52 protein-coding genes (1 of these 52 running past the window's edge) are annotated in these 57,671 nt (G+C 45.1%); 33 read left to right on the forward strand and 19 right to left on the reverse strand.

Annotated features, from left to right (window positions below; all coding sequences use genetic code 11):
- Window positions 1-348 precede the first annotated feature (348 nt).
- Window positions 349-1,110: a hypothetical protein gene (locus R7E00_RS00005; protein WP_047102845.1), complete on the forward strand. Its 762-nt coding sequence runs from the start codon at window positions 349-351 to the stop codon at window positions 1,108-1,110.
- A gap of 103 nt (window positions 1,111-1,213) precedes the next feature.
- Window positions 1,214-2,245: a hypothetical protein gene (locus tag R7E00_RS00010; RefSeq protein ID WP_005393521.1), complete on the forward strand. Its 1,032-nt coding sequence runs from the start codon at window positions 1,214-1,216 to the stop codon at window positions 2,243-2,245.
- A gap of 157 nt (window positions 2,246-2,402) precedes the next feature.
- On the opposite strand, the gene R7E00_RS00015 is transcribed toward R7E00_RS00010, so the two are convergent.
- The gene (locus R7E00_RS00015) at window positions 2,403-2,759 is read right to left on the reverse strand and encodes a YibL family ribosome-associated protein (protein WP_005374274.1); all 357 of its coding nucleotides are present in this window, start codon (window positions 2,757-2,759) and stop codon (window positions 2,403-2,405) included.
- 85 nt (window positions 2,760-2,844) lie between these two features.
- The gene (locus R7E00_RS00020) at window positions 2,845-3,840 is read right to left on the reverse strand and encodes a 2-hydroxyacid dehydrogenase (protein WP_053350830.1); all 996 of its coding nucleotides are present in this window, start codon (window positions 3,838-3,840) and stop codon (window positions 2,845-2,847) included.
- Window positions 3,841-4,081: 241 nt separating this feature from the next.
- On the opposite strand from R7E00_RS00020, the gene R7E00_RS00025 reads away from it, so the two are divergent.
- A complete protein-coding gene (locus R7E00_RS00025) occupies window positions 4,082-4,564 on the forward strand; it encodes a L,D-transpeptidase family protein (RefSeq protein WP_005374271.1) in 483 nt (160 codons plus the stop codon).
- 35 nt (window positions 4,565-4,599) lie between these two features.
- Here the strand turns inward: R7E00_RS00025 and R7E00_RS00030 are convergent, their stop codons facing one another.
- Window positions 4,600-5,310, reverse strand: a complete 711-nt coding sequence (locus tag R7E00_RS00030; protein ID WP_017819703.1) for a glycerophosphodiester phosphodiesterase family protein — start codon at window positions 5,308-5,310, stop codon at window positions 4,600-4,602.
- A gap of 230 nt (window positions 5,311-5,540) precedes the next feature.
- Here R7E00_RS00030 and R7E00_RS00035 point away from each other — a divergent pair, with 230 nt between their 5' ends.
- From R7E00_RS00035 to R7E00_RS00125, 19 genes are all read left to right on the forward strand, one after another.
- Window positions 5,541-6,206: a response regulator transcription factor gene (locus R7E00_RS00035; RefSeq protein ID WP_005386018.1), complete on the forward strand. Its 666-nt coding sequence runs from the start codon at window positions 5,541-5,543 to the stop codon at window positions 6,204-6,206.
- Complete coding sequence (locus R7E00_RS00040) at window positions 6,206-7,579, forward strand: sensor histidine kinase (RefSeq protein ID WP_017819704.1); 1,374 nt, start codon at window positions 6,206-6,208, stop codon at window positions 7,577-7,579. The genes R7E00_RS00035 and R7E00_RS00040 overlap by 1 nt, the downstream gene beginning before the upstream one ends.
- Before the next feature lie 207 nt (window positions 7,580-7,786).
- Entirely contained in the window at window positions 7,787-9,880 is a 2,094-nt protein-coding gene (locus R7E00_RS00045; protein ID WP_161440718.1) for a TonB-dependent siderophore receptor, read from the forward strand.
- Between the two features lie 74 nt (window positions 9,881-9,954).
- On the forward strand, window positions 9,955-10,722 hold the full coding sequence (locus R7E00_RS00050) for a DUF3450 domain-containing protein (protein WP_085569258.1): 768 nt from the start codon (window positions 9,955-9,957) through the stop codon (window positions 10,720-10,722).
- Complete coding sequence (locus R7E00_RS00055; protein ID WP_085569257.1) at window positions 10,723-12,090, forward strand: MotA/TolQ/ExbB proton channel family protein; 1,368 nt, start codon at window positions 10,723-10,725, stop codon at window positions 12,088-12,090. It begins immediately after the preceding gene.
- Window positions 12,090-12,644, forward strand: a complete 555-nt coding sequence (locus R7E00_RS00060; RefSeq protein WP_017635540.1) for a MotA/TolQ/ExbB proton channel family protein — start codon at window positions 12,090-12,092, stop codon at window positions 12,642-12,644. Before R7E00_RS00055 ends, R7E00_RS00060 begins: the two co-directional genes overlap by 1 nt.
- Window positions 12,641-13,045 (forward strand): ExbD/TolR family protein, encoded by a 405-nt coding sequence (locus R7E00_RS00065; RefSeq protein ID WP_005374257.1) that lies wholly within the window; start codon window positions 12,641-12,643, stop codon window positions 13,043-13,045. The genes R7E00_RS00060 and R7E00_RS00065 overlap by 4 nt, the downstream gene beginning before the upstream one ends.
- Window positions 13,045-13,665, forward strand: a complete 621-nt coding sequence (locus R7E00_RS00070; protein WP_005374256.1) for an energy transducer TonB — start codon at window positions 13,045-13,047, stop codon at window positions 13,663-13,665. The genes R7E00_RS00065 and R7E00_RS00070 overlap by 1 nt, the downstream gene beginning before the upstream one ends.
- The gene (locus R7E00_RS00075) at window positions 13,662-14,834 is read left to right on the forward strand and encodes a tetratricopeptide repeat protein (RefSeq protein ID WP_017635539.1); all 1,173 of its coding nucleotides are present in this window, start codon (window positions 13,662-13,664) and stop codon (window positions 14,832-14,834) included. Before R7E00_RS00070 ends, R7E00_RS00075 begins: the two co-directional genes overlap by 4 nt.
- A 133-nt stretch (window positions 14,835-14,967) precedes the next feature.
- Complete coding sequence (locus R7E00_RS00080; RefSeq protein WP_262606182.1) at window positions 14,968-15,597, forward strand: PepSY-associated TM helix domain-containing protein; 630 nt, start codon at window positions 14,968-14,970, stop codon at window positions 15,595-15,597.
- A 21-nt stretch (window positions 15,598-15,618) separates the two neighbouring features.
- The gene (locus tag R7E00_RS00085) at window positions 15,619-16,158 is read left to right on the forward strand and encodes a DUF2271 domain-containing protein (RefSeq protein WP_017635538.1); all 540 of its coding nucleotides are present in this window, start codon (window positions 15,619-15,621) and stop codon (window positions 16,156-16,158) included.
- A 15-nt stretch (window positions 16,159-16,173) separates the two neighbouring features.
- Window positions 16,174-17,004, forward strand: a complete 831-nt coding sequence (locus tag R7E00_RS00090) for a DUF4198 domain-containing protein (RefSeq protein ID WP_005374252.1) — start codon at window positions 16,174-16,176, stop codon at window positions 17,002-17,004.
- 42 nt (window positions 17,005-17,046) lie between these two features.
- Window positions 17,047-17,367, forward strand: coding sequence for a hypothetical protein (locus tag R7E00_RS00095; RefSeq protein ID WP_005374251.1), 321 nt, complete (start codon window positions 17,047-17,049; stop codon window positions 17,365-17,367).
- Window positions 17,364-17,915 carry a DUF6162 family protein gene (locus R7E00_RS00100; protein WP_005374250.1) on the forward strand — a complete coding sequence of 184 codons (552 nt, stop codon included), beginning with the start codon at window positions 17,364-17,366 and terminating at the stop codon, window positions 17,913-17,915. Before R7E00_RS00095 ends, R7E00_RS00100 begins: the two co-directional genes overlap by 4 nt.
- A 22-nt stretch (window positions 17,916-17,937) precedes the next feature.
- Window positions 17,938-18,864, forward strand: coding sequence for a metal ABC transporter solute-binding protein, Zn/Mn family (locus R7E00_RS00105; RefSeq protein WP_005374249.1), 927 nt, complete (start codon window positions 17,938-17,940; stop codon window positions 18,862-18,864).
- Window positions 18,864-19,592 carry a metal ABC transporter ATP-binding protein gene (locus tag R7E00_RS00110; RefSeq protein ID WP_005374248.1) on the forward strand — a complete coding sequence of 243 codons (729 nt, stop codon included), beginning with the start codon at window positions 18,864-18,866 and terminating at the stop codon, window positions 19,590-19,592. The genes R7E00_RS00105 and R7E00_RS00110 overlap by 1 nt, the downstream gene beginning before the upstream one ends.
- Window positions 19,592-20,467 carry a metal ABC transporter permease gene (locus R7E00_RS00115; RefSeq protein WP_005374244.1) on the forward strand — a complete coding sequence of 292 codons (876 nt, stop codon included), beginning with the start codon at window positions 19,592-19,594 and terminating at the stop codon, window positions 20,465-20,467. The genes R7E00_RS00110 and R7E00_RS00115 overlap by 1 nt, the downstream gene beginning before the upstream one ends.
- A gap of 22 nt (window positions 20,468-20,489) precedes the next feature.
- Window positions 20,490-21,359: a metal ABC transporter solute-binding protein, Zn/Mn family gene (locus tag R7E00_RS00120; protein WP_005374240.1), complete on the forward strand. Its 870-nt coding sequence runs from the start codon at window positions 20,490-20,492 to the stop codon at window positions 21,357-21,359.
- A 215-nt stretch (window positions 21,360-21,574) separates the two neighbouring features.
- The gene (locus R7E00_RS00125) at window positions 21,575-22,624 is read left to right on the forward strand and encodes a porin (RefSeq protein WP_005374238.1); all 1,050 of its coding nucleotides are present in this window, start codon (window positions 21,575-21,577) and stop codon (window positions 22,622-22,624) included.
- Window positions 22,625-22,842: 218 nt separating this feature from the next.
- Here the strand turns inward: R7E00_RS00125 and R7E00_RS00130 are convergent, their stop codons facing one another.
- The 4 genes from R7E00_RS00130 to speA all read right to left on the reverse strand — a co-directional run bounded on the left by R7E00_RS00130 (window position 22,843) and on the right by speA (window position 29,768).
- On the reverse strand, window positions 22,843-25,008 hold the full coding sequence (locus R7E00_RS00130; RefSeq protein WP_262606181.1) for a S9 family peptidase: 2,166 nt from the start codon (window positions 25,006-25,008) through the stop codon (window positions 22,843-22,845).
- 310 nt (window positions 25,009-25,318) lie between these two features.
- Entirely contained in the window at window positions 25,319-26,524 is a 1,206-nt protein-coding gene (gene emrD / locus R7E00_RS00135; protein ID WP_138939801.1) for a multidrug efflux MFS transporter EmrD, read from the reverse strand.
- Between the two features lie 411 nt (window positions 26,525-26,935).
- Window positions 26,936-27,856 carry an agmatinase gene (gene speB / locus R7E00_RS00140; protein ID WP_005374233.1) on the reverse strand — a complete coding sequence of 307 codons (921 nt, stop codon included), beginning with the start codon at window positions 27,854-27,856 and terminating at the stop codon, window positions 26,936-26,938.
- Window position 27,857: 1 nt separating this feature from the next.
- Window positions 27,858-29,768 carry an arginine decarboxylase gene (gene speA, locus R7E00_RS00145; protein ID WP_064369690.1) on the reverse strand — a complete coding sequence of 637 codons (1,911 nt, stop codon included), beginning with the start codon at window positions 29,766-29,768 and terminating at the stop codon, window positions 27,858-27,860.
- A 323-nt stretch (window positions 29,769-30,091) separates the two neighbouring features.
- On the opposite strand from speA, the gene R7E00_RS00150 reads away from it, so the two are divergent.
- On the forward strand, window positions 30,092-30,817 hold the full coding sequence (locus R7E00_RS00150; protein ID WP_054574596.1) for an MBL fold metallo-hydrolase: 726 nt from the start codon (window positions 30,092-30,094) through the stop codon (window positions 30,815-30,817).
- Between the two features lie 66 nt (window positions 30,818-30,883).
- Here the strand turns inward: R7E00_RS00150 and R7E00_RS00155 are convergent, their stop codons facing one another.
- The 3 genes from R7E00_RS00155 to R7E00_RS00165 form a co-directional block, all read right to left on the reverse strand.
- Complete coding sequence (locus R7E00_RS00155; protein ID WP_005384193.1) at window positions 30,884-31,312, reverse strand: ATP-dependent zinc protease; 429 nt, start codon at window positions 31,310-31,312, stop codon at window positions 30,884-30,886.
- A gap of 65 nt (window positions 31,313-31,377) precedes the next feature.
- On the reverse strand, window positions 31,378-32,283 hold the full coding sequence (gene rimK / locus R7E00_RS00160; protein ID WP_005374224.1) for a 30S ribosomal protein S6--L-glutamate ligase: 906 nt from the start codon (window positions 32,281-32,283) through the stop codon (window positions 31,378-31,380).
- Between the two features lie 329 nt (window positions 32,284-32,612).
- On the reverse strand, window positions 32,613-33,227 hold the full coding sequence (locus tag R7E00_RS00165; protein ID WP_025768062.1) for a TetR/AcrR family transcriptional regulator: 615 nt from the start codon (window positions 33,225-33,227) through the stop codon (window positions 32,613-32,615).
- Between the two features lie 155 nt (window positions 33,228-33,382).
- Between R7E00_RS00165 and R7E00_RS00170 the strand changes: the two genes are divergently transcribed.
- The gene (locus tag R7E00_RS00170) at window positions 33,383-34,396 is read left to right on the forward strand and encodes an MBL fold metallo-hydrolase (protein ID WP_031780877.1); all 1,014 of its coding nucleotides are present in this window, start codon (window positions 33,383-33,385) and stop codon (window positions 34,394-34,396) included.
- 95 nt (window positions 34,397-34,491) lie between these two features.
- Entirely contained in the window at window positions 34,492-34,836 is a 345-nt protein-coding gene (locus tag R7E00_RS00175; RefSeq protein ID WP_213885401.1) for a DUF5329 family protein, read from the forward strand.
- On the opposite strand, the gene R7E00_RS00180 is transcribed toward R7E00_RS00175, so the two are convergent.
- Both R7E00_RS00180 and R7E00_RS00185 read right to left on the reverse strand, forming a co-directional pair.
- Window positions 34,804-35,703, reverse strand: coding sequence for a LysR family transcriptional regulator (locus R7E00_RS00180; protein ID WP_054574492.1), 900 nt, complete (start codon window positions 35,701-35,703; stop codon window positions 34,804-34,806). The genes R7E00_RS00175 and R7E00_RS00180 overlap by 33 nt on opposite strands.
- A 1,331-nt stretch (window positions 35,704-37,034) precedes the next feature.
- Entirely contained in the window at window positions 37,035-37,373 is a 339-nt protein-coding gene (locus R7E00_RS00185; protein ID WP_054701928.1) for a YggL family protein, read from the reverse strand.
- Window positions 37,374-37,639: 266 nt separating this feature from the next.
- Here R7E00_RS00185 and R7E00_RS00190 point away from each other — a divergent pair, with 266 nt between their 5' ends.
- On the forward strand, window positions 37,640-39,676 hold the full coding sequence (locus R7E00_RS00190; RefSeq protein WP_318124396.1) for a PhoX family phosphatase: 2,037 nt from the start codon (window positions 37,640-37,642) through the stop codon (window positions 39,674-39,676).
- 99 nt (window positions 39,677-39,775) lie between these two features.
- On the opposite strand, the gene R7E00_RS00195 is transcribed toward R7E00_RS00190, so the two are convergent.
- Both R7E00_RS00195 and R7E00_RS00200 read right to left on the reverse strand, forming a co-directional pair.
- On the reverse strand, window positions 39,776-41,167 hold the full coding sequence (locus tag R7E00_RS00195) for a glycoside hydrolase family 1 protein (protein WP_064354480.1): 1,392 nt from the start codon (window positions 41,165-41,167) through the stop codon (window positions 39,776-39,778).
- 147 nt (window positions 41,168-41,314) lie between these two features.
- Window positions 41,315-43,375 carry a sensor histidine kinase gene (locus R7E00_RS00200; RefSeq protein ID WP_262606180.1) on the reverse strand — a complete coding sequence of 687 codons (2,061 nt, stop codon included), beginning with the start codon at window positions 43,373-43,375 and terminating at the stop codon, window positions 41,315-41,317.
- 178 nt (window positions 43,376-43,553) lie between these two features.
- Between R7E00_RS00200 and R7E00_RS00205 the strand changes: the two genes are divergently transcribed.
- Entirely contained in the window at window positions 43,554-44,903 is a 1,350-nt protein-coding gene (locus tag R7E00_RS00205; RefSeq protein WP_053349389.1) for a sigma-54-dependent transcriptional regulator, read from the forward strand.
- Between the two features lie 43 nt (window positions 44,904-44,946).
- Here the strand turns inward: R7E00_RS00205 and R7E00_RS00210 are convergent, their stop codons facing one another.
- Entirely contained in the window at window positions 44,947-46,155 is a 1,209-nt protein-coding gene (locus tag R7E00_RS00210; RefSeq protein WP_005374203.1) for a GGDEF domain-containing protein, read from the reverse strand.
- 103 nt (window positions 46,156-46,258) lie between these two features.
- Window positions 46,259-47,569: a branched-chain amino acid transport system II carrier protein gene (gene brnQ, locus R7E00_RS00215; RefSeq protein WP_005374201.1), complete on the reverse strand. Its 1,311-nt coding sequence runs from the start codon at window positions 47,567-47,569 to the stop codon at window positions 46,259-46,261.
- A gap of 836 nt (window positions 47,570-48,405) precedes the next feature.
- Between brnQ and R7E00_RS00220 the strand changes: the two genes are divergently transcribed.
- The 5 genes from R7E00_RS00220 (at window position 48,406) to R7E00_RS00240 (ending at window position 53,810) form a co-directional block, all read left to right on the forward strand.
- Entirely contained in the window at window positions 48,406-49,416 is a 1,011-nt protein-coding gene (locus R7E00_RS00220; protein ID WP_017635521.1) for a TAXI family TRAP transporter solute-binding subunit, read from the forward strand.
- Between the two features lie 88 nt (window positions 49,417-49,504).
- Window positions 49,505-51,628 (forward strand): TRAP transporter permease, encoded by a 2,124-nt coding sequence (locus tag R7E00_RS00225; protein WP_262606179.1) that lies wholly within the window; start codon window positions 49,505-49,507, stop codon window positions 51,626-51,628.
- A gap of 8 nt (window positions 51,629-51,636) precedes the next feature.
- Window positions 51,637-52,869, forward strand: a complete 1,233-nt coding sequence (gene lhgO / locus R7E00_RS00230; RefSeq protein WP_262606178.1) for an L-2-hydroxyglutarate oxidase — start codon at window positions 51,637-51,639, stop codon at window positions 52,867-52,869.
- Window positions 52,870-53,013: 144 nt separating this feature from the next.
- A complete protein-coding gene (locus tag R7E00_RS00235) occupies window positions 53,014-53,331 on the forward strand; it encodes a GrpB family protein (RefSeq protein WP_033906247.1) in 318 nt (105 codons plus the stop codon).
- Window positions 53,328-53,810 carry a hypothetical protein gene (locus R7E00_RS00240; protein WP_033906248.1) on the forward strand — a complete coding sequence of 161 codons (483 nt, stop codon included), beginning with the start codon at window positions 53,328-53,330 and terminating at the stop codon, window positions 53,808-53,810. Before R7E00_RS00235 ends, R7E00_RS00240 begins: the two co-directional genes overlap by 4 nt.
- 46 nt (window positions 53,811-53,856) lie before the next feature.
- Here the strand turns inward: R7E00_RS00240 and R7E00_RS00245 are convergent, their stop codons facing one another.
- The 3 genes from R7E00_RS00245 to R7E00_RS00255 all read right to left on the reverse strand — a co-directional run bounded on the left by R7E00_RS00245 (window position 53,857) and on the right by R7E00_RS00255 (window position 56,821).
- Complete coding sequence (locus R7E00_RS00245; RefSeq protein WP_042523401.1) at window positions 53,857-54,249, reverse strand: hypothetical protein; 393 nt, start codon at window positions 54,247-54,249, stop codon at window positions 53,857-53,859.
- A 174-nt stretch (window positions 54,250-54,423) separates the two neighbouring features.
- Entirely contained in the window at window positions 54,424-55,422 is a 999-nt protein-coding gene (gene cydB / locus R7E00_RS00250; protein ID WP_042523399.1) for a cytochrome d ubiquinol oxidase subunit II, read from the reverse strand.
- A gap of 10 nt (window positions 55,423-55,432) precedes the next feature.
- Complete coding sequence (locus R7E00_RS00255; RefSeq protein ID WP_213972274.1) at window positions 55,433-56,821, reverse strand: cytochrome ubiquinol oxidase subunit I; 1,389 nt, start codon at window positions 56,819-56,821, stop codon at window positions 55,433-55,435.
- A 159-nt stretch (window positions 56,822-56,980) separates the two neighbouring features.
- Here R7E00_RS00255 and R7E00_RS00260 point away from each other — a divergent pair, with 159 nt between their 5' ends.
- Window positions 56,981-57,671 carry the 5' portion of an NADH:ubiquinone reductase (Na(+)-transporting) subunit B gene (locus R7E00_RS00260; RefSeq protein ID WP_047102825.1) on the forward strand. Its footprint extends 554 nt past the window's final position, so the window shows 691 of its 1,245 coding nt (coding positions 1-691); its start codon is at window positions 56,981-56,983; its stop codon lies beyond the right edge, outside the window.

Below are 57,671 nucleotides of genomic sequence, written 5' to 3' on the forward strand. Positions count from 1 at the left end.
GAAAGCACCGGTCTTGAAAACCGGCATACGTTAATAGCGTATCTAGGGTTCAAATCCCTATCTCTCCGCCACTTTTAAAAAAACCGCTGTTCTTACAGCGGTTTTTTTGTATCTGCTGTTTTTTAACCGCTGTTATCGAAACTTCTAATTGATTTTTCTCTAGCTCTTTCTCCAAGTTTTTGCGTACCTACTTTGGGTTTAGTTTACGCAGTAATACCTTCAATCGAAGACATTTCCATACGTCTCATTTGGGCTTCAAATAGAGCTTTCTTAAGTCTCAACGTGGGATGCTTAAACGCATTTTGATAGAGTTCCAGTCTAAATACTGCGGATGCACTTGGAGAAAAAATGAAGCTACTTTACTGGTTAGATGAATGGCAAGCTCTTACTCAACAAGAACAAGAGATGGCTTTACCTATCTCTGGCTACGATTTACTTGATGATGTGTTTGTGAAGTATGAACTCGTCGATCTTAACAAGCCATTGTTGTTTACATTTTCTCCTTCCGGTACTGATGTGCAGGTACAAGATTTAACTCCGGATTTTTCTCCTTGGGGCTACGAGCTCGGAATACAACAACAAGTAAACATTATTGCCTTTCAACATTTAGGACAAAGTAATTGGTTCCGTAGTCGGAATTTGATTTTCTTTCTGGATCAGCTATCTGAGTTGCTTCATCCCTTCAAATGTCGTTTGGGTTATGGGCAAAGTCGAGGTGGCTTTGCAATTGGCGCGTTCGCTAACTTGCTGAAACTAGAACATCTTTTGTTGTTTTATCCTGTTAGCACTAAAAATAAAGCGTTAGTGCCTTGGGATGATCGGCCGAGTACTGAGCTTGCTCAGCAGTTTGCTTGGGAAAGCGGCTACCATGATCGAGATTTGGGCAATGCCAAAGGTTATATTATTTATGACCCATCCAATCGCATTGATCGTCTTCATGCTGAACGTTATCCAGAGCTTACCCATTTAAAAGTCGTCGGTATGGGACACGGCACTCAATCCACACAATTAGATAAATTAGAATTTTTTAATCTGGTGGCGCAGGAGTTTGTTCGCCATCAAACCTTAGATATTGACCAATTTAATAAGCAAATTCACGCTTTGTTTTAAAAGAGGACTGATATCAGAGTCCCCTGTAACCAGGGGGAGATGATCACACACTAAAAACTAGATTTTTAACACAATTGCTAGGCGCAATTTAGATGGAGGATTAATGAAGTTACTGTACTGGTTGGATGAATGGCTGGCTCTTTCTCGTGAAGAACAGCAAACCAGGCTACCGATGTCCGGGGAGGACTTACTTGATGATGTATTTGTTAAGTATGAGTTTGTCGACCGCAATAAACCGTTGTTGTTCACCTTTTCCCCTGCTGGTACGAATCTACAAGTACAGGACTTACACTCAGACTTTGCGCCTTGGGGCTATCGCTTAGCCCAGAAACAAAAAGTAAATATTATTTCATTTCAGCATCTTGGGAAAAGTAACTGGTTTCGCAGCCGTAATTTGATTTTCTTTCTAGAGCAGCTATCAACTTTACTTGAGCCTTTTGAATGTCGTTTAGGTTATGGGCTTAGCCGCGGTGGTTTTGCTATTGGTGCCTTTTCCAATCTATTAAAGTTGGATCAAGTATTGATGTTTCACCCGGTCAGCACAAAAAACAAAGTTTTGGTGCCATGGGATGATAGGCCAAGTACTGAACTAGCCCAACAATTTGATTGGGAAGGAAAGTATCACGACCTTGACCTTGGCGATGCAAAAGGCTACATCATTTATGATCCAACTAATGAAATCGACCGCCTTCACGCCAAACGCTACCCAGAGCTCACTCACTTAAGAGTCTTCGGGATGGGACATGGTACCCACGCGACGTATTTGAATAAATTCGGTTTTTATAAGCAAGTGGCTGTAGACTTTATACGTTATCAGAAGATAGATATAGCGCAGTTTCGTCATCAGACCAAAACGCTGCGATTAAAAGAAGATTACTATCAGTGCCTTAACAAGGCGAATGCGAGTTCACAGCATCGTTTGAACTTACTGAGTACCGCTCATAATGTGTTAATTGAAGAAAAGAAAGAACATGTGAAGGAGCATCAAGCGCAAATCGATATTCAGCCACTTGTTGATATTGCGATGAAGCATGAGCATGACAATCCGCAAGATGCAGTACAACTTTTGGAAGTGGCTCAGCAGTTAGTTCCGAATGACCCCGTTGTGGAGCACAAGTTGCAGCAACTGTCGTAGGCGAGTAATGCAGACTGGCATTTTGAATTTGGTCAGTGGCTTTTGTCGCTGGCCTTTTTAAGAGCTTATGGGTTGATATTTCGATGAAATTTAATGAAGCAGTACAAAATAAAAAGCCCAAGCAAATGCTTGGGCTCCATAAATGTTAATGCGAGTTTTAAAACTCTTTTGGCGCAAAGCCTGTCATCACATCAAGGCGAAGTTCTTTACCAACTTTTGTTAATGGGTGAACGATTACTAAGCCGCGTACGCGTTTTTTCAGTTTGCCGATGTCCGCTTGTTCTGCTTTGGTGATTTCACGAGAGAAAGGCATATCAAGTAAGCTTTTACGTTCTTTGTTCAGCTCATAGTTTTGCTTGTGCTTTAACTGGTTAAGCTTTTTGGTAAGCTGTTCTACTTCATCCGTGAACTTTGTAATCATTTCGTGATCACCACGAGAACGTGCCGCATCAAGTTTACGTTGGCATGTATCTAAACGGTTGTGCAGCTTTTGAATATCAGTTTTTATGCTCATGGTAATTTGGCTCAAATTTTAAATAGTCGAGAAGTATAGCATAGCTGAGATCACACGCTCTACTATACTTCTCGATTGTCTGGCTTTAGTTAATCAGTTCATTGCCCGATACGTTACCAGAGAAAAAGGCTTCGACGTTATCAAGCGTCACAGAGGCAATATTATTAAGTGCTTCGTGAGTCAAGAATGCTTGGTGGCCAGTAAACAGCACGTTATGACAAGCCGATAAACGGCGGAAAACATCATCTACAATGACATCGTTAGATTTATCTTGGAAGAATAAGTCTTTTTCATTGTCATACACGTCTAGGCCAAGCGCACCAATCTTACCTTGTTTCAACGCTTCTATCGCCGCTAGTGAATCTAGCAACTCGCCTCGACTGGTGTTAATGATCATTACACCATCTTTCATTTGCGCGAAGGCTTTTTCGTTCAATAAGTGATAGTTTTCTTCACTCATTGGACAATGGAGAGAGATAACATCCGCATTAGCGTAGATTTCTTCAAGCGAACAGTAACGGGCTCCCATTTCTAGCGCTAATGGGTTTTCGTAGGGGTCGTAGCAAAGCAGCTCCATGCCAAGCCCTTTGAAGATACGCATCGTCGCGATACCAATCTTACCCGTACCAATAACACCAACAGTTTTTCCGTAAAAGTTAAAGCCAACAAGACCCTCTAGCGAGAAGTTGGCGTCACGTGTGCGTTGGTAGGCCTTGTGAAGACGGCGGTTTAGGCACATCATTAAACCAACCGTGTGCTCTGCCACTGCTTCTGGTGAGTAAGCAGGAACTCGAACCACTTGTAAACCTAGTTCTTTGGCTGCTTGTTGATCAACTTTATCAAATCCCGCGCAGCGCATAGCAATAAGTTTGGTCCCGCCCAGAGAAAGCTGTTTAAGGACAGGAGCTGAAAGATCATCATTAACGAACGCACATACAACATCACTGCCGTGCGCCATCTTGGCTGTTTTTTCGGTTAGTCGGAAGTCGTGATAGTGAAATTCAAAATCGCGGTTATTTTTAATTTTATTAAAAGAGGCTTCGTCGTAGGATTTTGCACTAAAAAAAGCAATGTTAATCATGGTTCCCTCTCAAAAAGTACGGACTTTATAAATAAATATGCTTATAAAGTAATGCAACTTAGCCGCAATGAATAGAGAAATCTTCTTTTTGACTTTGTTGTATCAAATAACGATAAGAAGAACGCCTTTCAGCGAGTGCTATCTTACGGTTCCGCATTAGATACTGTTTGCTTTACGAGCATTAACTGACTAGCATTATCGCTCTTTTCTTGTTCACTTTATTAGCTTAGGCGTTACGACAATGTCAGTAAAATGGTTCTCTATGTTCTTGTGTTGTGTGTTTGCTTCGGGCACTCACGCAGCTGTTGACCTCGTTAAAGTCGACAAGTCTAAGCGTCGAATGTATTTGATGGAACAAGGAGCAGTGCTAAAAGAATACCGAATTGCTTTAGGAGCGAACCCGCAAGGACATAAACAAGAAGAGGGAGACAATCGCACGCCGGAGGGCGAATACACTCTAGATTATGTTATAGAGGACTCTGCTTTTTATCGTTCTGTGCATATCAGTTACCCTGATGCGATTGATACGTTGGAAGCGAAGCGCCGAGGTGTGTCCCCTGGAGGGAACATCAAAATTCATGGCTTAAAAAACGGTGAGAGTCAGTTGCCGATTTACATCCAAAGTTTTGATTGGACTAATGGGTGTATTGCGATTACCAACGAGGAGATGGACGAATTTATCCAGCTTGTCGAGATGGGGACACCAATTCAGATTGAGTGGTAACAAAAGGTCCCCTTTAATGTTCTGGCTCTTATAGGCTATGGCATAAAGCGCTGTGGATGATCACTAAAAATACCGTCTAACTGAGGCAGGTATTTCAGTTTATTTGGATTGTTCACCGTATAGCACATCACTTTGTAACCGGCTTGTTGGAGTTTGTTTATCTGGCGAGTACGAACCCAGTTAATATTTAGGTTGCAGCTATAGGCACTAACTTCTTCCAAAAGGCGTTTATCTTTTCTCGTAAAGAATTCACTTAACACACCCAATCGGTAGCCACTGCAGTATTTGTGCATCGCTCTAATGACGTCATGACTAAAGCTCGATAGGAGTACATTCTCTTGCGGCATTGGACTTTTTGTTAACGCATTGGCGAGAGTCTGCGCCACTTCTTCCGCTGGATGGTTGTCTACTTTAACTTCGATATTCAAGTTAAGCTTATTCTCAGTAGCTAAAGTGAGCAGTTCATCTAGTGTCACGATCTTCTCGCCTGAAAAGTCTGTGCTAAACCAACTACCGAAATCTAATGCTTTTAAGTCTTCCAGGGTGAGCTCATCAACACGCCCTTGTCCATTGCTGCATCGATTGACGGTATGATCATGGCAAACCACTAAAACATTATCTTTGGTAGGCTGTATATCCACTTCCACCCACTTCAACCCCAGGTCAATGGCTGCCTGAATGCTTATTTTTGTATTCTCAGGGTATGAACCTGCCACGCCACGGTGACCAATTAATAACGTTTCCATTCGCTTTATCTTTTGCTTTGCGGTTGCCTGATTGTACTCGTTTTTTCTATGAAGATATATCTAGGTGCATATTGTTAGGAACCTTTAGTACAAGTGAACATTAAACTCTAATAGTACGTTGCTGCTTCTTGGACTGAGTCCTGTGGACTTAAAGCCTTAGAGTGTGTAGTTGTTTAATTGGTAAATGAGTAATAAAATGCGAACCATTTTTATTTGAATGGTGAGTGGTAATGTCACGAGTTTTGATAGTCGATGATGACGTTCCTTTGTGTGAGCTGTTAGAAGCGGTTTTGCAAGAGGAGGGCTACATCGTATCTTCTGTGCATTGCGGTGAAAGTGCGCTGCAATATATGGAAAAAACGCCTGTAGATCTTGTATTGCTTGATGTCATGTTACCAAACCTTAACGGCATGCAAGTTGCTCGTAGGATCTGTCAGCGCTTCGCGACACCTATTCTAATGCTTACCGCTCTCAACGATGAAAACTCGATGCTTGATGGTTACCAAGCGGGGGCCGATCAGTATATCGGAAAGCCCTTTAATGTCGCTGAGCTTCTAATGCGCATCAAAGCGATTCTTCGTCGTGTTGGCTTGGAACGTCAACGTCAGACGATGTGTAGTACCGTTCAAACGATCAGCGACCAGCTTAATAGCTTACCCCTCACAAGTACGGAAGCTGAACTATTGAGCTACTTGGTAAAAAACCAAGGAGTCGTGATTTCAAAAGCAGAGCTTCAAACTGAAGTGTTAAAGAAAGAGCTGAGTCCTTTTGATCGCAACCTTGATATGCACATCAGTAACATACGTCGCAAGTTAGTTGAAGCGGGGCTTTCCAAGCAACATATCAAAACCTTCCGTGGCAAAGGTTACAGTTATTTAGAGGCTGTAAACCGTTAATGAAGCTCCGGTGTCCACCTTTTATTGCAAAACGTAAAGACAGCTTAGCGTTCAAGTTATTTAGTTGCATGACCGCAATTGTCATTAGTATTTTGGTCGTGCAATCCTTAGCGGAACAAGCTCTGGTGAAAGCCATGTTGAAAGTGCCCGATAGTGTGCGAGAAGAAATGCTAGACCTTGCACATCAAGCCAATGTATTGATTGAGCACGGAGACATGGACGAACTTGCTGACTGGGCAAATGCGCAAAACTTTTATTTATTTGTGTTGAATGAACATCAGCAACCAGTTACGCACCGTCTGATGCATCCGCACTTCGAGTTCAAACTTCAATTTAAGAGAAGCATTGATGATCAACTTGAGGGGAAAGTGAATCGCCCCATCATCAATATTCCTTTAGTTCATGGCAATACTTTAGTGATTCAATTGCCACATCGACTGCACCCTGCAAATGACTTCATTCTGTATTTCTCTATTCTCAAAGTCGTGATTGCAGTGGTTATTTTGGCGCTCTTTTCGCTGCTAATGGCACGTAACTTACAGCAACCATTGGATCGATTGAGAGAAGCAAGCAAAAAGCTATCTAATGGCGATTTTAATGTCAGTGTCGTGAAAGAGCTGAAGTCGAGCACGCGTGAGTTTAACGAGTTAGCGCAAGATTTCGATCACATGACGCAACAGATTCATTCTCTCGCTGAAAAGCAGCGACTGCTTATAAGAGATGTCTCTCACGAATTGAGAACGCCGTTAGCGAGGCAGAACTTGGTTCTGCATCTTTTGCGAAAGCGTGTTGGAGAAAGTGAGCAAAGCCTAGTGGCAAGGCTAGAAGATGAAGCAAAAGAGCTAAACCATTTGATCAGCGATATATTGGAGTTCAGTCGCTTGGAAAATGCGCGCTTCGACAAAGCCACGAAACGCTGTGATTTAGAAGTTTTGCTCTCCCCGCAAGTAGAACGTTGCAAAATAGATTTGAAGTCAGAACAGACGTTGTCTTTCCGCTCAGAAGCTGTATGTGCTAAAGCCATTTGTGAAGAAACGCTGGTCATTCGTTGTTTGAACAATCTTATTGGTAATGCCATTAAATATTCAGGACCAGCATCTCAGATAGAAGTTTCTCTGGAAAATTATGTCAAAGAAGGGCAGCAGTTCACCACCATGTCAGTATCTGATGATGGGCCTGGTATTCCAGAGAACAAGCTGGTCGATATTTTTGATCCGTTTACACGCTTAGATGCTTCTAGAGATAAAAAGCTTGGTGGCTACGGTTTAGGTCTTGCGATTGTCAAAGAATCCATGCGTATTATGGGTGGAGCAGTCACGGCGAAAAACCGTGAGCAAGGCGGTTTGAGGGTTACTTTAGTGTTCAAGCAATAAGTATGATTAAGTCGTAATTTTTGTGATTAATGTCACATTGTCATGGCGCATCATCAGAGAGTACTTTACAAAAGTTTGCAAATGCAAAGAATGTAAATTTAATGCAAATGGTAATACTTATCACTTATATTCACCCGCGAAATAATTAAGAGGGAATCGCATTCAACAAGTATGTGACCCGAAAAATAATAATCGGAGTGAAAGGATATGTTTACTAAGAGCCATTTGGCGTTAGTGATCGGTGCAGTGTTAGCAACACCTGCAGTGGCGGAAGTTCAAACAGACGAACATGTAGTTGTAGAAGGTCGAGAGTTCGGCTACAAGGCAGATACAAACAGTACAGCAATGCGCATGGAAATGACGCAGCTGGAAACGCCGGGACAAGTAGCGGTTATCGATGAAACGGTAATTGATGAGCAGCGTGCAAGTACACTTGGTGAAGTGCTACGTAACGATGCAAGTGTTAGCGCGGGTGGTACAAGCCGTAACCGCGAACGTTTCTCTCTACGTGGTTTTGAACTTAGCAGTTCAGACGGTTTTCTTCGTGATGGTCGTCAACACTGGTCACACTACCGTCAGCCAATTGAGCTTTTAGAGCGTGTTGAAGTGCTTAAAGGTCCATCAGGTCTGCTATACGGTAAATCTGAGCCGGGTGGTTTGGTAAACATGGTTTCGAAAAAACCAACAACTCAAACACAAGCAAGTTTGAGTCAAGATCTAGGTTCGAATGATCACTCACGCACTGTGCTTGATGTGAGTGGCGCGCTAAATGATGCAGAGACACTGCGAGCGCGCGCAATTTTTGCCAAAGAAAGCTACGGCTCTTGGCGCAGGTACGGTGATGGCACTGAGCCTAAAACAGATCGTACGGTAGCTGGCCTAGTGGTTGAGTACGATATCACAGACAACTTTATGGTATCGGCTCATTACGATCGCACGAAAGACGACGGTAGCGTGGACTCTGGCGCATACATTGTTGATGGCAAAGCGGTTCGCGGTGATAAGTACATTTGGGATGCGCAGTGGTCTGAAATTGATAACGAAGTAGAAAACTACGGTGTCGATATTAATGCGCAAGTCACGGATAACGTGAACGTAAAAGCAGGTTACAACCGCCAAGACTTTAAGCGTTTTGATGTAGAGTCTTACCCTAAGTTTGATCAGTATGAAGAGTTAAATACGATTAAGCATCGAGGCAACGATCGCTCCGATAATTGGGTATTTGATACTGCATATATAGATGTGACGACGGACTTTACTTTGTTCGGTACGGAAAACACGTTGTTAGTGGGCGCTAACTACTTAGATTACAGTTATGATCGCTTTATGGCATTTCATAATGAGGCGAGTATTGCGCCAGGAGAAACGGTGCCTAAGCCTAGCTATAGTAGTTCGAGGAAATCACCAACAGCTGAGTACGATACTTGGGGTATCTACGCGCAAAATATGATGACGATTAATGATTACTGGCAAGTGCTTGCAGGTGTTCGTTATGACGAAAAGCGTGATGATGAACTGACCGAAAACCAAGTTTCTCCAAAGTTAGGTGTGATATTCCACCCATCGACGAATGGCTCGGTTTACGTTCAGTATTCTGAAAGCTTCATGCCTCAAGGTGAAGTCAGCAACGGTAGTCGTACCTACATCAATGAAGGTGAGAAACTCGACGCTGAGCGTGGTATCTCTTATGAAATCGGTACGAAGTGGGAACTGTTTGATCAGCGTTTATTTGTATCTGGTGCTGTGTTTGATATCACGTTAGAGAACATCTCGCTGGATGTTGAAAGCGGCAAAGATGCGGGCGGCAATCTCCTACACAAGAAAACGCAAGGTGGTGAGCAAGTTCACAAAGGCGCTGAGTTAATGGCTCAAGGTTTTGTGACCCCAGAGTTGTCGCTAACCGCTTCTGCAATGTATTTGGATGCAGAGCTTAAGAAGGCAGAAAGATATGAAGGTAACCGCCCTGTAGACGTGCCAGAGTTCTCGGCAAGTCTATGGTCTAGCTACAAGGTTCAAGACAACACTAACTTAAACCTTGGTTTGATTTATGAAGGTGATCGCTACGGTGATGCAAAGAACACCTTCAAGAAAGATGGCTACGCTCGCGTTGATATGGGCGTGTCATACAAACATAAGTACGATGAGAACTTGGATATTATTGCTCGATTCAATGTCGAAAACTTATTCGATACTGACTACTTCGCAGGTGGTGGTAGCACGAATGGCGAGCAAAAAGGTGCGAGTGGGGTTGTGGTTGGAGAAAGCCGCAACTACATGGCAACAATCCAGTTCAAGTACTGATAACAATTTGATTATTAAAGGGGAAGGGTAGTCTTCCCCTTTGGTCGTTTTTGGAACACAGAAATATAACTCGTATGAATCTAATGAAATCAAGTATCGCTCTGTTGATATCATCGGTTTTGATTCCCGCTCACGCGGCGAACTTAAACGATGCACAAGCTGTGCAGAGTAAAACAAACCAGTCGTCGGCGGTAAGCCAAAAACGTATTGATGCAAGCGCAGAAAAATCACTTACTCTAGAAGCTGAAATTGAGCAGCTGCAAGAGGAAGTCGGTAACTTGAAGATTTATCGCGATCATCTTGCAAGCCTTGTTGAAAGTCAAAATCAAGAAGTTGATAGCTTGAACGAGCAAATTGAGCAGATTGCTCAAACTCGTCAAGGTGTCGTGCCTTTGATGTATCACATGCTTGAGGGCTTAAAAGTGCTCGTCGCTAACGACAAGCCTATACGCAAAGCGCAACGTGAGGAGCGAATTGCAAAGCTGGATTCCATGATGACGCGTGCAGACGTTGCGGATGCAGAGAAGTTTCGTCGTATTTTAGAAGCGTACCAAATTGAAATGGATTACGGCACCAAGCTTGGCGTTTACCAAGGCAAGATTAACCTGGGTGACAATGAAGTTGTGGAGGCGGACATTCTCTATTTAGGCCGTTTGTCTTTGGTAGCGCGTAGCTTATCTGGTGACACATTTTGGAGCTGGTCGCAGCAACAACACGCATGGCAACAAGTGGGTTCTGAGCAAAAATCAGAGCTAGACAAAGCGTTCGCTATGGCGAATAAACAGATCGCGCCGAGCATGTTAACTCTGCCAGTGTCGTTAACCGCTGCGGAGGGCAAATAAATGATGAAAAAATGGTTATCGGTTGCATTAATCTCGACAGCCGCATTAATGCCTCATACAACTTTTGCTAGTGATGCGTTGTTACAAAAGGCGCAGCAAGAAAATCGTCAACAGCAATCGCACAATGTCGCGCGTGAATCAGGTTTTAAGCAAACAGAGCAAGAGCTACAGACTATAAAGAATAAATTGGTGGCAGAGCGGGCTGCTCTTCAAGCAGAAGCGGACTCATTAAGTGTTACCTTCGGTGAAAATGAAGCAGAACTGGCACAGCTAGAAGAAAAGTTGCGTCTAGAAACCGGGAGCCTAGGTGAGTTATTTGGCGTCGTTCGCCAGAACGCAAAAGAGCTAGAGTCTGAGCTAAAAAGCTCAGTAACCGGTGTTGATGCAAACTCATATCAGAAAGATATCGATGCTATTGTTGCGGCTAAATCACTGCCAACGTTGACCCAACTTCAGGCGATGTGGCGCAGCATGGAAGAACAAATCAAAGCAAGCGGTGAAATGGCAAACGTCTCTTTCACACTGCTAAATGGCGAAGGTCGTGAACAAACGGTTAATGGTGTTCGTCTTGGTTCTATGGCGCTGCTGGATAAGACTGGCTACGTTAAGTGGAATGGTCAACGCGGAGACGCGGTAAACTATCTTCGTCAGCCTGAGAACGGTCCAACAGCGAATACTATTTCCTCTGGTGACATTGATGCACTTGTCATTGATCCGTCACGTGGCATTCTTCTTGAACAGCTTGCAAACTCACCGACTTTGGCTGATCGCCTAAATGCGGGTGGCGTTGTCGGTAAAATCATCCTTGGTTTATTGGCTATCGGCCTATTGATTGCGCTCGTACGTGGTGCATCACTGATGATTTCGCGCCAGAAAATCATGAAGCAACTGAAAACCCCAGCGCAGCCAGGAGACAACCCTTTGGGTCGCGTGCTAGCGGTATACCAGAAAGACAAGCATCGCAGCGTAGAAGCGTTAGAACTACGTCTTTTGGAAGCTGTTGTTGATGAGCAAACCCACCTAGAAAAAGGGTTGTCGATGCTTAAGCTTCTTGCAGCTCTAGCTCCTATGCTTGGCCTACTAGGCACGGTAACGGGTATGATCGAAACCTTCCAGGTCATCACTCAATTTGGTAATGGTGATCCGAAAGTAATGGCGGGTGGTATTTCAATGGCACTTGTGACTACCGTACTTGGCCTTGTTTCAGCCATGCCTTTGCTATTAGCGCACAACGTATTGAGCTCTCAAGCAGAAAATATTCGCAGTATCTTAGAAAAACAAGGCATCGGTTTAGTTGCAGAACAAGCTGAGCGTGATATGCCGAGTAACAAAAGCCATTCTAACACCTTAGCGGAGAACGCAGCGTAATGGAGCAGATCCTACTCAGCACATTGGGTTTGATCAGTGAGGATTGGGCCACAACCTTGATGAGCTTTATGCAGCAAGGTGGTCAAATCCTATGGTGGTTGGCCGCCGTCGTGGCGGTGTGCTGGCTGTTGGTTATGGAGCGAGTTATTTATCTCACAACGGTTTTCCCTGGGGTAAAAAAACAGCTTTGTGAGCAGTGGCAAGCAAGATCAGAGCACCACTCTTGGTACGCGCATCAAATTCGTGAAGGATGGATTGCAAAAGCGCAAATCGAACTGCGCCAAAACCTATCGACTATTAAGCTACTTGTGGCGGTTTGCCCAATGCTAGGGTTGTTAGGGACGGTGACAGGCATGATTACGGTGTTTGACGTAATGGCATCGCAAGGCAGCAGCAATCCGAAATTGATGGCTTCTGGTATCTCACTTGCTACGCTGCCAACCATGGCGGGTATGGTAGCAGCGCTTGCGGGCATGTTTATTCATGCTCGCCTTAGCAAAGTGTGTGAACGAAAAGCTATCCAGTTAGAACAATCTTTAAGGAGTCAAAAGTGAGACTCGGACGCAGACCTAACCAACAAGATGAAGCTCAAGTCGATTTAACCTCGATGCTTGATATCGTCTTCATCATGTTGATCTTCTTCATTGTGACCAGTTCGTTTGTACGTGAATCCGGTGTAGAAGTGAATCGCCCTCAGGCTTCTAATGTAGTAAGCCAAAAAGACGCGGGCATTTTTATCGCAGTAACGGCAGCGAATGATGTGTACATCGACAAACGAGTGGTTGATATTGAGCGTGTTGAGGCCTCTATTGAGCACCTGTTACTTGATCAGCCTGATGCTTCGTTAGTTATCCAAGCTGACGAGCATGCTTACAATGGCACTGTCGTGAAAGTGATGGACGCTGCAAAGGCGGCAGGTGTGAAGAACATTGCATTGGCGGCGGAGAAACCTTAATGGGCAGGCTGTTACTTGCACTACCAGCATCACTGTTAATTTCTGTGAGCTTGTTTAGCTTTATGGCGTGGATGGTTGATAAAGGCAACCAGCGTGCGCCAGAAGCTTCAGAAGCCGTTCGTTTTGATATGGTGATGGTAGAGAATGAAGCAGACGTGCAGCGTCGTCAACGTTCAGTGCCGGAGCAACCAGAACCACCTCAAGCGCCGGAGCCAATGGATCTGTCTCAAGCTGACACTCAAATGGAACCAATGAGTCAGATGACGCCAGTCAGTGCTTTAGGTTTAAACACTGCCCTTGAAGGCATCGCGATTAGTGCACCAAACTTGAAGGGAACAATGGGCAACCAGCAAGCACTGCCGTTGTATCGTGTTGATCCTCGCTATCCAAGTAAGGCGCTGAAACGTAGAGTGGAAGGTTATGTCATTATGCGTTTCACGATCGATGCAACTGGACGACCAAAAGATATTGAAGTGATCGAGGCTGAGCCCGAGCGCATGTTTGAAAGGGAAGCAATCCGTGCGCTTAAAAAATGGAAGTATCAGCCAAAAGTTGAGGATGGTGTGTCAATTGAGCAGTTCGGACAAACCGCTAAAGTGGAGTTCAAGTTAGCCAAATGATGAAAAAATTCTTAATCGGTACGGTATTAAGCCTGAGTGCACTCTCAACCATTGCCAGTGAGTTAAGCCAATACACCGCAGCGAGAGTTCAACGAGCACATAATTTGGCTCAAGAAGAGAAACTGAAAGAAGCGATTTCATCTCTTGAAGCTATGGAGCTTTCTCGTGGATATGACCAAGCTTATGTCGCTCGAATGTTGGGTATTTTTTACTGGCAGAACGAGCAAACTCAAGCGGCGATTAAGCAACTTGAGTTGGCAGTCAATAGTGGTTTGCTACAAGATGAGCAAGCATGGCAAACCCGAAAAATGTTGGCTGATATACTGCTGAACGAGCAACGTTTTTCTAAGGCTTTACCTCATTACTATGCCTTGAGCAAAAACATTCCTAAAGGTCAAAAAGCGCATGAGCTATGGCTGCGTATTTCCCAATCTCATTATCAACTGAGTCAGTGGCAAAAAGTGCTTTCAGCAATGGCTCGTTATGAGAAATTTGGTCAGCCAGACAAGCTTGGCGCATTGTCGATAAAGCTTTCTGCTGAGCTAGAACTGAAAAAGTGGAAGCCGGCAATCTCGACCATCAAACGCTTAATCGTGATTGAACCTGAGCGAATTGAATGGTGGCGTCAGCTTGTTGCTCTATACCTACGGGTTGATGACAACAAACGTGCCCTAGACTCTTTGGCGTTGGCAAAACTGAAAGGGTTACAACTTAGCCAAGATGACTTAAAGCTGCTGGCACAATTGTACGCGAAACGAGGTATTCCTGAGAGAGCTGCGTTGGTGATGAACGAGCTAGAGGATGTAAACTCGAATAGTAAGCTAAAAGCTCAGCAAGCAACGTATTGGCAAATGGCAAAAGAGTGGGAAGAGTCTATTGATAGCTGGCGTATTGCAGCTCAGCTAGATAGGCAGTATTACTGGAACTATTCTCAACTGTTGGTGCAAGAAGGCCATTATAAAGATGCCATTGCCGCGCTCGATAAGGTCAGAGGTCGTAAAGCGGATGTTGCACTTATCAAAACTCGCGCTTACTACAAACTTAAGCGGTTTGACGATGCGCTCGCTAATGCCAAAAGAGCGAATGAGATTAAGCCATCGAATCAGGCAAAGAGTTGGGTTAAGTATCTATCACAGCTACGCAAAGTAGAATCGACGCAGAACTCATAGCGAACATTTTTATTAAATACCCGAGCTCAGTCTCGGGTATTTTTTTGTTTAAAGTAAACAATGTAAATTAAATGCCAATACGAATGATTATCACCTAAATTATGCCCCACATTTATTGGTGATGATTGTTTCTATGTTGCTTAAAAGCAAAGGTGTTCAAACTTGGGCTCGCCGCCTACATATCTATATTTCGATGGCTCTTCTCTTAGTTACGCTGTTTTTTTCAGTAACTGGTATTACCCTCAATCGCCCCGAATTGTTTGAACGCAGCGAACCTATCATTCAACAACATACTCTGACGGTTCCGCACTCAGTTTTATTCTCACATTCAGATACCTTTCAACCTAATCGTGAAGGGCTGGTGGCTTTCTTGACTAAAGAAACCGAGCTTCGCGGCACTCCCTCCGCACTAGATGTGTATACCGAAGTTGAGCAAGGTGAGTTGTTACTCGGAGAGCTTTCTATGGATTTTAAAGGCCCGGGTTATAACGCTACGGTCTTTATTGATATGACTACTGGTGCAGCAGACGTCGAAACGACGCACTACGGTATTGTTGCGCTGCTGAACGATCTACATAAAGGACGCAACAGTGGTGGGATTTGGAAGTGGTTTATCGACGTCACTGCGCTTTTGATGGTGTTTTTTGTTCTTACAGGCGTGTGCTTGTTACTGCCTAAGAAGAAGACGCTCAGAACGTCAATGCAATGGATGAGCTTTGGTACGTTACTGTCGCTCGTAATTTATTTTGTTGCTGTTCCATAACAGCTTTTTTAGAGAACACTTATGTTGAACACAGGAAGATTTTTCCGCCGTAATCACTTTTGTAAAGCCGCTTTGATCGCGGCTTTTACTCCTTTCTCTCTTTCCGCGGCGCCTCTACCAGATAACGCGAAGGTCGACTTCGAACTCGAACTTCCAAAGATAGATACCTCAATGTATGCACGCCCTTATGTGGCGGTTTGGGTTGAAAACGATCAGCGTAAACCGGTTAAAACCATCCAGTTATGGGTAGGGAAAGACGAATGGTTAAAAGATCTACGCAGCTGGTGGAGAAAAGCGGGTCGTTATGATCGTGAACTTGTTGATGCGGTGACTTCTGCAACACGTCCTGCTGGTCAATACCGCTTTGTCTGGGATGGAACCAATGACGCAGGGGAGCGTTTGGAACAAGGAAATTACACGTTGTACGTCGAGGTCGTTCGTGAACACGGTGGGCGAAACTACTTACGTCAAAAAATAACGCTAGCGGACAGTGACGTGCGCTATGAGCTTAAACCAACACAAGAGACGGGTGTCATCACCGTCAATTATCAAGTTAAGTGATTAAAGGACACAACAATGAAAACCAAAATGAAAGCAGTGGCATTGGCGAGTGTAATGGCAATGGGATTGGCTGTAACCACCACCGCACAAGCACATCCACGTTGGGTTCTGCCCTCTCACTTTACGGTTTCTAAAGAAGGCGGTGACTGGCTGACATTTGATGTTACTGCCTCTCACGGAACGTTTGTTTTTGATAAGCCTGCGGGTAGTGATCAGGCATTTGTGGTGATGCCGGATGGTCGCTCTGAGCGTCCTAACTTTGTTGTTCGTGGCAAGCGTCGCTCTATGTTTGATTTCTTTTTTACAGAAGAAGGCACGCACAAAGTCGCGATTAATAATCAGCCGAGCTACTACACACAATACAAAGCGGGCCGTCGTGATACGGTGAAATGGGCGCGAGCAAACAAAGCTGAGCGTGGTGACGTGCTTCCTGAGCAAGCGCGTGATGTGGTTACTCAACTAAGTTACACCCGAGCAGAAAGCTACATTACGGTTGGTATGCCAACGGACAAAGCGTTGGAGATTGAAGGCAAAATGCTGGAGATGAAACCGATCACGCATCCATCGGACATCATTGAAGGTGAGCCTGTGACTTTCCAGTTTTTCTTTAACGGAGAGCCACAAGAGGGCGTTACTGCTGAGATTACACGTGAAGGTACCATGTACCGAAACCATCAAGAACAAATCGATGTGGTGAGCGATAAAGATGGCAAAGTGATCTTCACGCCAGAAGTCGCCGGGCGCTACTTAATGAAAGCGAACTACAAAGGTGAATTAAAAGATAATCCATTGGCGGATAAAGCGAGTGCCAATGTTCACCTTACGTTTGAAACTCAACTTAACTAATCGAATTAGGCTCAGCAATTGCTGGGCCATTTTGGAATTATCATGAATAACACTTCTCTTCTAAAAGCGGTTTTGCTTTTTTCTGGATTTGCGTCCTTTCACGCTGCTGCACATTTTCCTCTGATGAGCTGTCACTTGGCGCAAGATAAAGTGATTTGTGAAGCGGGCTACTCGGATGGATCGACAGCGGTCGACTACGATGTCGAAATGTACGATTACGACGACAATCTGATCGCCAAAGAAAAAACAGATAAGCGTTCCATCGCAGAATTTACTCACCCTGAAACAGATTTCTATTTGGTATTTGATGCCGGACATGAAAGCCCGGTGGAAGTGGATATCGTTGAGCTGAAAGAGAAATGAGTGTACAGAAAGTTCGCCCTGATGATGGTAACCGAGAAGGAAAGTGGGTCGCACTGACAATCGCAGCAATTCTCAGTTCAGCAGCCATACTTATGCCCTACCATCAGGTCGCGACTGAAAAGCCAGACATGCAGTCTCATCAAGTGTTAATCACGGATTTACATCAAAATGAGTTGGGGTTGATCGCTGAGCTTAAGCTCGCTCATGAAGAGATTCGTGATTTGCAGTTAGATACCGGAACTTGGCCTGAGATCTCTGATATGGAGGTGCTTTGGATTGCTCCGTTCGTGAAAGACCAAAACTGGAAGCGTAAAGGTTCTCATCAGTGGCAACGAATTGATGACGGTGTCTACATTGGCGTGAAGACCAGTGCCCAAGGCTCTGCTTCCATGCTGTTGGATAGCCGCAGTTCTCAAGCTGATATTTGGTTTAATGATTCTAGCCGTTCGTTAAATGTGGAGGGACTAAGCGATCTAGCTAAACGCCACGATTTCGGGTGGAAACAAATCGTTCTGTCAGACTCTTCCTCTCATTCTCACGCCCATTAAGACAACATAATTGATAAGTACTATGATCAAACGCTCTCTTTTACGTCGTATTCTTACAGCCACCGCGTTATTGACGGTGTCTTCTACTGGCTTTGCTGCCGATAAACTCAGTATTGGTATTACGCTTCAACCTTATTACAGCTATGTTAAAGCCGTTGTTGGTGAGAAGGCGGACATCGTTCCTTTGGTTGATGCTGGTTTTAATCCTCACAACTATTTGCCACAACCTAATGATCTTAAGCGCTTAAATGAAATGGACGTAATAGTGATCAATGGTATTGGTCATGACGATTTTGCACTGAAAGTGATCAAGGCTTCTCAGCGTGATGATCTCGTGGTTATAGAAGCGAACAAAGAAGTGCCTTTATTGCCCGCTATGGGGCAGTCTGTTGGTCAAGGAGCAGTGAACCCTCACACCTTTGTCGGTCTATCAACAACCATTCAAAAGGTTTACACCATCGCGAGTGAGCTAAGCCAATTGGACCCAGACAATGCTACGTTCTATCGCCAAAATGCTCGTAAATACGCGAAAACATTTCGCCTGATGAAGCGTGATGCAATGTTGTCTCTTGGTGAGTTGGACACGGCTGGTATGAAGGTGGCGACAACCCACAATGCTTACGGATATATCCTTCAGGAGTTTGGTGTTGACGTTGCCGCTGTCATTGAGCCTGCTCATGGTGTAGAACCAAGTGCAAGTCAGCTACAGGAAACGATAGAGAAAATTCGTGAATCGGGCATTGATGTTCTGTTTTATGAGCTCAATATGCCGAATCGCTTTGTTGATACCATCGAAGAGGCGACCGGGGTGCAGCTTTATCGCTTTTCTCACATGACTCACGGTGAGTATGAGGCTGATAAAGTCGAGGTTGAGATGCGAGATAATGTGGAAACACTAATCGAAGCCATGAAATTTGTGGCGAGTAAGCGAGCAGGGGAAAAGGCGTGATGACTGGACCTTCCGTTTCCTTAAGTAACGTGGGCCTAAAATACGCCGACAATATCATTTTGCAGAACATCAGCGCCGAATTCGAGAACGCGAAATGTCACGTGATTATGGGACCGAACGGCGGTGGTAAAACCTCTTTGCTTCGTTCGGTACTTGGACTCACGCCATTTTCGGGAAACATAGCGCTCAATTGGCCAGAACCATCAGCTGCATCGGGGAAGATAGGGTATGTGCCACAAAAAGCGATGTTTGAAGCAAGCCTCCCGTTAACCGTGATGGATTTTGTACTGCTTAACCAAACTCGTATCCCTCTATTTTGGCGACGTAAAACGAAACAAACTCAACATGCCCTGGCCCAGCTGGATCGCGTGGGTATGGCAACGCGTAGCGACCGTCGTATGGGGCAACTCTCTGGCGGTGAGCAACAGCGTGTTTTGTTTGCGCAAGCTTTACTGGATGAGCCCAATTTATTGGTTTTAGACGAACCTACAACTGGCATGGATGAGCAAGGTGTTCGATATCTTGAAGGTTTGATTCATGAAGTTGTTGGAGAAGGCAAAACGGTGGTGGCAGTACATCATGACGTGACCGCCGTGCGCCGTTTAGATGCGCAGGTCCATGTCGTAAATCGTCAAATTGTGGCGTCAGGTCACCATTCAGATGTGCTAAGCCCTGATCGTATAGAAACATTATTCAAGCACTACACAGCAAAAGTGGAGGCTGCATAATGGATTGGTTGCGAGAGTTAGCGGTTAGCGGCGTTGAAGCTGGATGGTTAAGCGATAGCTTTTCTTATGCCTTCATGGTAAACGCAATTGTGGCAGCGCTGATATTAGGACCATTACTTGGTGGTCTTGGTACATTAGTCATCGCCAAGCGACTGGCTTTTTTCTCTGAAGCGGTTGGGCATGCTGCGCTTACCGGAATCGCGATTGGTGTGTTGCTCGGTGAGCCGCCAGAGAATCCGATCATCGGATTGTTTAGCTTTTGTATGATTTTTGCGCTGTTGCTTCACTTTGTTCGTAATCGTACGAATGTACCTTACGACACACTGGTTGGGGTTTTTCTTGCATTAGCGTTAGCGGTTGGTGCTGCGCTGTTAATGTACGTTGCTCGTAAGATCAACATTCACATGTTGGAGAACGTGTTGTTTGGCTCGATCTTGACTGTGACGGACAACGATATCCTTATTTTAGCGATCAGTTGTTTGATCATATTACTGCTTCTTATTCCAACGTTTAACCGCATTTTGCTAACTTGTATCAGCCCGGATATTGCACGTGTACGCGGCTTTAATACCAGCTTTTATGATTACTTATTTGTCATGATGATCACCTTGGTCACCATCGCCGCGGTAAAGATTATTGGCGCGGTATTGGTTGGTGCATTGCTACTGATTCCTGGTGCAACGGCTAGGTTATTGACTAAACGCATGGGCAGTTTTGTTCTCCTTTCTTCTTTATTGGCAACCATTGCGTGTTTAATAGGAACCATACTGCCGATGGAGCTTGAGCTACCAGTGCCATCAGGCGCATCCATCATCATTGTTTCTGCGGCATTTTTCCTAACAGCAACGGTTTACCGAATTATCCAAAAAGCGTAACCCTTTTTATAAAGTAATGAACATGAAGATAAAAAAATTAGCGATAACTTTTGGTTTGGTTATAGCGACAACACTTCCATCGTTGGCAAGCGCCAAAGACATTTTAACCAGCACTCCCGTCACGTACATGTTGTCTGAGCAACTCATGAAAGGTACAGGGATAGAGACTCAGTATCTGCCTCCAAAGCGTTACGGCGTTGAGCGTCTTGAGAACTGGTTCGCAAATAAAGGTACAGAGCAAGTTAAGCAAGCGGGTCAAGCCGCGACGGTTGCTATTACTCTTGGTGCGATTTGGAAACAAGACCCGACTTATGTTTACGCTCGACAGGGCAACATTCACTTGATTGAAATCGATGCATCGCAGGCCATTTCTCCTAGAGCTCAAGGAGTTGCAGTTCTGACATTGGAAAACGGGTCAACATCGAAGTACGCATGGCTGAACCCTACAAACTTAATCCGAATGGCGGGCATTGTTGGAGAGGATCTACAACGTGTATATCCTGAACACCAAAAGGCGATTCAAACGAATCAACAGGCTCTTATGCTCAATGTGCGTGAACTGATCAACCAACAACAGGCAGAGATCTTCGATAAAGGCATCGATTCAGTGGTACTGATGAGTGAGTCATTAGAGGACTTTGCCTCTGGCAACCAATTGTTTGTGGTTGGGCGCGAATTTAAGCCGGAACTTGAGTGGACAGAAGAAGACAAATTATCTTTAAAAGCTCAGTTTGAACAAGATAAAACGCTATGGTTAGTGACGGATAAACGACCGTCGAAAACCTTGACATCGCTTATTAAACCGAGCCGCATACTGCAAATTGATGTTATTGACCGCTGGGGCAGTAACGGTATCAAAACTGAGAAGCCACTCGCACGTTGGGAGATGTGACACGTAAAAAGCCACAGATTTTATGATGGGGAGTGAAAAGTTCCCTATTTTTTTGTGATTAAGCTCAAAATGTGAGCATTGATACCACTGGTTGCATAAGAAAGTGTTTGTTTCATTTCTATTTCATTACTACTTTGTTATGTGTTCGTTGCGATTGATTCGGATTTAATCTGTTTCTAAGCGAACCGGTACAAACAACTATACGGATGTTAACAATGAAAATGAAAACTCTAGCCGTTGCAGTGGCGGCACTAGCATGTGGTTCACAGGCCTTCGCAGCAGAAGTTTACAACAGCGATGGTACATCTTTATCGATCGGCGGTCACGTTTCAGTTGGCGTGGGTGAGTATTTCGAAGAAGAAGTAAAAGTTCACCAAGTGTCTCCACGTATCAATGTTGCGGGCAAGAAAGACATTGGCAACGGTATCACTATCGACGCTAAAGGCGAATGGGCACTTAACTACCTAAATGGTGGTAGCCAGTCGTTTTCAACTCGTTTGGGCTACATCGGCGCGACCCACCAGCAGTTTGGCCGTTTAGTGGGAGGTACACAGTGGTCTCCGTACTACGATGTCGCTGGCGTTGCGGATCTACCAATCGCGTTCGCGAACGACTTTTTGTACGACAATCACAACAATCTAGGTACTGGTCGTGCTGAAAAAATGATCAGCTACCGTAAAAGCTTTGAGTTTGGCGAAGGTTTTGCTTTCAACCTAGGTCTTGGTTGGCAAGGTGAAAATGATGATAGAGGCCTATCATTACAACAAAACCCTAACACAGGTCTTCCAGAATACGTTTCTAAAGGCAGCAAGTATGACCAACGTGGTCAAATCGCACTGAGCGGCTCTGTTGCGGGCTTTGGTCTAGGCTACGTATACAGCGGCGGTGATGTTGAGAATTCTGGTCTAGGTACTAAAACTGCTGAATCACACCTTGTTTCTGTAAATTACGGTGAGTATGGCTCTGGTCTGTACGCAGCTGTTGTATACGGCATGAACGAATACTTCTACGAGATGCGTGAAGAAACTACTCAGATTGAGGGCCTACTAGCGTACGGAGTCAACAATTGGACGTTCAGCGTTAACTACGAAGGTGTAGAAGACGACAAAGACAACAAGACAGTTTCAAGCGAAACTGCGCTACAAGCAGAGTACGCAGTAACTCCTGCATTCGTTACTTTCGCTGGTTACCAGTTTGACCTAGGTAACGACTACAACAATGAAGAGAACGACTACTGGACTCTAGGTGCTCGTTACTACTTCTAATAAATAGGCCAGTTTCTACTGCCTAAACACATTTATTGTGTTAACGCCTACTCGTTGTGAGTAGGCGTTTTTCTTTCTGCTATCCTTTGGCTATAAGAGACGCTAGTCATTCTGTGCTTAGGTAACCCCACTCTTTGTTTAGAGAGTGCGTCTATAAAAAATGCCCGCAACTTGCGGGCATTTTTGTTGTTAGAAGAGATGCAGTTCTATTAATACGCTTATTTTTTATCGAGTAAATCGAGGAAGAAGGCATACTCTAGCGCATCTTCTTTTAAGCGCTTAAATCGACCAGATGCGCCGCCGTGTCCGGCTTCCATATCGGTTTTGAACAACAAGACGTTATCGTCTGTCTTCATTTCACGAAGTTTGGCGACCCACTTCATTGGTTCAAAGTACTGTACTTGAGAGTCGTGCAAGCCAGTCGTTACCAACATGTTCGGGTAGTTTTGCGCCTTGATGTTGTCGTAAGGCGAGTAACTCAACATATAGTCATAGTATGTTTTGTTATTTGGGTTACCCCATTCATCATACTCATTGGTGGTCAATGGAATCGATTCATCGAGCATGGTGGTTACCACGTCCACAAACGGAACATGTGCACCGATACCGCGGTACAGTTCTGGTGCTTGGTTGATGATAGCCCCCATTAAGAGACCTCCTGCAGAGCCACCAACAGCGAAGACTTTATCTTTCGCGCCGTAGCCTTGTTCAACCAAACCTTTAGTCACATCAATAAAGTCGTTGAATGTGTTTTGCTTGGTTAGTTTTTTACCGTCTTCATACCAAGGGCGGCCAAGCATTTCAGATCCACGAATATGAGCAATGGCGTAAACAAAGCCGCGATCCAATAGACTCAAACGTGTCGAGCGGAAAGTTGGCTCAATGGTTGCGCCATAAGACCCATAACCATATTGGTAGAGTGGATTCGTACCATCTTTCTTAAATAAGTCTTTACGATACACCAAAGAAACGGGTACTTCTTTACCGTCACGGGCTGTGAGCATGATGCGTTCTGATTGGTAATTGTCAGGATTAAAATCACCAAGTACAGGTGTTTGCTTCATGATTTCTGACCCGCCCGTTGTTAGATCGAAATCGTAGTAGGTTCCTGGAGTGGTTAAACTGCTGTAATAAATACGAACTTTCTCGTTATCCAGCTCTAGGTTACCTGTCAAATAGGCAGCAAACGCATCGTCATTAAATGTGAGGGGGAATTCTTTTCCTGTTGAAAGCTGACGTACAGTGACGCTTGCTAGGCCGTTAGAGCGCTGCTCATAGACGATGTGATCATCGAATAACTCGAAGTCGACAAGTTGAGTGTTGTCGTCTGCGGCAATCACATCTTGCCATTTAGAGCGGTCATGTATGTCATTTTGATGAACTTTCATCAAACGGAAGTTGACGGCTTGATAGTTAGTATAAATGTAGTACCAATCGCCTAGCTTAGAAATACTGTATTCAATGCCATCTTCGCGAGGATAGAACGGTTTCGCCTTTGCTTTAGGGTTGTTCGCATCAATGATAGAGACCCCACTGGTTTCTGTACTCGAATGCCAGATATAAATATCTTCGCCATCTTTGCTTTTGCTTAGTGAGGTGTAATAGGCGCTGTCGGTTTCCTCAAAAATCAGCTCATCGTTGCTTTGTGGTGTGCCCAATACATGACGATAAACTTGGTAGCCCAATAAGGTCTGAGGATCTTTTTTGATGTAGTAAAAGGCGTTGTTATCGTTCTGCCATGCGACAGCGCTTGAGGCCCCTTCGATTTCATCTTGTAGGTAATTGCCTGTTGTCAGGTCTTTGATCTTAAGGGTGTACACGCGGCGGCTTAATGTGTCTTCGCCATACGCCAATAAGTTTTCATTCGGACTAACGTATAGGCCGCCGATACTGAAAAATTCATGTTCTTTTGCTAGTTCATTGACATCTAAAATGATTTGTTTGTCTTTGCCTGCAAAGTCTTTAGCTCGCAAATGGACTTCGTACTCGTTATCTCCGGTCACTTCACTGGAGTAGAAGTAGTTGCCTTTACGAACCGGTACTGAGTTGTCGTCTTTTGCGATACGCCCTTTAATTTCTTCAAATAGCGTATCTTGAAATGTTTCAGTGTGCTTTAGAACGGTTTCTGCGTACTGATTTTCTTTCTCTAGGTGCTGTAAAATTTCAGGGTCTTTACGTTCGTCGTCACGCATCCAGTAGTAGTTATCAACGCGGGTATCGCCATGAATAGTCATCGCGTGAGGGACTTTTTTCGCAACCGGAGCTTGAGTTTGTTGAGCAACGATCTGTGTTTGGGAGTATTGAGTCATGCTGGGGATTCCTTGATTGCTGCATCCGGCGACAAGCGCGACCGAGACGGCCAACGTAGTTAAAGTGAAACGCATCTGATTTTATCCTTATTGTACACCCAAGTGGCCTCATCCTGAGGGCTGGGCTTTCATTTTGTTAGTGGTTTTCAGTTGTCCATTCTTTGTTATGGGGTATGCCGAAAAAGTGAGAATCCTCAATATTTTCGAGTTGGCTACTCAATTTGAAGGAAGCTGAAAACACATTGTGTAAGCAGCTGTTATTTTTAACAAATATCAATTCGAAAGTTAAATCATTCTCATCGGGAAATCGATATAGTGTGATATGAAAAAAGGGACACACTTGTTGAGTGTGTCCCTTTGGATTTTGAAAGTAAGCTGATAATGATCAGATAACTTGCGGTACTTCGTTTGAGTGATTGTGTGCTCGATTCACCCACATTAACCCAAGCATTGCAATTACCGACATTGCCATCATCATAATGCCCAAAGGCATCTGGTTATGCGCTGGAAATAGTGACGCGAGCAAAGTTGCGACACCTGCCCCCAAGTTTTGCATGCCACCCAATGTCGCGCCTGCTGTTCCTGCATGGTATGGGAATGGCGCAATCGCTCCAGTTGTTGCTGCTGGGAAGAGAATACCCGCACCCAAAAAGTACACGGTTGCGCCTCCAACTAGCGTTAACGCCGTGGTCAAACCAAACAAGCCTGGGATGAGCACAATAGCAGAGCCCACAAAAATAGAGACCAAGCCTACGTTTAAAGCACGACGCTCAGAGCGACGTCTTGCGATGTAGCTAGATAAGCCCGCACCCACCAAGTAACCTGGGATCGGCAATATAAACAGCAAACTTACCGTTGTTGCAGGTAATTCTAATACCCCACCTAACAACACCCCAGCCGCCGCTTCGAATACACCTACACCAGCGAATGTTGCAACCAGGCAAATCAAAAAGCCTTGAAAGCGACGGTCAGACAAAACGTGTTTGTAGCTTTTGGCTACTGGTTCGAATTTGCGTTTCTCTTTTGGTAGCGTCTCCATCATGCTTGTCATCATGGTGATCACAACCGCGATAGCAAATAGCGCTAAGAACAAGTAGCTCGACCGCCATCCGAAAGCTTCTGTTAGGTAACCGCCTAATACTGGTGCCATTAATGGTGAGAAAATCACACACATGCTAATTAAGCTGTTTGCTCTGTGTAGATCAGAGCCTTCAAAGCAATCGCGAGTCAGAGTGCGTGACATCGCACCGCCGCAGCCAATACCTAAGCCTTGGATAAAGCTACCAATCAAGAACCATTCAAATTGATGTGCAAATAATGCCACCAGTGTACCCGCGATGTAGATAAGCAGCCCGACGATGATGATCGGTTTGCGTCCCAAGCGGTCCGATAGTGTGCCATACGCAAATTGCGACAAGCCATATGGGATTAGGTAACAAGCCATCACAGCTTGAAGTGATGACGCAGATACCAAAAACTCGCCCGCCATATGACCGATTGAAGGCACGTACATTGTCTGGGTCATTTGACCCACGGCAGTCAATATAGCGATTAAAAAGGTAAGTTTCGCTAATGGAAACGAAGCAGACATTTGCGTATCTCTCCAAAAAATTTAAGACGTAAAAACCCTTAGCACTCTTTTACAGAGTGCTAACTGAATTCTTGTGTTGCGGGGGGTATTTGCGCGAGATAATAGTGCTTGCTTGTATAATTAGCAATCGAAAAGTGTGAAGTTGAGCAAGATAAAAATCTATGATTTCAATTAGAAAAACTAATCCGATTTTGTTTTCAAAAAGCGGTGCATTTCTTTGTCTAATTACGTTAAATTTTTTTACTTTTCGTGAATAGAATGAGCCTTATAGGTAACTGGTTTTAATGGTTAAAGTGCAAAAATAAAGCGTCTGATCGGTTGAGGTGAGTTCAAGATGAAACGAGTGAATAAAAGGTAGAGGAAAGCATCAGAAAGAAAAGGGAGCCGAAGCTCCCTTAGAAATGATTATGTCTATTCGCGCTCAGATGCGTATGCGTAAAGCATTTCTAGTGCGATGGTTGCTCCCGCTAGTGCGGTAACATCACTGTGGTCGTATGGAGGCGATACTTCGACAACATCCATACCCACGATATTCATGCCGGCTAAACCACGAATAATTTTCAGCGCTTTGTCTGAGTTCAAGCCACCACAAACTGGTGTACCAGTTCCCGGTGCGAAGGCCGGGTCTAAGCAGTCGATGTCAAAAGTGACATATACTGGCTTGTCTGCGACGGTGCGACGAATTTCTTCTAGGATCTCGTTCACCGACATGTCATTCGCTTGCATCGCATTAATCACATTGAAGCCGTGATCTTGCTGTTTGTACTCCGTACGAATGCCGATTTGTATTGAGTTCTTCGCTGAGATCAAACCTTCTTTCGGCGCATGGTAGAACATCGTACCGTGGTCGTATGAACTGCCATTTGCATAGGTGTCCGTATGAGCATCAAAGTGAATCAACGCCATTTGGCCATGATGCTTCGCATAGGCACGCAGGATAGGTAGCGTAATGAAGTGGTCACCGCCCAATCCCAACATGGTTTTACCACTTTTTAGAATTTCACTGGTTGCCGCTTCAAGGCGGTAAGTAAAATCTTCCGCATCACCGCAATCGAACACGAGATCACCTGCGTCGATCACTTTCAGTTTATCCAATACGTTGAAGCTCCAAGGGAACTTCTTACCTTCCCATGCCAAGTTGACTGAGGCACGGCGAATTGCATCTGGACCCATACGCGCACCTGGACGACCAGATGTTGCCATGTCCAGAGGGACTCCCAACACCACAACGTCTGCGTCTGCCGATACCGGGTTACGAATGTACGGCAGACGTAAAAACGACATAGAGTTGGAGTAAAGCGAATAATCAGTTTTAGTAAACAAATCATTCATATCAGAAGTCCTCTAAATAGGTGTATCCTGCTAGACCTTGTTCTAGTTCTGCTAGGATTTGTGCTTGTTCATTGGCTTCAACTCGCTGTGAAACCAATTGTTTATAATTGTCACGAATCGCATCCACGTCGATATGAACGTAGCGCATCATGTCTTCTACACTATCACCTTCGTTGATGTAACTGATCTCAAATTGACCACGTTCATCAACATTGACTACAGCACTGTGGGTATCACCAAATAGGTTGTGCATGTCACCAAGGATTTCTTGGTATGCGCCTACTAGGAAAAAGCCCATTAGGTACGGTTTGTCTTTGCTCCAAGCTGGTACAGGTAGCGTGCTCTCGATGCCTTGACCATCAACGTAGTGATCGATCGCGCCATCAGAGTCACATGTGATGTCCAACATCACTGCACGACGCTCTTCCGCCTCGCCAAGACCAGAAAGTGGCAGAACAGGGAACACCTGATCAATACCCCAAGCATCTGGTAGAGATTGGAAGAGAGAGAAGTTCACGAAGAACTTATCTGCAAGACGTTCGCTCAACTCGTCCAGAATCGGACGGTGGAAGCGATTCTTAGTGCTCATCTTTCGGCTTAATTCGAAGTAAATGCGTAGTGACAATTGTTCTGCCCACGCACGTTGTTCCAAGTTAAGCACGCCTGTAGCAAATTGAGAGTGCACTTCTGCCAAATCACTTTGGGTATCATTGTAAATCTCAATTAACGCACGAGCGTCTGTACCATCTTGTAAGTTTTCCCAGTTTCGCCACATGTTTTGTAGCAAAAGCGGAGCGTCATCATCAAGCTCATGTACTTCTTCCGGTAGGTACGACTCGGTACCAATTACGTTAGAAATCAATACAGCGTGGTGCGCTGTTAGCGAGCGACCCGATTCCGAAATGATCACTGGCATTGGTTGTTCGTATTGCAGACACACATCGCCCACTGTGTTCACGATATTACGTGCGTATTCTGCAAGGCCGTAGTTCATCGAATTCGATGATTGGCTGCGTGTGCCGTCATAATCCACTGCCAAGCCGCCGCCCACATCGAAGTACTCGATGTTTGCACCGAGTGCGCGTAGTTCGCAGTAGAAACGTGCAGACTCGTTCACACCATTGCGTACATCACGGATGTTTGCCATCTGTGAACCAAGGTGGAAGTGAACCAGTTGCATCGCGTCTAGGTTGCCTTCGCGTTTAAGACGTTCAATAACGCTAAGCACTTGCGATGCTGATAAACCAAACTTCGATTTTTCACCGCCACTTGCTTGCCATTTCCCTGCGCCTTGAGAGGCGAGGCGAATGCGTAAACCAAGGCGCGGTTTTACGCCCAAACTTTTCGCTTCTTCTAGTACCAGATCCAGCTCAGAAAGCTTCTCTAGTACGATGAATACCTTGTGACCCAGCTTTTCACCGATCAGTGCAAGACGCACATACTCACGGTCTTTGTAGCCATTACACACGATTACGGAGCTACCTTGTTGAGCCAATGCAAGTACCGCCAACAATTCTGGCTTGCTACCCGCTTCAAGACCAAGCTGCTTGGTTTCTAGTTGAGCTTGGCTCGCTAGAATTTCATCCACCACTTCACGTTGTTGGTTTACTTTAATTGGGTACACCAACAAGTATTTGTTTGGATATTGGTATTCTTCAATTGCTTGGTTGAATGCGTGGCAAATACCATGCACACGTTGGTGCACGATTTGCGGGAAGCGTACTAATACAGGCAGATTTAACTGCTTCGCTTCTAGCTCATTTACAATAGCGCTGAAAGGGATTTGATGTGCACGATCACTACGTGGTGATACATATACTTCGCCTTGGTCATCAATGCCGTAGAAACCTTGGCTCCAGTAGTGAACGTTGTAGTCCGCGCGGATGCGGTCTAATTTAGTTGCTTTTTCCAACTCGATTCTCACAAAAATGTACTTAACTCCTTAATTAATTAGAAGGAAAAGTACAAAAAAGCAAATCATGAGGTATTTACCTCATACCCTGACACGAACTCCGTGTGCGCGCATTAACGGATAAAAGGGCCCTTGAGTCTAATGATTAAAATCTATCATCTCGATTATGATTTGTTGTCGTCGCTACGTGTGAATATTTGTTTACCGAAGCGTCCATTCTGCTGTTATAGTTGGTCTGACCAGTAAGGATTCGGTCATGAAGCATCTCACTAAAATAAGGACATATTTTGCAGCTGCACAGAATTCAGGGGTACATTCAGACCATGTATCTCGCCGAATATCCCGATAGATTATTGTTGCTTGATGGTGCCAGTCGAGCAGACATTCCTCATCTTAAAGACTTTATTGAACATCAACTCCATCGTCCTTTTTCTGATCTAAAGTTGGTTGTTGTGACCCACATGCATCCAGACCATGCTGGTGGTGCGCACAAACTACGTGACTTAACAGGATGCAAGCTATTGGCCGCAAAGCGAGAGAACCAGTGGTATAGCGGTGTAGACGGTTGGCTAATGCATTTGACCGATTTGATGTTAGCACGCTGGATGGCGAATCGGATGCGTAAACCAAAGCAAAACCTGTGGTATTCCCGCAAGCTAAAGCCAGATATTGAACTTATTGATGGAGAGTTTATTCCTGGATTTGATGATTGGCAGGTGCTAGAAACACTAGGGCATACCGACCGAGATCTGTCGGTTTATCATTCTGAACAAGATGTACTGTATGTGGCGGATTTAATGGTGCAGGTGAAACAGCATCTGATTGCGCCGTTTCCCATATTTCATCCGAATCAATATCGGCAATCATTAAAGCGTGTGTTTGAGATGAATCCGCAATGTTTGCTTTTGGCACATGGGGGAGAAGTGACTTTGGATGAAAAAGCGTATCAGCACATTTTGAATACAGCGCCGACTAAGCCAATGACGCACTGGCGAGTGACAAAAGTTAAAGCGAAGGGATTGTTGTTTGCGTTATTTCGTAGGAAGTAGGCTAAGATAAAGCCAGACGAGTGATGCTCAACAAAAACGTTCGATCACTCATCTGAAGCTACGGGGTTAAGATGCCAATAAGTGAGATTGGCTAGGATCAACCAGCACTTTGTCTGCCATACCCTGACGACCTAACAACATCATGTAAGTCATTTTTTCACGGTTAGTCAACGTAATGTCGATTGGCCATTGTTGGTCGCCCATACGCAGCATCGTTGTGATCACGCAGCGGTGCTCAAAAGTACCGTTAGAAGATTTAACCTTACGGTTTGCTTTTAGTTTCGCTGTGCAGCGAACCACTTGTTCTAAATGGTATACATCTGGGTGCAAATCGAATGCAACATAAGACTGACCATCTTTTTCAAAGCAATCAATATTGTCTACATGTAATGAAGAGGTTTGAGCGCCTGTATCAATACGCGCTTCAAGGTGAGTAATCCCTAACTCTGGCAAGCAAATAGCTTCGGCATTCCCAATGATCATTTTCTGATTCATAGTGTCATCCTAGCGACGAGTAACAAGAGAGCCGGTTTTTGGCTCTCTTGTGCGTTAAACAAAAATCAACCTTTACCGCGAGTACGGTTTGAATTTGGCTTAGCGTTTTTCTCGATAAAATCGAAGATCATACCTGCAATGTTTTTACCCGTTGCTAGTTCGATGCCTTCTAGACCAGGGGAAGAGTTCACTTCCATTACCACTGGGCCATTTTTAGATTGAAGGATATCCACACCACAAAGGTTCAAGCCCATCACTTTCGCTGCATTTACAGCGGTCGCACGCTCTTCTTTGCTCAAACGCACGAGTTGTGCAGAGCCACCACGGTGAAGGTTAGAACGGAACTCGCCTTCTTTTGCTTGGCGCTTCATTGCGGCAATCACCTTATTTCCGACAACAAAACAACGGATGTCCGCGCCTTTTGCTTCTTCGATAAATTCTTGCACCATGATGTTAGCTTTCAAACCCATGAAAGCTTCAATCACGCTTTCTGCCGCTTTATTTGTTTCAGCAAGTACAACACCAATGCCTTGAGTGCCTTCTAGCAATTTAATTACTAGAGGTGCGCCACCAACGTTTTTGATCACGTCCTGAATGTTGTCAGGATGGTGAGCAAAGCCAGTGCGTGGCAAACCGATGCCTTTACGTGATAGCAGTTGCAATGAGCGCAACTTGTCACGAGAGCGGCTGATCGCGACAGATTCGTTGACACAAAATGTACCCATCATTTCAAACTGACGTACAACAGCAGTGCCGTAAAACGTAATAGATGCCCCAATACGTGGAATAACAGCATCGTATTGCGGTAATTCTTCACCCTTGTAGCGGATCTTAGGGTTGTTGCTCGTAATGTCCATATAACAGTGAAGCGTGTCGATCACATCGATTTGATGCCCACGTTCTTCACCCGCCTGTTTTAGGCGCATGGTTGAATATAAATTCTCATTACGAGAGAGAATAGCAATACGCATGGCAATTCCTTAGTAAGTCAGTACCAAATTAAAATATAAGTATAGAGCATAGAATGCAGTAGGCAGGTGATCATGTTATGACATAACCTACTTACTTCAACGATTTAGAATTGTGGTTGAACAACCACGTCGTCAGAGGTGCGCACCTTAGGGCGTTTTTTTGTGAGATGAAAACGAAAAAGCATCGTCGACACGACAAAAATATTTTATCGAACGCTCACGCCTTGCGGTATGAGACTGTCAAGGGTGAGATAAATAAAATTGAGCAAAAATTTCATCGCTTTGTCACGAATTATCGCTTAAAAAAGCGGCCAATTTGACCGCTGTTTTTAGCTGTTTTGATAGTGACTTAAAAAAAGTTCCGCCGTTTGGGTAGCTAACAGCCTAGATTCTTCATTCGACAAAGAGGGGCGAATTCCCATTAACTGCGGCCAGAATGCACTGCCTTTAAGTAAGTTGTGCAATTGAGTGCTTGCTATATGTACATCATCAATTTGCAAAGCGCCACTGTTCGATTTCTCCGTAAGCCAGCGGTACAGGGCGGTTTCCTGTTTCGACATTTGTTCTGCTTGTTCTTTGAGATCTTCTGGCTTAAATAAGAAGTGCCCAAATGCCACTTTTGCCAGCTCAATATAGTTTGGTTCCGTCACCACAATGATCTCGCTGTAGAGTAATTCAATCAATTGATCTTTGAGTGGCAGAGTGGCCAAGCGTTTAATATCGCTTTCCATCATTGACGAACGCCAAAGCTCAGTCAGCAACTCCGTCACGATCGCTTCCTTAGAAGGGAAGTGATTATAGACCGTGCGCTTAGAGACTTGTGCGATTGCAGAGAGCTTATCCATGCTGGTGTTTTGCACCCCAAACTCTTGGAACGCTTGCCTTGCCGCGCACAAGATGGCTTCTCTTTTGGTTTCGCTACGACTTTTTCTTTTTACATTCATAAGCTTGCTAAGTTAAGACGATCATTTCTTGATCTATTTTACACTAAGTAGTTTACTTTTGATAATTAGAATGTAAACTGCACCGTGTAGTTTACTTTTGTTCGGGTTAACTTTTTATGAAAAAAACTTTGCTAGCCACAGTAGGAGCGTTCGCGATAGGTACATCAATGATTTCTTGTTCTAATGTTGATACTGAAAAAGCGCCAACATACCCGGACAAATTTGCAAATACAGAGTTGGAATACAAAAGCGGTTTGGGCGACATGTTCGAAATCATGAAAGCGTATTTTACGACTGAGCGCCTTAACCCAACACCAACGATTGAAATTCCAGTGCATGCGATCACAGCGCGGCAACTGTTAGAAGAGCAAGATGACGTCATCTATCGTCTGGGTCACTCAAGCGTATTAATGAAGCTCGATGGAAAACTGGTGATGACCGACCCTGTATTCAGTGATCGCGCGTCTCCTGTACAATGGGCAGGGCCAAAACGCTTTCACCAAACCCCCATCACGATAGAAGATTTGCCAACTATCGATGTGGTGGTGATCAGTCATGACCATTACGATCACCTAGATAAAGCTTCTATTAAAGTGCTAGGCGACAAGGTGGGCACTTTCTTGGTACCGTTAAAAGTTGGCCAATTACTGGTGAATTGGGGTGTGCCGAAGGAGAAAGTGATCGAGCTAGATTGGTGGGAGTCACATTCTGTCGACGGTATTGAATATACATTGACTCCGACTCAGCATTTCTCTGGTCGAGGTTTGACAGACCGCGATACGACACTGTGGGGCAGTTGGGTTATTAATGCACAACAACACAAAGTGTTCTTCAGTGGTGACTCTGGTTACTTCAATGGCTTTAAAGAGATTGGCGAAAAGTACGGTCCGTTTGACTTCACCATGATTGAAACAGGTGCATACAATGAACTTTGGTCAGACATTCACATGTTCCCTGAGCAAAGTGTTCAAGCACACATTGATGTGCAGGGTAAAGTGATGATGCCGATTCACAACAGCACGTTTGATCTGTCGATGCACGATTGGAATGAACCGATGCAACGCGCGTTAGACATTAGTGAAGAGCGCGGTGTAACGTTAGTGAGCCCTGAGATTGGTCAACGCTTGGCGATTGCGGAGCCTCAGCCTGCTAAGGCGTGGTGGCAATAATTGCTGAGCTAAACAGCCAAACACCAGAATAGTTAAGTCACTTATCAGTAGTTACTATTAGTAGTTACGTGGTCAGGGATAAGGATAAAGGTGCGATGAAAGCAAAGTGGACGTTGTTACTTACATTAAGCATTCTGCCTACCTTTGCACTAGCAGGGGTAGAGCAAGATATCTCGACGTTGATAAAACGAGTTGAGCAATCCTCTTGCACCTTTATCCGTAACGGCAAGGCGTACACTAATCAAGAAGCGGCAGAACACATGCGCAATAAATGGGATTACGCCAAAGATGACGTTGATTCTGTAGAAGTGTTTATAAAAGAGGTCGCGTCAAAGAGCTGGTTATCTGGCAAACCCTATTGGGTGGATTGCCAAGATAAACGCATTACCAGCGAAGAGTGGCTAACATCATTGATGCGCACCACCGACCACATCCAATAACACTTCTTTGATGGTCTGATAGCGCAGAGGTAGAGCACGACTGCGCTTACGAACCAGAAATAGCTCTTCACATACAGTGTTTTTCAGTTGAGCAATGTATAACGTGTCTTTTAGTGGAAAATTGTCGACCGCACTTTGAGGCAGCACGGTGAAGCCAAGTCCTTTGCTGACAGGTAGCAAAATTTGGCTCAATTGATTTACGTAGCCGGATAATGGTAAATCGCTCATCTTAATTTCTTGGAGCTGTGGTTCTTCACACTGGTCAAAAAACAGCGTCATGTAATGCTCGGCATCAGGGTGGCTAATGACACCACAGTCATGCAAGAGTTGTGGCGTTATCTGCTTATTTTGATAATGCTTTGGCAGAACCAAGCACAACCTCTCTTTACCAATTCGCTCACTGTGAAACAGACCTTTGTTGGGAACATCAGTCACGATACCAATATCGATGTGCCCTTGCGTTATAGCGTTGAGAATAGATTGATTTGGCGCGGCTTCTAAATGTAACGATAAGCTCGGGTGCTGTTTTTGCTTCTCCAAAATGGGCCCATACAACATTAACGCCATTGCACCAGAACAAGCCAGTTTACAGTGGCCTGAAAACGCATCATCAAAACTGAGCTCTTCGAGCAGCTTCTTCTCTCTATCTTCTAACTCGAGCGCATATGCGTAGACAATCCTGCCTTGCTCGGTTAATTCGAAGCTTTTGTTTTCGCGCTTGATCAAGGCATGCTGACAACTTTGCTCTAATTTTTTGATGTGTTGGCTGACGCCAGGCTGAGTCATAAAAAGTTTTTCTGCCGTTTGCGTAAAATGACCGACTTCAATCAATGTCTTAAATGTATGTAACCAAACAGGATTAAGCATAGTGTGTGATTTTCTGAGAGCTTTGTTGGGAGACGTAAAGAAAATGATAGCACGGTGTTTTATGAAAACAGAGAAGACTTAAACGATAAAGATGAATCTTTATCAATACATTACAGACAAAATAAAACCCCGCCTGGTTTCCCAGACGGGGCTTATTCTTTTTCGCAGCAATCCAGCTACTAATAGGTGCTCCCTGCATCTATCCTTGATTGTGGCTAAGTCCTTTAACCGAGTTCCTTGTTCATCGCCTTCCTAGCGGTGTCCATTCTTGCCTATCATCCTGACGGGCGAACTCTATCCTAGAGCTTAACTACATCCTTGCTGACAACTCATCCTAAGCTATCAAATCTTCATCCTGAAGATACCCAATCCTTTAGGCTTTTTTCCTGTTCCCGCCAACATCCTGTCGACAAATTGAGTATTGATGTTTTGCTGATTTGACTCAATTAACTTTTCTAAATTATTTTTACTTATTATTTTAAGTGAATTTAAATATTACTGTTAAATCATATGTTTAATGTTTTTTCTGGCATTGCTCTTAGACGTGGTTAATCTATTTGCTTACAACTCTTGTAAGAGATCTCGCACAAGTTTGGTGGTGAATGTATTAATGAGCGCTTTTTGTTCCGAGTTCTGTGGATTGAACTGGATCACAATGCGTTAAAAGGGAGACGATAAAGATGAAAGTGAATTGATCTTGAGTAGAGATTTGTTTGAAAAGAAATAAAAAATCTTGCGGTTTTTATAAACAGTATGGTAAATCTGAAATGCCCACCTTGTTAATCCTTATTAAGATTCAATGACAGTATAAGTAGGGAACTTGATTGCCATTTTTCTGTCATATCTGGTGAGTAAGTTAACTGTGTCAGATAGATAATATGCCGTTTGCCAGTAAAAACAGGCTGCAAGAAATCGGTAATTATCATTATGTTGTGAAATTGGTCACGGTTAAATGATTGATTCCCTTATAGATTGAAGGGGATACGACCTTAGACAATAAGCTCCATGAGGAGCGTTACTTATATAAGATGAGGGACTTTACTATGAAAAAGACTAGAAGAGCTCAGCTACATCGTGTGCGTATTCAATACTGGAAAGACACGAAAGACGCCCCAGCTAAAAAATCATAGTTAATTATACCTAAAGGCACGAGCTGGCTGTGGAACGCAATTTCCCGTTGATTGCCAGCTCAAAAACGCCAAAATCACTCCGCGCAACTTCCCAAGCACCCTATTTTTAATATCGCATTCTTCCAAAAATAAAAAAGCCAGTCTTAAGACCAGCTTTCTCTACCATTTATTGAGCTCTGCGTATTACAGGTTGCCCTTTAGTTACAGGTAGTTGGCGTCAACTAGTTCGCCCGCTTGCGCGCTTTTCACTTCTGGGCGTGCTTCTAACCATTTGATAACTTGCGCTTTCTGTTCTTCAGTCGCACTGCCGTAACGGTTAGTAGAACATAGGAAGCCTTCAAACAGTTCTAGACCACCGCCACCGAAGCAAAGACCAAGCTCGTCAATGTAGTCGATAAAGTCATCAACGAATGCATCGTAACGGTCGAAGTCGTTAATGTCTGTTTCACAGCTGATCTCGAAACCTAGGATTGCGAACTCACCTAAGAACAGCTTTTTACGGATACGACGGCTCTTGTTATCGATCTTGTCTAATTTCATGATTATCTCTCGTAGATGATTTGATTTCGTACACCTTATACCTTCTATCATACTTTAGCCCAAGTAAAATCAGAATGAAGCGATACAGTTGGTGATTATGTGACCAGAATTTAATTGCTTCGTTAGCTGTGTTGGTTGGTTTGCAGTATTGTTGAAACACAAGTTTCATATGTTTTAAGCACTTTTGTCATTTTTCTTATCCAAACTTCTTGCCGTTCAACTAATCACTTATTTATTAATTAAACTATAAGATCGGGAAAGTAAAAATGAGCAAGGAAACCTTTGACGCGACGCGTTATAACCAAAGTGAAAACAAACCATTTGAAGAAGTATTAGAAGCGAGCCTATCTCGACGCAGCATTCTGAAAGGTGGTTTAGGTATCAGTGCGATGACAGCGTTTGGTGCTTTCGGATTGGCTGGTTGTAACTCGTCTGACTCAGGGAGTACAGTAAGCAGTGGTTCGGGCGCATCTAAAGCCGTTCTTAACTTTGAATCTATCCCTGGCTCACTCACTGACGCAGTTTCAATTCCACAAGGCTACACCGCACAAGTACTAGTACCTTGGGGAACACCACTTAATGCACAAGGCAGCGCATGGCAAAATGATGGTACCAACACCAGTACCGATCAGTTAAATGCGCTAGGCATGCACCATGACGGCATGCATTTTTTCCCATTGAACGATAGCACTACAGATGGCTTGCTATGTATTAACCACGAGTACATCGACACATCAGCACTGCATCCAAACGGTCCGACGGTTGAAAATGGCGTACGTACCATTGTAGATGAAGTGCGCAAAGAGATTTACGCGCACGGTGTATCAGTGGTTCGCATTCAACTGGAAGACAACATGTGGAAGTTGGTTGATACTGACCCACTAAACCGTCGTTATACTGGTGCGACAGTCATGGATTTGTCTGGCCCGGTAGCCCACACATCTTTAACTGTCACTCGTTTCTCACCAGATGGCAGCCAAGCGCGTGGTACGTTAAACAACTGTGGCAACGGCTACACGCCGTGGGGCACTTACTTAACGTGTGAAGAGAACTGGCCTGGTTACTTTGTTAACGCCGGGACTCGTACAGAAGAGCAAGATCGCATTGGTGTTGATGACCAAAGCACACGCTACTTGTGGGAGACATTAGCAGGTAATGCAGAAGAGCGTCTTGATGAGTTCTCTCGCTTTAATGTGGCTCCAACAGGAGCAAGTGCGATGGATGATTACCGTAATGAAGCCAATGGTCACGGTTACATTGTCGAGATTGACCCTTACACGCAAAACTCACGTGCGAAGAAACGTACTGCGCTAGGTCGTTTCCGTCACGAGGGCTGTACTTTCGGTAAGCTTGAAGAAGGCAAACCAGTGGTATTTTATTCTGGTCACGATTCTCGCTTTGAATACCTATACAAATTTGAATCTGCGGCAGCGTGGGATCCAGCAGATGCTAACCCTGATAACCGCTTGGCGATGGGTGACAAGTACATGGACGAAGGCACACTGTATGTGGCGCGCTTCAATGAAGACAGCACAGGTACTTGGTTACCATTAACGCTTGATAGCGTAACAACCGCTGGTGGTACGTTAGCGGATCACTTTGATTCACTGGCTGAAATTATCATCAATACTGCGGGTGCGGCGGATTTAGTTGGGGCAACACCAATGGATCGACCAGAGTGGTGTACGGTTGATCCATTCACGGGTTCAGTATATTTAACATTGACGAACAATACGCGCCGTACAGATGAAACCAATCCTGCGAATCCACGTTTGAATAATAAGTTTGGTCATGTTATCCGTTGGGATGAAGGTGCTTCAGCAACTGACTTTACTTGGGATATCTTTGTGTTTGGTTCGCCAGCAAATGGTGATGCAGATACCAACCGTTCTGGCTTGAATGAGTTAAACCAGTTTGCGAGCCCAGACGGATTAGCGTTTGATGGCCGTGGTATTTTGTGGATTCAGACTGATAACGGCGCAGATGAAGTCACGTCTTACACCAATGATCAAATGTTGGCTGTTGTTCCATCTAAGCTAACAGATGAGAATGGTGATCAAGCTGTGATTGGTGCGGATAATCAAGCTGAATTGAAACGCTTCTTTGTCGGACCAAATGGTTGTGAAGTAACAGGCTTTACCATCAGCCCTGATTACAAATCATTGTTTGTGAATATTCAGCACCCAGGCAACTGGCCATACAGTGAAGATGCAGCCGAAGAAACGCCTGCTGGTGTTTCTGTGCGCCCACGAGCGGCGACAGTGGTTATTCGCCGTGAAGACGGTGGAGATATTGCAGTTTAATCTCTAAATGAATAAACACCTTAAAATTCAAGCCCTGCAATTGCAGGGCTTGATGGTTTAGGCGAATGCCTAGTTGCACTTTGTACCTAGACAACAGGCTTAGCTTTTCAATGAACCGCCTGAAGTACGAATCACGTCTTGATACCAGAAAAAGCTTTTCTTACGTTTACGTTCTAGCGTTCCTTGCCCATCATCATAACGATCGACATAGATAAAGCCGTAACGTTTGCTCATCTCAGCGGTTGAGTTCGCGACCAAATCGATTGGCCCCCAGCTGGTAAAGCCCATCAACTCAACGCCATCCAGAATCGCTTCGTGTGCTTGCACAAGGTGGTCGTTCAAGTAAGCGATGCGGTAATCATCTTGAATCTCACCGTTTTCATCGATTTCATCACGTGCACCTAAGCCGTTTTCTACGACAAACAGTGGTTTTTGGTAGCGATCGTGAAGGAAGTTCAGCAGAATGCGCAGGCCTTTTGGATCGATCAACCAGCCCCATTGGCTCTTCTCAAGATATGGGTTTGGTACGCTATCGACAATGTTACCCACTTCCTTCTGTTTCGGGTCTGCACTTGCACAGCCACTTGCGTAGTAGCTGAATGAGATGAAGTCGACACTCGCAGACGCAATTTCTTCTAAGTCGCCTGCTTCCATCTGAATTTCAATGCCGTTTTCGCGGAAGTAACGCTTCATGTAGCCAGGGTACTGACCACGTGTTTGCACATCACCGAAGAACAACCACTTGTTGTTTTCATGCATTGCAGCAAGCACGTCATCAGGGTTACAGGTATATGGGTAGTTGATTGCGCCAAGCAGCATGTTACCAATCTTGCCGTTTGGTACGATTTGCTGACACAGTTTTACCGCTTTTGCGTTGGCGACTAGTTGGTGGTGAATCGCTTGGTAAATCTCTTGTTCACTGGCGTCTTCTTGCAAACCAACACCAGTAAATGGTGCGTGTAGAGACATGTTGATTTCGTTGAACGTTAACCACAGCTTCACTTTGTCTTTGTAGCGTTCCAGCACGGTGCGAGCATAACGTTCGAAGAATTCGATGACGCGACGATCGCCCCAACCACCGTAGTTCTCGACCAGTGCGTAAGGCATTTCGTAGTGAGATAATGTCACGAAAGGTTGGATGTTGTGCTCGGCAAGTTCGTCAAAAATTTTATCGTAGAACGCCAAACCTTCTTCGTTAGGTTCTAGTTCGTCCCCGTTCGGGAAGATGCGGCTCCATGCCAAAGAGAGACGCAGACAGTTAAAGCCCATCTCTTTGAACAGCGCGATGTCTTCTGGGTAGCGATTGTAGAAGTCGATCGCCACGTCTTTGATACCCGGTGTACGCTCTTCACGGGTTTGATGCGGACTCAAAATACCGTTTGGCAGCATGTCTGATGTCGATAACCCTTTACCCCCAAGGTTGTACGCCCCTTCTACTTGGTTTGCAGCAATGGCACCGCCCCAAAGAAAATGTTCAGGAAACTTAATCATGTTTCTCACTCTTTATCGTTCGGAAGTTATTCGTCTTATTTGCTTGAGAATAGTGTAGGTCAAGGAGGGATTCTTGTATCGAGATTGTGTTTTTCTCAAACAGCGGGGATGCCTAGTTCTAATGATGATTTTGTAATCAATATCACCTTAGGCTGATTTGAACAATAAAGTGAAAGTCAGCCCATTTTGTTCATTCTTATGCACAGTAATTTGTCCGTTCATATCACGCATATTGTTGGCTGTAATCGCTAAACCTAGCCCCAATCCTTCCCCAATTTTCTTTGAGGTTTGGAATGGCTCGAACATGGATTCAAGCATCTCATCCGACACGCCGCAGCCATTATCACTGACGATCAGTTCGACCTGATTACCGGTTGGGTTGACGATCAAGCTGAGCTGCGGGTTGGTGGTGTTGTTCATTGCGTCTAGCGCATTCGAGACAAGATTACCGAGTACCTGAAGCAGTCGTTGTTCTTCACCCATGACGTTAGGTAAGTCATGAGGAACTCGAACACGTACATCCACTTTGTCTAATTGGGTTTGATAAACGCGTAAGGTCTCTTCGAGTGCAGAGGTGAGAGAAATTGCCTGTAAGCTTTCTGGTTTGTTGTAGGCGAACGTCTTTAACTGACTGGTCATGCTTGCCATACGATCAATCAGCTTCTGTACCAAAACATTGTTGGCTTTCATCATCTCGGTTTCGCCACGTTCCGCTAGCAGCTCGTTTGTAGTGAGCAGGGTTCGCAAACCTGTTAGTGGCTGATTGAGCTCATGAGTGATCGCGCTCGACATGCGACCCAAAGCGGCCATTTTGCTCGATTCAATCAACTGGCTTTGTGCTTCTTTTAGCGCTTGAGTTCGCTCTTCTACTCGCTGTGCCAGTTCTTGGTTGACCTGTTGCAGTGACTGTTCGGCTTTTTTCCGCTTGCTGATGTCGATGATCGTTGCAAGGAAATACTGCTCGCCATGCCAAGGGAAACTGGTTAGCGAGAACAGGACAGGGAAGACGCTTCCGTCACTGCGTCTGGCAATGGTTTCGACCGTGCTGATCTCTGCGAGCTCTTTATGTTTAGGTAAGTCTTTCAGTAGCTTAAGTGTGGTGGAATTGGGATTGCCTGCATCGAATAACTCCCAAGCAAAAGCGTGTCGATTGACGCTTTCTGGTAAACAGAACAAACGCTTCGCCATTGGGTTGAGATCGAACAGTTGACCTTGTTCATCAATCAATAGCAAACCAACGTGGGTCTTATTGATCATCTGTTTCAAGCGGCGTTGGGACTCTTCCAACAGGGCTTGAATTCGTTGTTGGTTGATGTGCTTTTGGCGACGTTGTAGACCAATGATGACGAGTAATACAACCAATAAGAGCAACACAGCGACGCTCCAACCAATCACGTTGATGGTTTGTTGAATCGGCTTAGAAGGGGTGAGGTAGCTTACGTACCAATTCAAATCATCCAATTTAACGGTGTGCGCAAAATAGCGTTGCTGGTTGAGCGTCCACACACTGATATTGGTGTTGTCGTATAAGCGTTGCGTTTCTAACTGAACGGTGTTGCTCGGTTCGTTAAACCAGTCAGCGTTATAAAGCGCGCTACTCGATAGGAAAAAGCGTTGTTGACGATTCTGCAACGTGATGATGTCTTGGCTAGTAATGGTCTGTTCGGTCAACAAGCTAAGGTTGATTTGCACCACCACAATGCCAGCGATATCCAGACCATCGTAGATAGGGGCTGCAAGATAATACAATGGGCTCGAACCTTTGGTTTTGTTCACCAAGGAAACACCGCCGCCTTGGTTGTGAATTTGTTCCACAATGGCTTTTCGGTCAGACAGGCTAAAGCGCTCTTCGATTAAACTCGAGACCAATACTTCGCCAGAGTTAGACAGGATTAGCCAACCTTCCGTATTGGCGGCTTTATCTAGCTGAGTCAGTTGGGTTTGCAATGGCTCGTAATAAGTCAGATTCCCTTTCACAAACGCGATGGTTTCTGGGTTATTGGTTACGAGGTAAGGTAAGTGGTAGAAGCGTTTGAGTGCACGGCGAACTTCACCAATATAGTCGAGTAGTTTTTGTTGAGCTTCGGTTTGAGTTTGTACACTCAACCACTGACGGGCAACCTCTCTGCTGGCGCTATAGCAAGACAACATCAGCACTGCCGCAATTGCGACCACAAGCCATGTTTTGCCATTCCTTTTGCGCTGCATACCGACTCCATTCAGCTAGTGCGTTCTCACCAACAGTCATTAAAGAGTGCGCCTAACTGGTTGGATGTTAAAGACTTGTAAGCAAGAAGTGAGATCTAGCTCCTTTTCTCCTCAGTGGTTTTTGCTACCGTTAATAAAGATCGATTTCTTTCCCACCCCACAAAGCAGGCAGTAACTCATGGCTTTTGACGACATCCCTAAAATTGCACTTATCGAAGACGATGACATTGTTCGTCAGGCTACCAGCCAATGGCTGCAACTGGCGGGGTTCGATGTGACCTCATTCAGTTTAGGCGAAGAGGGCAAAGCGGCCATTCTGAGCCAAGAATTTGATGCGATTGTCAGTGACGTTCGCCTGCCAGACACCGATGGTTTGTCGATACTAGAAAGCCTGATTGCCAATCACGTCCCAACGCCAGTTATCTTGATCACCGGACATGGTGACGTCGATATGGCAGTAGGGGCGTTACAAAACGGTGCGTTCGATTTTATTGAGAAACCTTTCCAACCTGAGCGTTTATCCCAACGAGTAACCGAAGCGGTCGAGAGCTATCGCGCACAAACGTCTACTCAAGATCGCCAAGAGTACCTATCTAGCGTTAGCGGCTTAGAAGAGGTGTTGATTGGGCGAAGCCGAGTGATGCAACAGCTTAGAGAACAAGTAGCCAAGTTAGCACGCATTGATACTAACGTGATCATTTACGGCGAAACAGGTTGTGGTAAAGAGCTGGTGGCGACCAGTTTGCATAATGAAAGCCAACGCAGATCCTATCATTTTGTGCCAATCAACTGTGGCGCTATTCCTGAGAACCTGTTTGAAAGTGAGCTGTTTGGGCATGAAGCAGGGGCATTTACCGGAGCGGGTAAAAAGCGCATTGGTAAGTTGGAATACGCGGATAAAGGCACTTTATTCTTTGATGAAATCGAGAGTATGCCGCTGTCCATGCAGGTGAAAGTGTTGCGTTCATTACAGGAACATACGGTAGAGCGCGTTGGGGGCAACCAACAGATCTCAGTTGATTTGAGAGTGATCGCCGCCGCGAAAGAAGATCTCAATGATCATGACGAGTTTCGTCAGGATTTGTACTATCGTCTTAATGTGGCGCAGATCTATTTGCCACCGCTACGTGAGCGAGAAGAAGATGCGTTGATCTTGTTCGAACACTTTGCTCTGAAAAGTAATCCTGAGAGTCGTCTGCTGAGTGAAGCCGATAGAAAGGCCATTCTTGCTTACTCTTGGCCCGGTAACGTACGTGAGCTTAGGAATGTAGCGATGCGTTTTGCATTGGATGAAACCGTCTCCGTGATGGAAATTCTCTCCAGTCGACCATCCTCAACAACCGAAGAGACGCATGCGGGCGTGCCGCTGGCGATTCAGCTACATAACTTTGAACGTAAGGTGCTACATGATTCTTTAGTCAGGCATCATGGACGCATCAATGAGGTGATGCAGGAGTTGGATTTACCACGTCGAACCCTTAACCAAAAGATGCAGAAGTTTGGTTTGAATCGCTCCGACTATACTTAGTGCGATTTCTAGCTAATTCGAAATTACTGGCATAACAAACACGTTATGCGCTTTTGGCTGGAGCTGGGACAAACTTATAATTTAGGTCTTTACCTTCTCCAAACAAGGTAACGAGGTTCCTTCCAGTATGTTTAGAGCTATATAGCGCTTCGTCTGCTTCAGCAAGCGCCTCTTGAAGTGATTGCCCCTCAGATAACTGACTGATACCAAAGCTCATGGTCACTTCAGTTTTAAATGATTGCAAAGCGGTTTCAGTTTCGACCGCAAGGCGAATTTGCTCTGCGACAATTTTGGCTTGCTGTGCTTTTTCGAGCAAAACAATCATGAACTCGTCACCACCAAATCGCACAATGCAGGCGGACTCAGGAAGATGCTTTTTAAAAATAGTGGAGATCGTTGCCATGACGGAGTCGCCAACCGTGTGACCATAGTGATCATTAATCGCTTTGAACTTGTCGACATCAGTCATAATAATGCTGATTGCTTGGCTTTTTTTATGTGCTTTACTAACCAAGTTTGGAACGATTTCTTCCATGGCTCGACGATTATATAGCCCTGTGAGTGCATCTAAATGAGAGAGATCATTAATGGATTGCACCAAGCGTCCGTTAATTAACCACAGCATACTAAAGCTCAAAGCAACGATCAGGCAGATGCTAAATAAGAACGTCAGCTGATGGATAAGGCCTGCGACCATAAAGCTTGGTAACTCACCTGAAAAAGTACTCCAAAGCGCCCTAAATCCCATAAAAAAACTAAATCCAAAGAAAGAGTAAGCCATTGCTTTAACAGGGAGCTTTAAGTCCTTTTGGGTACCTTTAAGCATGGCGACACCACTAAAGAAGGTGACGATACAAATATACATGCTCAGATAAATAATGCGGCTTTTGATAGAAGGGTCATGGAAGGTGAAATAGTAAAATGAACCACTGAAAACAGGTGTTAACAAGGTAAGACAGTGAGCCAATTTTAAAGGGTATTGACGAAAAATGCTTACGCTATATAGCGTAAGCAAGAAGCCGACTAATATGAGAGTGTTGGCTATGACGATGGTCAGCCAGTCTGGCGCAGAGCCTCTAAAGCCAAGTAAAAAAGGGCCTAAACCAATAAACAGTAGTGATATCGAGAAGGTTTTTAAGCCTTTGACTCTACCCTGAGTGTATTGATAACAAAGCAGACTAATAGAGTAAATGCAAGAGAACAGAATAACGATAAAGTTCAGTGTTCTGATGTCTAGATACTGATTATCCATAGGCGACCCATATCAATCTTTCATTCAGGCAACTCCTTTGCCTGATATCAATAAGCGAGCTACATAGTAACGCACTTATTGAGCGATGTCTTATGTTAAACGGCTATTCATTCACCAGCTCGAATTGTTCGGTTTGGTTGGTTTTCGTCGTAAACAGCAGACCAACAATCATCATAAATACGCTAGGCACAATCCAGCTAGCAAAGTCATTGTACAGAGGCATGTAATTACCCATCCACTCATCAGTGGAACTTGGCATGTAACCTAGGATGTGCAGCGCATCAACACAACCAAACGTTAGAGCAGTGAATGCGGTTGCTACCACCATGATTTGCGACATCTTGTTGCGCACTGGTGCCATGATCATCAACGCAATCGCGACTGGGTGAAGCGCCACAACCGCTGGCAATGTGATAGCCAATAGTTGCTCTAGACCTACGTTGGCGATCAAACCAGCCAATACCATGGTCGTGATAACGCAGCCTTTGTAGTTCACTTTGCTGAAAGTGTTGTCGTAGAACTCACTGCCTGCGGTGGTTACGCCGATAGCAGTAGTCAAACACGCCAATACCATCACGGCACCTAGTAGTAGTGAACCAAACGCGCCGAAGTGGCTGAAGGTGAATGCCGTTAAAATGTCGCCACCATTGCTGAACTCAGAACCCAAGTATGAGCTTGTCGAGCCAATGTAAGCCAATGAGATGTAAACAAACGCCATGGCAACCGCGTACATCAAAGCTGCGATTAGCGTGTATTTTGCGGTGGCTTTCGGGCAATCCACACCCATGCTGCGAATCGCGCGGAAGATAATCCAACCAAAACCGATAGAACCTAATGCATCCATGGTCATGTAACCTTGGGTTAAGCCTTCAGCAAATGCACCAGATAGGTATGGTCCCGTTGCGGCAGTTAGCTCACCTGCAGGAGAAACCAAAGCCGTCACAGACATGATGATCAAGATTGCCATCAAGGCAGGCGTTAAGATCTTGCCTAGGTTGTCGACCAATTTACCCGGATATAGGGCAAATAGAATGGTGATAGCACAGAAGGCAATAGTGAAAGGCACCAAAGCTGCATCACCAAACATTGGCGCAAAGCTGAATTGATAAGCGACGGTAATCGCACGTGGGATTACGAACGCAGGGCCAATCACAATAAATACCATCACCCAAAAACTTGTCGCCAAAGGTTTAGGCAGGGCAGCGGTTAATTTGTCTGAACCGTTTACGATAGCCACCATCACCAGTGCCATCGCAGGCAGACCAACACCCGTTAAGAGGAAGCCAGACATCCCGCTCAGAAAGTTTTCACCTGCTTGGTAACCCAAAAATGGAGGGAAGATCAGGTTACCTGCGCCTAAGTACATGGCGAAAGTCATGAAGCCCAAAGCGGCGATATTGCGTGCGCTTAACATTGTTATTCCTCTTATGTTTCGCTTGGAAGAAACTGAAAGGAATGGGAGGAGTATGTGGTGTTCCCGTCAGCTTCTTCTCAAGCTGACAGAAAGTTTAGATATAGCCTGTCAGCTCTGAATCAGTTTCAGAGAGAGCAGGAGGATCGCAGCAGCAACGCCAGATGGGCGTTTTAAAGCGAATTGTAATTGCGCAGTTGCTGACATGGGTGATCCTTAAAGACGAAAAAATACCAAGGAATACGTTTGCCTTGGCGTGTTGTTACACTAACGAACATAGGGCCATTGGCACAACCCCGAAGTAGAAAATAAGTTGATACGGTCAATGTTTATTTCTGAACTGGTGGATCGAGCTGCTTTTTAAATTAAAAATTAGAATAAATGACTTTTCATTTTTGTAACATGGCTTTCTTTGCTGTATTTTTGTGCTATTTGTAGTCGTTTAGGCTATAAACCTCAGCTGATAAACTGAGCAGTTTAGAATGATGCGCTTTTTCTTCTTATTGTTAAGACGCTCATTAGTTGCAATTCAATCCAAAATTGCATCGGCAAAATATTGCTTATTAGTGAATCGTGCATTTATTTTGTCTTGATCACATTTTATTAACCTTTTGCGATCTAGGCGTGCAACCTTCTCCTCTTCAATGAGCAAGATCTTGCTCATTACTTTGCTATCAAATCAGCATGATTTTGCTCATTTTTGATGTCTTTCAGCTCTTAGTTCAATAAATACAAAGGGTTAAAAGTTGGCATTTCAATTGCTCTAGGGAATGTGTTGTTAATAAAGGTTTAACATGATGTAAATCCCCAATGGTGAAACGACTACACGGAGAGTAATAATGAAAATGAATAAGCTGGTAAAAGCTTTGGCTGTCGCTGTGACTTCTTTTGGTATTGCTGCTAACGCTGCGGCAGAAGATCGTAGCTATATTCTTGCAACGGCATCGACAGGTGGTACTTACTACCCTGTGGGCGTAGCGTTGGCGACGTTAAGCAAAGTGAAGTTGGCACCAAAGCACCACTTCTCCCTTTCTGCAATCAGCTCTGCGGGCTCTGGTGAAAACGTTAAACTGCTGAATGAAAACGAAGCACAGTTCGCGATTCTACAAGGTCTTTACGGTGCGTGGGCTTGGTCTGGTGAAGGTCCTTATGAGAAGAGCGGTCGCCAAGAACAACTGCGCTCAGTCTCTATGCTTTGGCAAAACGTTGAGCACTTTATTGTTCGCTCTGACCTAGCAAAAACGGGCACAGTGACTGATCTGAACAACCTAGATGGCAAGAAGTTCTCTATCGGTAAGAAGAACTCAGGTACTGAGAACTCTGGTCGCCAAATCATGAAAGGTCTGAAGGTCGACCCTGATAAATTCAATCTTGCTTACATGGGTTACGGCGGCAGTGCGAGCGCACTTCAAAACGGCACCATTGACGGCATGAACACGCCTGCGGGTGTACCTGTTGGTGCGGTCACTCAAGCTTTTGCTGCGTTGGGTAAAGACATTTCGATTCTTTCGTTTACTGACGAACAAATCAAAGAGGCGAACGGCAATTACAACCTATGGACGAAGTACGAGATCCCAGCGAACACGTACCCAGGGCTAGATAAGCCGATCACCACCATTGCACAGCCAAACTTCTTGGCAGTTCGTGAAGATATCTCGGAAGAAGACGTTTACCAGCTAACCAAAGCGATCTACGAGAACCTGCCTTTCCTACAAGGCATCCACAAAGCAACAAAAGCAATGGCGATTGAGAAAGCGATCGCTGGCTTGCCAGTGCCTCTTCACCCAGGTGCGGTGCGTTACTACAAAGAAATGGGCATCGAAATCCCATCAGACCTAATGGCGAAATAACGCCAACTTCGCCCCGAGTTTCGGCTCGGGGCATTTTATCCCTACCGATTTCTAAGATGGAAAAAGCCGCCAGAGCTTGGAGTATGAGATGAGCGACTCAATAGAAAAGGAATTGCAGAAGTTTGAGCTGCCCACGCGCACTGATTTTCCGTGGGTAACCACCACAATTACAGTGTTTGGCGTGGTGTTGTCTGCTTTGCACATTTGGTTTAATACCTTATCGACGTTACCAGAGTTATGGATTTCCGCGACCCACTTTGCTGGCTTTGCGGTGATTTGTGCGCTTTGGTATCCGGCTCATATCTCTCTCAAGCAGAGTAAGATTGCACTCGGTATCGATGTGTTAATTGCTATGGGCGCGGTCGCGTGTTTGCTCTACATTCCCTATGCCGAAGATGCGCTGTACGAACGCGGTGTGAAGTTCGTGACCAGCGATTGGGTCTTCGCCATCATGGCAATTCTGATTGTTATTGAGCTGATTCGACGCACCATGGGCTGGTTTATTCCAGTGCTGATTGTGGTGTGTCTCAGTTACGTTGTGCTCTGGGGTAAGTGGGCAACAGGTATTTTCCACTTTCCGGGTTTGAGCATGGAAACCTTGCTCTACCGCAGTTTCTATTCCTCTGAGGGCATGTTTGGCTCTATTTCGCGCATCAGTTGGACTTTCGTATTCATGTTCATTCTGTTTGGTGCGTTTCTCGTTCGCTCTGGTGTTGGTGATTACATCATCAATGTGGCACGTGCTGCGGCTGGCAAAATCATTGGTGGTCCGGGTTTTATCGCAGTGATTGGCTCCGGTTTGATGGGCTCAGTATCGGGCTCTAGTGTGGCAAATACGGTTTCCACCGGTGTTATCAGTATTCCTTTAATGCAAAAAGCAGGTTTCCCTTCGCGCTTTGCGGCGGGGGTTGAAGCAGCGGCATCGACAGGTGGTCAGTTGATGCCACCAGTGATGGGGGCGGGTGCTTTCATCATGGCGTCTTACACGCAAATTCCTTATGTTGATATCATTGCGGTTTCTTTCATTCCTGCTCTTATCTATTTCTTGTCTGTTGCGTTCTTTGTGCGTATTGAAGCCAAACGCAGCGGCGTTCAGAAGATCACGACCAGTGATGAGTCTCTATTAAAAGTGTTGATCAGCGGTTGGCACAACCTTATCCCGCTGGCGGTATTGGTTACTTTGTTGGTTCAAGGCTTTACGCCAACTTACGCTGCTGGTCTATCGATCATTTCAGTAGTGGTGGCGTCTTGGTTCTCGAAAGATCACAAGATGGGACCAAAAGCGATCATCGAAGCGCTATCGCAAGGTGCGAAAAACATGGCGACAACCGCCGTATTGCTGGTGGGTATCGGTTTGGTGATCAACGTGATCAGTACAACGGGCATCGGCAACACCTTCTCATTGATGATCGACGGTTGGGCGAATGGTGATTTGTTCATCATGATCGTTCTGATTGCGCTCGCTTCTCTTGTTTTAGGTATGGGTTTACCCGTGACAGCGGCGTATATTGTATTGGGCACACTGTCCGCCCCTGCGCTTTACAAGTTGATTGCGGAAAACCAATTGCTTGAATTGATGGTGTCGGGTCAATTGCCAGAACAAGCAAAAGCCATCTTCATGTTGGCGGCGCCAGAAAAGCTGGAACTGCTTAATGCTCCAATGGCGTTGGAAACCGCGAAAGAAATGGTGGCGCTAGTACCTGCGGACTTTATGGAAACTCTACTGGAGCAAAGCCTGGGTATGGAAGCGGTAGGCTTGGCATTGCTGGCTGCTCACCTCATCATTTTCTGGTTATCGCAAGACAGCAACGTTACGCCTCCAGTGTGTTTGACCGCATTTGCAGCAGCGACCATCGCTAAAACACCGCCAATGCGCACTGGTTTGATGGCATGGAAAATTGCCAAAGGCTTGTATCTTGTACCGCTGTTGATTGCTTACACAGGCTTAGTCAGTTGGGATGTGACGTCAGTGATTACCGTGGGCTTCTTTGCCATCATCGGTACCTATGCATTGATTGGTGCGATTGAAGGCTACTTGGAAGGTCCTCTAAACACTCTGACGCGTCTCTTGTTGGTAGTGGTGGGTACATTTCTGGTTTGGCACGACATCCCAATGTTGGTTCGTGTGGCAAGCTGCGCGGTATTTGTCGCGGTGTTCATTTACAGTGGTCGCAAGTTCAAATTGCAACAATCTCAACTATCGGTTTTATAAGAGGTCGTATGAAATCAGTCTATGACTACATCATTGTTGGTGGCGGTATCGTTGGTGTGTCGACAGCATGGCAACTGCAGCAACGCCACCCAGACAAGTCCATTTTATTGGTTGAGAAAGAGTCCGGTTTTGCTAGGCACCAAACCGGACACAATAGCGGCGTGATTCATGCTGGAGTGTACTACGCACCGGGCAGCCTAAAAGCCGATTTTTGTAAGCGTGGGGTAGAGCGAACCATTTCGTTCTGTGCTCAGCACGATATTCCGGTGGAGAACTGTGGCAAGTTACTGGTTGCGACCAATGAGCAAGAAGTCGAACGCATGAATGCCCTCTATGAGCGCTGCCATGTCAACGGCATCGACGTAAAGCTACTCGATGAAGTTCAACTCAAGCTGGCTGAGCCAAACATCACGGGATTGGGCGCGATTTATGTCAAAACCACCAGTATTGTCGATTATCGTTTGGTCACAGAGCAGATGGCGGAAGAGTTCAAAAAGCTCGGCGGTCAAATCAGTCTGAGAACCAAAGTGGTGGCTGCCGAAGAGAAAGACGAAGAAGTTCAATTGACCTGCATTTCAGACGAGCAAACCATGCAGCTCAATGCCAAATTCTTGGTCACTTGCAGCGGCTTGATGGCGGATCGCATGACTAAGATGATGTCTATTCCAACCGATTTCCAAATAATCCCTTATCGTGGTGAATACTACCGTTTAGATAGCAAACACGACCAAGTGGTGAATCATCTTATTTATCCAATTCCAGACCCTGATTTGCCATTCTTGGGCGTCCACCTGACCCGCATGATTGATGGCAGTGTGACCGTTGGTCCAAATGCGGTGCAAGGATGGAAGCGAGAAGGGTACGACAAGGTTAACTTCAGCTTGCAAGATACCATGCAAATGCTTAGTTTCTCCGGCTTTTGGAAGGTGACACAAAAGCATCTAAAAACCGGCCTGGATGAGTTTAAGAACTCGTGGTGGAAGCCGGGCTACCTCAAGTTGGTCAACAAATATTGCCCTAGCATCAAGGTCGACGATCTCAAACCATATCCTGCGGGTATTCGTGCGCAAGCAGTGTTATCCGATGGCACCTTGGTTCATGACTTTTTGTTTGCCGAGAGCGCAAGAAGCCTACACGTTTGCAACGCACCCTCACCCGCAGCGACATCTGCAATGCCGATTGGGGAATACATTTGCGATAAAGTGAATGAGAAGATAGAGGCGAAAACCGAGACGGTTTAACAGTAAAAAGCCAAACCAAAAGTACACCAGAGATGACTCTATTTGTTGAGTAATTAGTGTCGGGTGTGCCGGAAGTTTGGCTTTTACTTTGGTGATTGGATAATTTCCTTCTTATGATATTTGGATTTATTAGGAGAGGGATGGATGAAATTAGGTTTAGCCAATTACAACGTAGGTGTTGTTAAGCATGATCCTGCATGTCGACAGGATTTTGCACGCAGCCGATCTGAACTGGCGTTAGTGACGGAGATGATGTCAACTCAAATCGAGCATATTGGCAGTACTGCCATTTTGGATATGCCTGCCAAACCTATTATCGATATGGTACTAGGTATTGCGCACTTTCCTCATGTTTCTCTAAAACTTTCTTTGATGGAACAAGCTGAAATTACCATCGAAAAATATACGGATGCTAAGGCAAACTTCGTACGTAAAGTCATAGATGAGTTGAAGACAAAATGAAGAAACGGCTTGGATTCATTTTACTTTGTAGTGCATTTCATTCTTTTGCGTATCAACTGCATGAGCGCGACGAGAGCTATGTATTAATTGGTCATGAGCTCAGTGCTGGCTATATCGTTTATGTACCAGGCTCTATGGAAGCAGAAATTACCAATGTGTTTAAATTTGATTGTGAAGGCAGTCGTGTTGAAGCTGTGAAAATTGGTAGCGAGATTAATAACGCTGCGACATATGGCGAGCATCTCCAATACTATTTCTTTCTCGTGAGAGATCATCAGTTTCACGTTCCTCTAAGAATTATTGAATCTTTTAAAACGGTTGATAAAAAGTCAAAAGAGGTTCTATCAGAACATTTACCTTTCACAAAAAATGATGACCTTGGGTTAGCTTGTGATTTAGTTAGGCCTCAGGTTGAAAGCTATTACTTTTCCCAAGCTTTTGAAGCGATACCTAAACATACCAACAATAAAGGCGACTGAATCAGTCGACTTTATTGTGTCGGCTGTAGAGTCGTAGTGTCTATTGCTATTTAGGGCAGAGTTCGCCTTTCTTTGCGTGTCTTTCGATCATGTAATCGCCTCGGGCACTGTGTAATACAATTGCATTCCAGACTTGACCATCTTGCAACTCGAACTCAAACGCATAATGGGTGCCGCCGACCATTTTCGTTCTCACCTCATGAATTGCTTTCAATTTATCATCGGCATTCATTTGATAAAGCACCATGTTGAGTGAGCGTCTGGCGTCAGGAGTTGCCTCAGCAAGTTGCCAATGGCCCTGCTCGTCTGTTGCGGAGCAAATAGACCGAATTTTACTTTTCATGGCGGATGACATCTGCTTGTCTACGGCCAATGCATTTGGTGAAAACAGTGGAACCGTCAAAGGAATCAAAGTTACCAGAAACCGCTTTAAGGTCATAAAAACACTCCGTTGTTTTACTCTTGCTTGAGTATAGACCTCAATGGCTTCAGATGTGGTGCAGTCGACTCTGGGCCTACAATATCGCAGTTTGTATCAACGAACTGATGATAAACAAGGCGACAACGCTTGCCAGCCAAATGCCAATGAACCACAAAATGGGTTTTAGTTTCATCAGTGATATCCTTCTCCACGTTTCATCTTGCCGCGGAAAACCCAGTACGAATAAGCCGTGTAGGCTATGATCAGAGGAAGTAATACCACCGCACCGGCAAGTAAAAATGCCAAACTTTTGTCTGGCGCGGCGACGTCTTGATAAGTGAGTGCGAATGGGACCAAGTAAGGGAATGTACTGACACCGAAACCCATCGCGGACACAAGAAACAGGCCGATCGCAAGAATGTAGGCTCGGACGGCTTTGTGGTCGAGTAAGGCTTTGAATAGCTGCCAAATAAGTGCCGCTGCAATAATTGGTAAGATGAAAAACAGTAGTGAGTTTGGTAATGAGAACCAACGTTCAAATACGATATTTTGGCTCAATGGCAGCCACAAACTGGCGATGAATATACAGGCTACCATCGCTAGTCCCCATCGTCGCGCGACCACGTAATAGCGCCCCATCAGCTCTTCTGGAAGCTTGATTAATAACCAGCATGAACCGAGCAGAATATAAGCACAAACAAGCGCCAGGCCACAAAATACGCTAAATGGTGAAAGCCAATCAAACCATCCACCTGCGTATGCTCGTTCACTAACCTCTATACCTTGGAGCAGGGTTCCGAGCATAATGCCTTGCATCAATGCCGCGGTGAGTGAACCAATGAAAAAAGCGCTATCCCATAAAAACTTTCCGCGTTGTGTTCGGAAGCGATACTCAAAAGAAACCCCGCGCAGAATTAACCCGAGCAGCATTAAAATCAGGGGAGCATAGAGTGCTGGCATAATGACCGCGTAGGCGAGGGGGAACACGGCAAAAAGCCCACCTCCGCCAAGAACTAGCCAAGTTTCATTCCCATCCCAAACAGGAGCGATGCTGTTCATCATCATGTCGCGCTCTTCATCGTCATTAGCGCTGAGGAATAGGATACCAATACCGAGATCAAAGCCATCTAACACGACATAAATCAGAACGGCGAGCCCAATCAAAGCGTACCAAATTAATGCGTAATCCATGAGTTAGCTCCTAGGTTAGATGGTTAGAATGTGTGATGGCATCAGTTTTCGTGCCATCAGGAAGTCGGCTATCTAGACCTTCTTCATATCGAGTTGGAGACTTGCGCATCAAACGTAGGAGATAGAAGAAGCCAGCTCCAAAAACCACAAAGTAAACCACGATGAACGCCGTCAGGGAGACGCTCACCGCGGCGGCATCAATAGGCGATGCCGAATTGGCTGTGGTTAAAAGACCGTATACGGTGTAAGGCTGGCGACCGACTTCGGTAGTTATCCAGCCTGCTAAAACTGCAATGAACCCCGCTGGGGCAAACAGCACACAAATACGTTGAAGTGCCCTCGAATCAAAAAGTTGGCGACGTTTTCTTAGCCAAAGGCTCCACAAACCAATAACAAGCATGCCAAAACCAAGCGCGACCATGACTCGGAAAGACCAGAAAACGATAGAGACAGGAGGGTGTTCCTCCTCTGGAAAAGCATCTAATCCCTTCACTTCACCGTTGAGGTCATGAGTTAAGATCAAACTACCGAGTTTGGGGATTTCCAGTGCGTATTCCATACGTTTTTCTTCATCGTTAGGGATACCGAAGAGGATCAATGGCGCGCCTTGGTGAGACTCATAGTGCCCTTCCATCGCGGCGACTTTGGCGGGTTGATGTTCAAGGGTGTTTAATCCATGCATGTCTCCAGCAACGATTTGAATTGGTGTCACGATGGCAGCCATCCACATTGCCATCGAGAACATAATTCTGGCTAGAGGGTTATGGTTTGCTTTTAGCAAGTGATAAGCGGCAACGCCGGCTACAACAAAGGCGGTAGTAAGGTAAGCGGCGAGCAACATATGAACGAGCCGGTAAGGGAAGGAAGGGTTGAAGACAATCGCCCACCAGTCTTCTGGGACAAACTGTCCGGCTTCGTTGATACTATAGCCCGCTGGTGTTTGCATCCAACTATTAACCGAAAGTATCCAAAACGCAGACAAAAACGTCCCGAATGCAACAATACAAGTCGCGGCGAAGTGAAGCTTCTTACCCACCTTATCCATACCGAAAAGCATCACGCCTAAAAACCCCGCTTCGAGGAAAAACGCAGTAAAAACTTCATAACCCATTAGCGGGCCTAGGATTGGGCCTGTTTTGTCGGCAAACACGCTCCAGTTAGTACCGAATTGATAGCTCAACACGATGCCACTCACCACACCCATACCAAAACTGATGGCAAAGATTTTGAGCCAGTACTTATAGATTTGCATGTACTGTTTGTTGCCCGTTTTTAAGTACAAGCCCTCTAATACAGCGAGATAACTTGCCAAACCAATCGTAAAAGCTGGAAAAATAATGTGGAAAGAGACAGTAAAGGCAAATTGGAATCTAGCTAGGTCAATGGCGAGTGTGTCCATGAGCGGTCCCTTTTTCGTTGGATAAACTGTTCGCCGGATTTAAAGAGGAGACAGAAGAGTGGCGAACAAGGTGAAATACGAAGAAGGAAGACGAAGAGATTAAAAAACGATCGCTTTTTACACATGTGCGTACCATCTTTTAAATAAAGGAGGAGTGTTATGAGCCTTAAACATTACTTTGAGAAAGCGACACCTAAGTTTGGTCCAGGTGGGAAGTATCACAAGTTCTACCCACTTTTCGAAGCTGTCGAAACCATTTTTTACACGCCCGGTAAGGTAAACCAGGGCATGACTCACGTTCGAGATAGTATCGATTTAAAACGTATTATGATCATGGTGTGGTTGGCGGTCTTCCCTGCCATGTTCTGGGGTATGTACAACATAGGCCAGCAAGCGAGTGATGCCTTGTTGTATGGAATGGATCAAGCCTCAGCTCAGCAAGCGCTTGTTTCTTCATGGCAACTGAGTTGGGTATGGGGCTCGTTAGATGCGGTTTCACAAGCGGGGTGGGGAAGTAAAATGTGGCTTGGTGCTACTTACTTTCTTCCAGTTTATGCGACGGTGTTTATCGTTGGTGGTTTCTGGGAAGTTCTGTTTGCTATTGTGCGAAAGCATGAGGTAAATGAAGGCTTTTTTGTCAGCTCTATACTCTTTGCGCTGATCCTTCCTCCGACAATTCCACTATGGCAAGCGGCTTTAGGTATCACTTTCGGTATTGTTGTGGCGAAGGAGATTTTTGGTGGTACTGGACGAAACTTCCTAAATCCAGCTTTAGCAGGGCGCGCGTTCTTATACTTTGCCTATCCTGCCAACATGTCCGGTGGTGCCGTGTGGGTCGCGGCTGATGGTT

The sequence above is a fragment of the Vibrio sp. Vb1755 genome (assembly GCF_033338635.1).
Classification (GTDB): domain Bacteria; phylum Pseudomonadota; class Gammaproteobacteria; order Enterobacterales; family Vibrionaceae; genus Vibrio; species Vibrio alginolyticus.

What these genes read in the sequence shown, in the direction of transcription:
- R7E00_RS00010 (WP_005393521.1), top strand. Translation starts at nt 1,214, where the DNA reads ATGAAGTTACTGTACTGGTTGGATGAATGGCTGGCTCTTTCTCGTGAA.
- R7E00_RS00115 (WP_005374244.1), top strand. Translation starts at nt 19,592, where the DNA reads ATGGATTGGTTGCGAGAGTTAGCGGTTAGCGGCGTTGAAGCTGGATGG.
- R7E00_RS00210 (WP_005374203.1), bottom strand. Translation starts at nt 46,155, where the DNA reads ATGGATAATCAGTATCTAGACATCAGAACACTGAACTTTATCGTTATT.
- R7E00_RS00100 (WP_005374250.1), top strand. Translation starts at nt 17,364, where the DNA reads ATGAGTGTACAGAAAGTTCGCCCTGATGATGGTAACCGAGAAGGAAAG.
- R7E00_RS00045 (WP_161440718.1), top strand. Translation starts at nt 7,787, where the DNA reads ATGTTTACTAAGAGCCATTTGGCGTTAGTGATCGGTGCAGTGTTAGCA.
- R7E00_RS00050 (WP_085569258.1), top strand. Translation starts at nt 9,955, where the DNA reads ATGAATCTAATGAAATCAAGTATCGCTCTGTTGATATCATCGGTTTTG.
- R7E00_RS00055 (WP_085569257.1), top strand. Translation starts at nt 10,723, where the DNA reads ATGATGAAAAAATGGTTATCGGTTGCATTAATCTCGACAGCCGCATTA.
- R7E00_RS00205 (WP_053349389.1), top strand. Translation starts at nt 43,554, where the DNA reads ATGGCTTTTGACGACATCCCTAAAATTGCACTTATCGAAGACGATGAC.
- speB (WP_005374233.1), bottom strand. Translation starts at nt 27,856, where the DNA reads ATGAATGATTTGTTTACTAAAACTGATTATTCGCTTTACTCCAACTCT.
- rimK (WP_005374224.1), bottom strand. Translation starts at nt 32,283, where the DNA reads ATGCGTATTGCTATTCTCTCTCGTAATGAGAATTTATATTCAACCATG.
- R7E00_RS00075 (WP_017635539.1), top strand. Translation starts at nt 13,662, where the DNA reads ATGATGAAAAAATTCTTAATCGGTACGGTATTAAGCCTGAGTGCACTC.
- R7E00_RS00255 (WP_213972274.1), bottom strand. Translation starts at nt 56,821, where the DNA reads ATGGACACACTCGCCATTGACCTAGCTAGATTCCAATTTGCCTTTACT.
- R7E00_RS00150 (WP_054574596.1), top strand. Translation starts at nt 30,092, where the DNA reads ATGTATCTCGCCGAATATCCCGATAGATTATTGTTGCTTGATGGTGCC.
- R7E00_RS00105 (WP_005374249.1), top strand. Translation starts at nt 17,938, where the DNA reads ATGATCAAACGCTCTCTTTTACGTCGTATTCTTACAGCCACCGCGTTA.
- R7E00_RS00190 (WP_318124396.1), top strand. Translation starts at nt 37,640, where the DNA reads ATGAGCAAGGAAACCTTTGACGCGACGCGTTATAACCAAAGTGAAAAC.
- R7E00_RS00165 (WP_025768062.1), bottom strand. Translation starts at nt 33,227, where the DNA reads ATGAATGTAAAAAGAAAAAGTCGTAGCGAAACCAAAAGAGAAGCCATC.
- R7E00_RS00185 (WP_054701928.1), bottom strand. Translation starts at nt 37,373, where the DNA reads ATGAAATTAGACAAGATCGATAACAAGAGCCGTCGTATCCGTAAAAAG.
- R7E00_RS00095 (WP_005374251.1), top strand. Translation starts at nt 17,047, where the DNA reads ATGAATAACACTTCTCTTCTAAAAGCGGTTTTGCTTTTTTCTGGATTT.
- R7E00_RS00015 (WP_005374274.1), bottom strand. Translation starts at nt 2,759, where the DNA reads ATGAGCATAAAAACTGATATTCAAAAGCTGCACAACCGTTTAGATACA.
- R7E00_RS00155 (WP_005384193.1), bottom strand. Translation starts at nt 31,312, where the DNA reads ATGAATCAGAAAATGATCATTGGGAATGCCGAAGCTATTTGCTTGCCA.
- R7E00_RS00060 (WP_017635540.1), top strand. Translation starts at nt 12,090, where the DNA reads ATGGAGCAGATCCTACTCAGCACATTGGGTTTGATCAGTGAGGATTGG.
- R7E00_RS00195 (WP_064354480.1), bottom strand. Translation starts at nt 41,167, where the DNA reads ATGATTAAGTTTCCTGAACATTTTCTTTGGGGCGGTGCCATTGCTGCA.
- R7E00_RS00245 (WP_042523401.1), bottom strand. Translation starts at nt 54,249, where the DNA reads ATGACCTTAAAGCGGTTTCTGGTAACTTTGATTCCTTTGACGGTTCCA.
- cydB (WP_042523399.1), bottom strand. Translation starts at nt 55,422, where the DNA reads ATGGATTACGCATTAATTTGGTACGCTTTGATTGGGCTCGCCGTTCTG.
- R7E00_RS00025 (WP_005374271.1), top strand. Translation starts at nt 4,082, where the DNA reads ATGTCAGTAAAATGGTTCTCTATGTTCTTGTGTTGTGTGTTTGCTTCG.
- emrD (WP_138939801.1), bottom strand. Translation starts at nt 26,524, where the DNA reads ATGTCTGCTTCGTTTCCATTAGCGAAACTTACCTTTTTAATCGCTATA.
- R7E00_RS00070 (WP_005374256.1), top strand. Translation starts at nt 13,045, where the DNA reads ATGGGCAGGCTGTTACTTGCACTACCAGCATCACTGTTAATTTCTGTG.
- R7E00_RS00240 (WP_033906248.1), top strand. Translation starts at nt 53,328, where the DNA reads ATGAAGAAACGGCTTGGATTCATTTTACTTTGTAGTGCATTTCATTCT.
- R7E00_RS00220 (WP_017635521.1), top strand. Translation starts at nt 48,406, where the DNA reads ATGAAAATGAATAAGCTGGTAAAAGCTTTGGCTGTCGCTGTGACTTCT.
- R7E00_RS00225 (WP_262606179.1), top strand. Translation starts at nt 49,505, where the DNA reads ATGAGCGACTCAATAGAAAAGGAATTGCAGAAGTTTGAGCTGCCCACG.
- R7E00_RS00040 (WP_017819704.1), top strand. Translation starts at nt 6,206, where the DNA reads ATGAAGCTCCGGTGTCCACCTTTTATTGCAAAACGTAAAGACAGCTTA.
- lhgO (WP_262606178.1), top strand. Translation starts at nt 51,637, where the DNA reads ATGAAATCAGTCTATGACTACATCATTGTTGGTGGCGGTATCGTTGGT.
- R7E00_RS00085 (WP_017635538.1), top strand. Translation starts at nt 15,619, where the DNA reads ATGTTGAACACAGGAAGATTTTTCCGCCGTAATCACTTTTGTAAAGCC.
- R7E00_RS00090 (WP_005374252.1), top strand. Translation starts at nt 16,174, where the DNA reads ATGAAAACCAAAATGAAAGCAGTGGCATTGGCGAGTGTAATGGCAATG.
- R7E00_RS00005 (WP_047102845.1), top strand. Translation starts at nt 349, where the DNA reads ATGAAGCTACTTTACTGGTTAGATGAATGGCAAGCTCTTACTCAACAA.
- R7E00_RS00175 (WP_213885401.1), top strand. Translation starts at nt 34,492, where the DNA reads ATGAAAGCAAAGTGGACGTTGTTACTTACATTAAGCATTCTGCCTACC.
- R7E00_RS00235 (WP_033906247.1), top strand. Translation starts at nt 53,014, where the DNA reads ATGAAATTAGGTTTAGCCAATTACAACGTAGGTGTTGTTAAGCATGAT.
- brnQ (WP_005374201.1), bottom strand. Translation starts at nt 47,569, where the DNA reads ATGTTAAGCGCACGCAATATCGCCGCTTTGGGCTTCATGACTTTCGCC.
- R7E00_RS00030 (WP_017819703.1), bottom strand. Translation starts at nt 5,310, where the DNA reads ATGGAAACGTTATTAATTGGTCACCGTGGCGTGGCAGGTTCATACCCT.
- R7E00_RS00130 (WP_262606181.1), bottom strand. Translation starts at nt 25,008, where the DNA reads ATGCGTTTCACTTTAACTACGTTGGCCGTCTCGGTCGCGCTTGTCGCC.
- R7E00_RS00125 (WP_005374238.1), top strand. Translation starts at nt 21,575, where the DNA reads ATGAAAATGAAAACTCTAGCCGTTGCAGTGGCGGCACTAGCATGTGGT.
- R7E00_RS00080 (WP_262606182.1), top strand. Translation starts at nt 14,968, where the DNA reads ATGTTGCTTAAAAGCAAAGGTGTTCAAACTTGGGCTCGCCGCCTACAT.
- R7E00_RS00180 (WP_054574492.1), bottom strand. Translation starts at nt 35,703, where the DNA reads ATGCTTAATCCTGTTTGGTTACATACATTTAAGACATTGATTGAAGTC.
- R7E00_RS00110 (WP_005374248.1), top strand. Translation starts at nt 18,864, where the DNA reads ATGACTGGACCTTCCGTTTCCTTAAGTAACGTGGGCCTAAAATACGCC.
- R7E00_RS00120 (WP_005374240.1), top strand. Translation starts at nt 20,490, where the DNA reads ATGAAGATAAAAAAATTAGCGATAACTTTTGGTTTGGTTATAGCGACA.
- R7E00_RS00020 (WP_053350830.1), bottom strand. Translation starts at nt 3,840, where the DNA reads ATGATTAACATTGCTTTTTTTAGTGCAAAATCCTACGACGAAGCCTCT.
- R7E00_RS00200 (WP_262606180.1), bottom strand. Translation starts at nt 43,375, where the DNA reads ATGCAGCGCAAAAGGAATGGCAAAACATGGCTTGTGGTCGCAATTGCG.
- R7E00_RS00035 (WP_005386018.1), top strand. Translation starts at nt 5,541, where the DNA reads ATGTCACGAGTTTTGATAGTCGATGATGACGTTCCTTTGTGTGAGCTG.